The sequence below is a fragment of the Frankia sp. AiPa1 genome (assembly GCF_023243075.1).
In the GTDB taxonomy this organism is placed as follows: domain Bacteria; phylum Actinomycetota; class Actinomycetes; order Frankiales; family Frankiaceae; genus Frankia.
Genome location: NZ_JALKFZ020000182.1, coordinates 1 through 55,382, shown reverse-complemented (window position 1 = coordinate 55,382; position 55,382 = coordinate 1). Strand labels below are relative to the sequence as shown.

The window sequence follows — 55,382 nt, the reverse complement described above, 5'->3', positions numbered from 1 at the left end:
CTGCTGACCGACCAGCCCGACGACGACGGCGGCAACCTGTGGGTGTGGCCGGGTACCCATCTCACCCACGCCGAGTATTTCCGCACCCACGGCCCGGATGCCCTGATCGCCGCCGGCGGCTACCCGCCGATCCCGCTGCCCGAGCCCGAGCAGATCCGCGGCCGGGCGGGGGACCTGCTGCTCGCCCACTACCTGCTCGGCCACAACATCGGCGGCAACACCTCCGCCCGCACCCGGCGCGCCGCCTACTACCGGATCAAACGCCACGGCCATGACGCCCGTTGGCCCGACGTCCTGCGCGATCCCTGGCTCGAATACGACGGCATCCGCGCCGCCGTCCGAAACCCGCCAGGCCGCCATCCGAGACGCCAGTGATCGGCGTCAGGAGGTCCGCCAGCCGCCGCCATGGCCACGGACAGCAAGATAATCAACGGTGTTGACAGCGACCGGCGCCGCATCTGATCTTGACGGGTAAGGCGATTCCGATCGTGACGGAGGAACGGGCGGCAGACGCCGAGTGGTGTCTGATGGGACGCGGGGACGGCGCACAGGTGACGGTGTGGATACGGGCGGATCAGGTGGTCAGCGGCGGGTGACGGGCTGTTGGATCTCGGTGATCCAACCGGCGGGGTCGGCGGGGCAGGCGAGGCTGATCTCGCGGCCGGGGCCGGCGTCGCGGTAGCCGGCCTGCTCGATCCAGCGGGCGAGAGCCTGGTAGGTGGGCATGCAGTCGTCCATGGAGCCCTCGTGGACGATGGCCGCGGCCGCCGGGACCGCCGGAAGATCGACGATGCGCACGCCGGCGAGGGCAGCGGCGGTGGTGACCGCAGGGACGGTCGCGTCGGCGGAGGACGCGCCGTCGGCGGGAAGGGGGACGTTCACGGGGAAGGCAGCGTGGACGGCGACGGTCTCGTGGCCGCCGGCCTCGCGGTAGTAGGCGATCGCGGGGCCGGCGGGGGTCACCGCGGCGGCGGTGAGTGCGGTGGCGAGCTGGTCGAACAGGGCGCGCACGACCGGGCCGATCGACAGCGGGTCCATCGCCCGGGCGGTGCCGGCGAGCTCGGCGACGCGCACAGCGGGCAGGTCCTTGATGGTGACGTCCGTGGTGGGCATGGTCCCCTCGCTTTCGATCGTCTGGAGACGGGCGCGCACCTGAGCCAGCCGGGCGGTGTCGGCGGCGATCCGAACGCGCAGCTCGGCCTGGCGTAGGCGCAGCATGCCGCGCAGCTGCTCGGCACTGACCTGCTCGTCAAGAATGTCCTGCACCTGGGCGAGGCCGAAGCCGAGTTCCTTGAGCGCGACGATGCGGTGCAGCCGGGCCAGCTGCGCGGCGGTGTAGAGGCGATAGCCGGTGGCCGCGTCGATCCGGGCGGGCCGCAACAGCCCGATCCGGTCGTAGTGGCGCAGCATCCGCACCGACACCCGGCCGTGGCGAGCGAAGTCTCCGATTGTCATCATGTCCCCACCGGTCTACGGCCTGACACCGTGTCACGGTCAAGCACGGCCCCACGGGGCAGGCTCAGCCTCGCAGGCAGACCAGCCCCCCGGCCAGACACAGCCCCCCGGGCCAGACACGGTGCAGCGCGGGGACGAGCGGGGGAGGAGCCGGTCCGACCGTCGAGACAAATCGGACAGAAAATCCGGTAGAAGCGACATCCCCGCGCACCAGGAGCGACACCACCCCCGAAAATCATCACGGACAGCGAGACGTACCGGGTGAACCCGGCCGCGAGCCGGAGATCCTCGAGGAGCAACCTAGGGGAGCGCGCTCGGGTCCGGCCCGGGCATCGTCTCCTCGATGTGCTGCTCGATCATGGATGCCCGCGCGCGGGCATCAGCGGCGGGGATATCGACCAGGTCGTAACCGTGCTCCCGGTAGACCTCCTCGTGGATGCGCGCGAAGACCAGCGAGTCCTCGAAGGAGATCCGGCGCGCGGCCGTCGCCGTGACGAAGCCGATCGGCCGGATCAGGAACACACTCCGCTGGTAGACGGCATAGCCCTGCACCCGGTCGATCTCCTCGGCGAGCGATCGGGTGACCGGCCGTTCCAGGTAGCGGGCCAGCGCCAGGGTGCACAGCGGAGAGCGGTCAAAGACCTGCACCTCGTGGCGTCTCGCTGCAGCCTGCTGGCGCTCGCGCTGCGCCGCGATGACCAGGTCGAGGAAATCCGGGTCCTGCCACGGCTGCGGCCTGCCCGCGGCCTGACGCTGCGCGATCACGTCGGTGGCCGCCTCGTGAATCACAGCGACTCCGCGCATCTCCAACACTCGCGCGACCGTTGTCTTGCCGGCGCCGGGGGCACCGGTGAGGACGTATCGACGGGTGCGCGCAACCGCATCCGCCCTGGGTGTCGATCCATCAGAAGGCGTGACAGCCGGCCGCTGCCGGCGCGCGTGCACCATAACTCCCCTCCGGGAACCCGCTGGGTTGGTTGACCGCGGCGACAACGCGCTGCCCGAGCGGCCGATCGATCGGATCCCGCATCATCGTGCGGAGGCCACATCTAGGACAACGAACCCCGCGGCCAGAACGGAAGAGTTCGGCCTGCGGTCGTCACCTTCGGTATGGATCATATGTCGCGAGCTTGAGAACGCAGGTCAGTCGCTGAGTACCAGGCGGCTGGCCGGGCCGCCTGTGTGGAACGCAGGGGACGGCCGCGGCTGCCGGCCCAGGACGCGAGCCAAGGAGGAATCGCGGCGGTCGGGCAGGACCCTGTGCGGGGTGCGGGCGGGGGAGGGGGGCGCGGCCACGCCGCCTGGGAGCGGCCGGGGATAGGGGTGAGCGATCGCCTGCACGGCGGGTCTCGCGCGGTGTCCGGCGACAAGATCGGAAACGATGGATGACCGTCACCACCAAGATAATCAACGGTGTTGACGAAATTTCCGCCCCATTCCAACAAGATCAACAACAAAACCCGGCTCCCGCGCCGACCGCTCTCTCCTGACAGGTCCGACTTCGCGATCAGTCAGAGCTGTGACGGACCATCATGGTCCGCGAGAAAAACTCTGGCCCCGTCTTCCGCGGGTCAGGGTGTACGGCAGGCGGGGCGCGGGGAAGCATGGGCGATCAGCTGGTCGTGCCGCGGTGTCCGGCAGGGCGGTACCGTGCGGAGCGTTGATCCCGGGTGAAGGCCAGCGCAGGTCGGTGCGCGTCGCGTCCAGGTCGGTGCGCATCCTGGTCGGTGCGTCGGTCGCGCGTCTGAGTGTCATGGAGAGGCGGTGGGATGGGCGACGGGCGGCTGGAAATCGACCGGGTGTCCAAGCGGTACGGCGATGTCGTGGCGCTGGACGCGATGTCGTTCGAGGTGCGGGCCGGTGAGCTGTTCGGGTTCGTGGGCAGCAACGGTGCGGGCAAGACGACGACGATGCGGATCATCCTCGGGGTGCTCGCCGCCGACGCCGGTGAGGTGCGTTACGACGGGGTCCCGCTGGACCTGGCGGCCCGCCGGCGCATCGGGTACATGCCCGAGGAGCGTGGCCTCTACCCGAGAATGAAGGTCGCCGAGCAGCTTGGCTATCTCGCGCAGCTGCACGGGCTCGGCCCGGCGGCGGCCCGCCAGGCGGTGGAGCGCTGGACGGGGCGGCTCGGTGTCGCCGGGCGGCGTGACGACGAGGTGCAGAAGCTCAGCCTCGGCAACCAGCAGCGGGTGCAGCTCGCGGCGGCGCTGGTGCACGACCCGGTGGCGCTGGTGTTGGACGAGCCGTTTTCCGGGCTGGACCCGGTGGCGGTCGATGTGATGAGCGAGGTGCTCACCGAGCGGCGCGCGGCCGGGGTGCCGGTGTTGTTCTCCAGCCATCAGCTGGAGCTGGTCGAGCGGCTGTGCGACCGGGTCGGGATCGTGCGGGCCGGGCGGATGGTCGCCTGCGACACGGTGGACGCGTTGCGTGGTGCGGGGCCGAGTCGCCTGGTCGTGGATGTTCCCGCGGCGCCCAGGGGCTGGGCGGATGGCCTGCCCGGCGTGCGTGCGTCGGCGATCGAGGGCACGTCGACGGTGCTGGAGCTCACCCTCGATGGCGACGACCAGGTGGTGCTGCGCGCGGCGCTGGCCCTCGGCCCGGTTCGCGAGTTCCGCCGCCGCCGGCCGTCGCTCGCGGAGTTGTTCCGTGAGGTCGTCAGCGACGCCGCGGAGAGCGATGCCGCGGAAAAGGCCGACCCTCATCCCCCAGTGCCGGCCCCAGCCTCTCCCGCGATGCCGGCGCCCGCGATGCCGGCGCCCGCGATGCCGGCTCCCACGTCCCGCCGGGAACCAGCGGTGCGGGGACCAGCGGTGTCGGAGCCGCCGGCCGCGCCCGGGCAGTCCACGCCACCTCGGCAGCCCGTCTCCGCCGAGCGGTCGACCGTGCCCGGGACGTCGGCGCCGGCCCAGCAACCGTGGCTTCCTGACGGAACGGGCCCGGCGGGGGACGTGGGATCCGCCGCGGAAACCGGGTCTGCCGGTGAGCCGGCGCCGGTGACGCCCGAGCCGGCGGCCTCGGCGGAGCCGACGTCATGACCAGCGAGCTGGATCCCACGGCCGGCACCCTCGGGTCGGGTCGGGTGCTACGGCTGGTGGCGACGCGGGAGATCGTGCTGCGGCTGCGGTCCCGGGCGTACCGGGTGACCACGGCCCTGTTCGTCGCGGGGATCGCCGCGACGGTGCTGGTTCTGCACGCGGTCGGCGGGTCGTCGTCGGCGAAGACGGTGGCGCTCACGGCGGCGGACGGCCGCCAGGCCGGGGCGATCGTGGCCGCCGGCCGCTCGCTGGACGTCGAGGTGCGGATCCGTACCGTCACCGACGCGACCGCAGGTGACCAGGCTGTCCTTGACGGCGACGCGGACGCGTTCGCGCAGCTCACCGCGTCGGGGAGTTTCCGGGTGGCGGTGAAGAACGATCTGGGTGACGGGCTCACCTCGGTGCTGACGGTGGCCGCGCGGCAGGCGGCGCTGGAGGGGCGGATCGCTGCCCTCGGCGGCGATCCGGCGACGGTGGGCCGGGCGATCCAGAGCGCTGGTGTCGATGTCGCCACGCTGCGCCCGCAGAAGGAGCACCATGGTTCGCGGCTGCTGCTCGGGTTGCTCGCCGGCGGGCTGATCTACATTTCGTTGATCTCCTTCGGTCCGCTGGTGGCGCAGGGCGTGATCGAGGAGAAGTCGTCGCGGGTGGTGGAGTTGCTGCTCGCGGTGGTGCGCCCCTGGCAGCTGATGGCGGGCAAGGTGGCGGGCATCGGTGTGGTGGCCCTCGCCCAGCTGGCGCTCACCGGTGTGGTCGGGGTGGGCCTGGGGCTGGCCACCGGGCAGCTCGGCATGCCCGCGGGCCTCGCGGTGGGCTCGGTGGCACTGGCGTTGCTGTGGTTCCTGCTCGGGTTCACGATGTACGCGTTGCTGTTCGCCAGCGCGGGGGCGTTGGTCAGCCGGCAGGAGGAAGCCACCGGCGTCACCATGCCGATCATGGTGATGCTGGTCATCCCGTACGTGGTGGGGATCTCGGTGCTGCCGGCGTCGCCGGACAGCGGCCTGGTGCTGATCCTCGCGATGATCCCGCTGTTCGCGCCGATCCTCATGCCCATGCTGATCGGGATCGGCGGCGTGGCGGTGTGGCAGGTGCTGGTCGCTCTGGCGCTGACGGTGGCTCTGATCGTCGCGCTGGTGTGGCTGGCGGGCCGGGTCTACGGCAACGCGGTGAAACGCTCCGGTACCCGGGTGGCCCTGCGTGACGCCCTGCGCGCCGCGTGAGCTGACGTGAGTCGCCTACGCGCGGGGCCCGAACCGCGGATGTGAGACGCGACGGCAAAGGGGGCGTGAACGGGCGTTGGCTCGGTAGCATCCGGGGCGATCGGGGACGTTCGGTCAGGCCGCGCGTCACGGCACCATGTTCCGAACGGCACCATGGTCCGATGCATGCGCGCCAGGCACGGCCGGTGTCGTGGCGGCCGCGTCGCATCGGCGGCGGGTCGAGGCATGCCGCGTCGCGGTGCCGTGGACGCGGTGGCGCGACGGGAACTCGCGTGGCCGGGACTGGCGGAGCGTGCCGCGGGCCCGCAACGGGGCGGGACGCCGGAGAGCAGAACACAGGAGCGGACCGTGCGCGACATCGCCGTCTTCAGCGGCAGTGCCCATCCCACCCTCGCCGAGGAGATCTGCACGCATCTGGGGGTGCCGTTGCACCGGGTGCGGGTGCAGCGTTTCGCCAATGACTGCCTGGAGGTGCAGCTGCCGGCGAACTGCCGGGAACGCGACGTGTTCCTCATCCAGCCGCTCGTCACCCCGGTGCAGGAGAATCTCGTCGAGCTGCTGCTCATGCTGGACGCGGCGCGCGGGGCCTCGGCGGCGCGGACCACCGTCGTACTCCCTCACTACGCCTACGCCCGTTCGGACAAGAAGGACGCGCCGCGCATCTCCATCGGCGGGCGGCTCGTCGCCGACCTGCTGGTGGCGGCGGGGGCGAGCCGGGTGCTGGCGATGACGCTGCACTCGCCGCAGGTGCACGGGTTCTTCAGTGTTCCGGTCGACCATCTGCACGCGTTGCGGGAGCTGGCCGCGCACTTTCGCCGCCTCGACCTGTCGAACACCACCGTCGTCTCCCCGGATCTCGGCAACGCGAAGGAGGCGGCGGCGTTCGCCCGGATGCTCGGGGTGGGGGTCGCGGCCGGTGCCAAGCAGCGTTTCGCCGACGACCGGGTGACCATCTCCACCGTGATCGGCGAGGTCGCCGGCCGTGACGTCATCGTCCTCGACGACGAGATCGCCAAGGGTTCGACGGTGCTGGAGCTGCTGGATCGACTGCGGGAGCTGGACGTTCGTTCGGTGCGGGTGGCCTGTACGCACGGGCTGTTCTCGTCCGGGGCGCTCAAGCGGATCGCCGACCAGCCGGAGGTCACCGAGATCGTGTGCACCAACACGGTGCCGGTGCCCTTCGCCGAACGAGCGCCGAAACTGACCGTGCTCACCGTCGCGCCACCACTGGCCGAGGCGATCCGGCGCATCCACAACGGCGAATCCGTCAGCGCCCTGTTCGACGCCTGAACACCCCCGCCCCGCGGACGTCCGCGCTCGTCGGAGATCATCCGCGGTGCCGCGGGCCGATGGTTCAGGGTTGGCTGACGTCAGCATCCGCTGTACCGTCGAGGCATGGTTACCGCGGCGTCGTCGGCGGAGGTTCTGGCCCGGTTCGGGCATGCGTTGTCCGATCCGACCCGCGCCCGGCTGTTGCTGGTGTTGCGTTCGGGCGGGGCCTACCCGTCGCAGCTGGCCGAGGTGCTCGGGGTGAGCCGGACGAATCTGTCCAACCATCTGGCCTGCCTGCGTGGCTGCGGCCTGGTCGTCGCGACGCCGGAGGGTCGCCGTCAGCGGTACGAGCTGGCTGACGGCAAGCTGCGCCACGCGCTCGGTGACCTGCTCGAGGTGGTGCTCGCGGTGGATCCCGACCATCTACACGCCTTCGTCGCCGACCTCGACCCCGACCTCGACCCCGACGTCGACCCCGGTCCGGCCGCCGGGGTGACCCGCGTTCTCGGCCCAGCCGCGGCGGATCCGGTGACGGCGGGAACCGCCCACGCGGATGGAAGGGTGTCATGACCGGGCCTCTTCGCGACCGTGGCCCGGGCCATCCGGCCGAGGGACCCCACACCCAGAAACATGATCATCATGCTGATGGTCGTGAGGCGCGTGGTCGGGCGTCGCGGGGTCGTGGCGATCAGGGTCATGCCGGTCACAGCCATCAGCACGGGGTGGCGCTCGGGCGGACGACGGCGGCGCAGCGGCGGCGGTTGTGGACGGCGGCCGGGCTGAACCTGGTGATCGTCGGGTTGCAGGCGGTCGCGGGGTTCGCCGCCGGGTCGGTGGGTCTGCTCGCGGACGCCGGGCACAACCTGACCGACACCGCCGGGGTCGCCCTCGCACTGGTCGCGCTGATCCTCTCGCGGCGCCCGCCCTCGGCGCACCGCACGTTCGGCGGGGTGCGCTGGCCGGTCCTCGCCGCCCAGGCGAACGCCGCGGCGATTCTGGTGGTCACGGCGCTGCTCGCCGTCGAGGCGCTGCGCCGGCTCGGGTCGTCGGCGAGCGTCGACGGCCCGCTCGTGGCGGTGGTCGCCCTGGTCGCCGCGGTGATGAACGGGGGATGTGCGCTGGCGGTGCGCGAGCGTGACGCCGACCTGAACACCCGGGCCGCCGTGCTGCACCTGGCCGGGGACGCCGCGGTGTCGATCGCGGTGGCCGCCAGCGGCCTGGTGATCTGGCTGGTCGGTGGCTGGTACTGGCTCGACCCGGCGGTGTCGCTGGCGATCTCCCTGCTCATCGCCACGCAGGGGGTGCGGGTGCTGGTCAGCGCCTCGCGGGTGCTGCTGGAGGCCACCCCGGAGAACCTCGACGTCGACGCGGTACGGGCCGACATCCTGGGCCACGATCACGTTCTCGACGTCCACGACCTGCACGTCTGGAGCCTGTCCGACCGGGTGTTCGCCGCCTCGGTGCACGTCGCGCTCGGCCACCTGGACGTGAGCGACGGTGGTGACGGCGGGCATCCGAGCCTGGCCCAGGCCCGCGAGGTGGCCGGCGAGATCCGGGGGATGCTCGCCGCCCGGCACGGCATCACCCATGTCACCGTCGAGGCCGAGTGCGAGCCGTGCGTCCCCCCGCCCGGGGATCCCTGCGGCATCGCGTTCGAGCGCCCCCCGTCCGCCGCCGTGCCCCTGCCCGTGCCCGCCACCCGCTCGCATTCGGCGCGCGGCTCGGATCCCGCCGCGCCACGCTGAGATACTGGGGTCCATGACCCATGGCGCGGTGATCCGACCGGTGGACGCGCGGACCTTCCCGTACGCGGGGCAGCCGATGGCGGTGCTCGCCGAGCCGACGCCCGGGGTGGACTCGCTGGCCGCCGCGGAGATGCTCGTCCCGGCGCGCTTCGCGGGCCCCGTGCCACACGCGCACCACGGTTTCGACGAGGCCCTGTACATCCTCGACGGGGTGCTGCTGCTCACCTACGGCCATGACGATCCGGTCGAGGCCGCGGCCGGCACGTTCTGCATGGCGCCGCGCGGAGTGCGCCACACCTTCGCCAATCCGGACAGCTCACCGGTGCGGGTGCTCGGCCTGTGGACGCCGGGAGACGCCGGGCTGCGGTTCATGACGGACATCGGCGCGGCGATGCCCCCCGGCGGCGCACCGGATCCCGAGCTGGTCGCGGACCTCTACCGCCGCCACGGCAGCGACCTGCTCCCCTGAACCCCGCCGTCCGGCCTCCACCGCCAGACAGTGCCCACCCGCCGTCCAGCCTCCACCGGAGAACCCCGGCGGCCCAAAGCCACTCTTCGTGACGGCGCTGGCGAGGCCAAGATCCAAGGAGGTCGCCGCGGGGGTCTTCGTGTCCGATTTGCCCCCCACGACGACCTGGTTAGGCGGATCTTGCCCGCCGGCCGACCGCACGGCGTGGCGATCATGGGATGTGGGCGGGAGTTGCCGGGCTGGGAGCGCGGGCATGGGGGGCGGGGCGAGGGCGAGGGGCGGGCGCAGGAGGTAAGTGGGCGGGTGGGCTGGAGGGCGGCGAGCCAGGCGGCGGTGGCCTGGGCGGCGGTGGGCCGGGGAGCGGTGGGTCGGAGGGCGGGGGCCAGGCGGCGGGGGGTCAGGCGGCGGTGAAGACCAGGGCGGCGTTGTGGCCGCCGAAGCCGAAGGCGTTGGCGACCGCGGCGTGCAGCACGCCCGCGCGGGCGGTGCCGGTGACGACGTCGAGTTTGACCGCCGGGTCGAGGGTGTCGAGGTTGCGGGTCGGCGGGATGAGGCCGTCGCGCAGGGCACAGATGGTGGCGACCGCGCCGATGGCGCCGGCGGCGCCCAGGGTGTGCCCGGTCATCGACTTGGTGGCGGTGACGGCGGGATGGCTGCCGATCGCCGTCTCGATCGCCTCCGCCTCCCGCGGGTCGCCGGCGGGGGTCGAGGTGGCATGGGCGTGCACGAGGTCGACGTCGGTGGGGGCGACCCCGGCGCGGGCGAGCGCGGTGGTGATCGCGCGGGCCTGGTTCTCGGGATCGGCGGTGACGATGTCGACGGCGTCACAGTTCACCGCCTGGCCCGCGGCCACCGCGATCGGGCGGGCACCGCGGGCGGCGGCGAACGACTCGCGTTCCAGGACGACGATCGCGACCCCCTCGCCGAGGACGAAGCCGTCGCGGTCGGTGTCGAAGGGCCGTGAGGCGGCCGCCGGGTCATCGTGGCGGGTGGACAGGGCCCGCATCTGCGCGAACGCGGCGAGCGGCAGATTGTCCACGGGTGCCTCGACGCCACCGGCGACGACGACGTCGGCCTGCCCATGCTCGATCATCTCCATGCCGAGCGCGATCGCCTCCGCACCGGACGCGCAGGCGCTGACCGGGGTGCGGGCACCCGCGCGGGCGCCGAGATCGATGGCGACCCAGGCCGCCGGGCCGTTGGCCATCAGCATGATGATCGCGTGCGGGGACATCCGGCGGGCCCTGCCGGCCTCGACGATACGGTGCTGGGTGAGGGTGGACTGCACACCGCCGTAGCCGGTGCCGATGACGACCGCGAGGCGGTGCGGGTCGACCTCGGGCCGACCGGCATGCGCCCAGGCCTCGCGGGCGGCGACGAGCGCCATCTGCTCGCCGCGGTCGAGCTTGCGGGCCTCCGTGCGGGGAAGACGGGCCGCTGGGTCGACGGGCAGGCGGCCGGCGAGCCGGACCGGGAGGTCACGGGCCCAGTCGTCCTCGATCAGGCTCACGCCGGAGGCGCCGGCGAGCAGGCCGTCCCAGCTGGTGGGCAGGTCGCCGCCGAGCGGGGTCATCGCGCCGATCCCGGTGACCATGATTCTTTCGTGTGCCATCCGCTCGTCCCTTCATCCATGCCGGGACGGCAGGACCGTCGCCGCCCCGGCGTTGCTCGTCGGCGGCTCCCGCCGACGTGTTCCCTCGACGACCACCGTCAGCGCCCCGCGGGTACAGCCGTGGCCGCCGCGCCGCTGCCCTCGACCGGTTACGTCGAGCTGTGGGGTCCACCCTGGCAGCCGCGGTGGTGTCCGGCCCAGGGCTGGTGGCGCCGAGAGGGACGGCCGATGCTTGTAGCCGACCGACAAAAGCGGGGTCGGGGTCGTCCTCCACCCGCACGACCTCGGGCGGGCCCGTACGCAGGCACGCCGCTGCCCGCGTTACCGGCCTGTCCAGACCGGTTCGCGTTTGGCCAGATATGCCGCCGCGCCCTCCTTCGCGTCCTCGCTGGCGAACACGGAGCCCCGCAGCTCGGCCAGGCGGGTGAAGGCGGCCGGCGGATCGGCGGCGGCGAGGCGGACGATCTGCTTGCTGACCGCGACGGCCAGCGGAGCGTTGGCGGTGATCCGGGCGGCGAGCGCGAGCGCGACGTCGAGCACCTGATCCGGGGGGACGACCCGGTTGACCAGGCCGAGGGCCTTCGCGCGGGCGCCGTCGACGAGGTCGCCGGTGAGCACGAGTTCGAGGGCGAGCGCGACGGGCAGCCGGCTGCCGAGGAGTACGCCCCCACCGCCGCCGGAGATCAGCCCGCGTCTGACCTCCGGCAGGCCGTAGCGGCCCTGGTCGGAGACGACGACCAGATCGCAGGCCAGCAGCAGCTCGAAGCCGCCGCCGACCGCGGTGCCGCCTGCGGCCCCGATCACCGGCACCGTGATCTCGCCCCGCATGAACCGGTCGAACGCGGCATATCCCGCCTGGTGTTGTTCGGTGGGTTCGAACGTCATCCCGTCGGAGAACGCCGTGAGGTCCATGCCGACGCAGAACGCCCGGTCACCGGCCGCGGTGAGCACGACGGCCCGGATCCACGGGTCGTTCTCGGCCTCGAGCAGCGCCGCGCCCAGCTCACCGACGAGCGTCATGGTCAGCGCGTTGCGCGCCGCCGGCCGGTTGAGCGCCGCGAGCAGGACCGGACCGCGGCGTTCCGCCAGCAGCTCGTCCTCGGTGGTGGCCGTCGTCATCGCCGCTCCCCCTGCTGTTGGTGGCGCTGCTGTTGGCGGTGGCACCGTCGGTGGTGGCACCGGTCGGTGGCGCCGCGGTCATCGGATGTCGCCAGTTCGGATGTCGCCAGTGTGGGCGCGGTCGGTGGACTCGGCGAGTTCGGCTGAGTTCGGCGGTCGGGGGGGCGAGGGGGCGGGAAATCGTCCGATCTGAATGTCTGCGGCTGTATTTGGTGGGGATCGGTCGTCGTCCTGTCCTGGAATGCGACGGCGACGGCCCCGGTGTGGAGCACACAATCCGCGGCCGGCTGCCGCTAACCTGTGCGCGGTTCACGTTTCACTCGTGGGAATACCGAGCCGGCGGGTTGCGCGAATGTTCCGTTGGCGCCCGACCCGTCTCGGCGACGGTCATTCCCGGCCGGGCGCTGAGGAGACATTCCATGACGTATTTCGCATCCCCTCGCAGGTGCAGATTCCCCTGTGGCGGTGACCGGTACCGGGGGGCGACGCGGGGGGTTTCCCGGTTCGTCGCCGGCGGGGCGACGATCGCGATGACGGGGCTGTTCGCCCTGGGCGGCGCGCACAGCGCGCAGGCCGGCGCGTCGATCTGGGCCAGCTGCCCCGGTGGCCGGACCACCGAGGTGCGCGAGCCCGGCACGACACCCGCCGCGCGGGGTGGCACCGGTGGACCGGACCATGTGAACGCCGGCTACTACGCCTCCATCGGCACGCGCTGGCCACCGACCACCTACCAGCTCTGCCGAACGAAGCCGGCCCACGGGCCGAAGGCGGGCCGGCCCGCCGTCAAGATCCTGCACCAGGGCTGCCCGAACGGCCTGGTGACCTTCGGTGTCCCCCGTCCCGCCGGCGGCACCGGCACGGGCGGTCCGCCGGTCACCTGGGGGACGTTCCTGCCCTCGGGCTGGTACGACCTGTCGGTCCCGCCCAGCGGTGTGCCGGGATGGACCGCCCTGTGCTGGTCGCCGAACAAGCCCACGAAGGGCCACGCGCACCATCGTGGCCACGCGCCGACCGGTCGCCTGTCCATCCCGGGTGTGGTGACGCTTCCGGGCTCCGGGTCGGTGGCCGTGACGGCGCCCGGCTCGGGGTCGTTGTCGGTGACCTCGAAGGACGGTTCCGCCATCGACGTCGGACCGTCCGGCATCTCGATCGACGGAGGCGGGATCACCCTCGGATCACCCGGCTCGATCTCGGTCACCGGCACACCCGGCTCGGTCGTCATCGGCCCCAACTGACGGGCAGGCGGGGCGCAGCGCGGCGGGAGAAGGGCGGCGGGAGAGCGGCGGGCGCAGGTTCAGGGGCCGTAGACGCGGGTGGGAGTGAGGAACACCGCGGTCCGGCGCTGCTCGAGCATGACCCGGTCGTAGGTGGGCCAGTCGTCGTGGGTGCCGCCGGCCGCGGTGAAGATCTCCCGCAGCAGCAGCCGCAGCCGCTCGCCGTCAACCCCTTCCCACGGATCGTCCGGGCCGACGAGCCGCGCCGTGCCCTCGACCGTCGCCCACCGCCAGCCCGAGCGCACGGTCGCGCTCGCCGCCGGCCGGGCCCGCAGGTGCCCGAGCTTCACCGCACCGTAGGTGACGAACGCGACCACCGGGCTCGCGGCCTCGTCCAACGGATGGCCCATGAACGCGACGTTCACGACGGACGCCTGGATACCGCCGTCCGCCCGCAACGTGGAGATCACGGCCAGGCCGCTCTCCGCCCGGCCAAGCGCGGCGGCGTCCTCGAAGCTGGTCACGTCGTCGTTCACCCTTCGTCGCGACAGTCGCCCGACCCACCCGGGCAGGGCCCGCGTGGCCGACGTCCGTGTGATGACGTCTCGTCCGCGACGCTCCGCGGTCGGCAAGGCCCCCGTAGGCGGGGAATCTCCGTGCGTGAGCGTTCCCGTCCGCCGGGATCCCCGCCCGGTCACCTCACGCCCGTGATGGTCGGGCCTGTGTGGTCGATGGTAGGCGGGCGCCGGGGATTCCTCGCGCCGAGAGGACTCATGGCCCCCCACCGCCAGGCCAGGCCCACCTGCGCCACGCTCACCTGCGCCACGCCCGGCGCGGCGAAGGGCAGGTCACTCTCGCCGCCGCCCGTGCTCGCCCTGGTGGCCCACCGATCCGCCCGGCTGGCGGCATCCGCACCGAATGAGACCAAGGATGCGCGAACCGTGGTGTGCCGACCTGCCCTCGCCTATACGATTCGCGCAGAACTGACCGGATGAGACAGAACTGACCGGACGAGACTGACCGGACGAGGATGTGACGGGCGGGTTCACCGATGCGTTCCGAAGGGGAAATCGCTCCTTCCGATTCAGGCCGCGGACCGGTCCAACCCTGGTCGAGCACACCAGCGGACAGCTTCCCGCCCGGCGGTGGCGTGGCGAAGTACGCCCCGGGCCACCGCGCCCCGGCGGTGCCAGACCGGAAACGGGCGTCGCACACGTTCCGCGCGCAGGCTCTGGACTTCGGCGCCAACGGGAAACTGCGCGACGAGTGCTGGAAGGACCTGGACCGCGCGGTCAAGGCCCGCATCGAGGCCCGGACCGGCCCGATCCAGGCCTGGTGGGCGATCCCGCAGTCCGACGACGAGCGGATCAAGGCCGTCGCCTTCGGCCCGGGGGGACTCTGCCTCGCCGAGCCGACGATCCGCACCGACCACTCCCCGGCCTACCGGCTCAACTCGTACGTGGCACGCGAGGGTTCGTTGCGGCGCACGCCGATCGAGCATCGGCCCCCACCCGCCCCCCGACCCGCTCGCGGCCGGGGTCGGGGGCGGGGCGCCGACCAGGCCCTCACGTCCTACCTGCCGCCACCGCAGGCCGCCGCGGCGCCCCCGATCGCCCTGGGCCAGGACGCGGCCCGGGCCTTCGGCTACCTGCCCGCCCACGCCCAGCACCTGCTGCAGGAGCCGTTCCTGCACGGGCAGGAGATGCTGCGGACCGAATGGCACTACGAGGGCCGCGCCACCGACGGCTGGCCATCCGAACTGTCCAACTACACCTTCGTCCTGGCCGGCCCGGCCCAGGTGACCGTCGCGGCCGGAACCATGATCGTGCCCGCGGGCCACACGGCCGAGACCGCGCACTGGTCGCTGGTCTGCTACCGCGCCGACGTCGCCCGCCGAATCGGCCGGTAACGCCCACGGCGGAACACGGCGGCGGCGGCCGGGGCGGCAGGGGCCCGCAAGCGCCCTCTTTGCCGTTTCTCTTTGCCGCTCCTCTTTCCTGGGGCCTTCCGTGCGCCGGCTCAGTCCTGCGTCGAGGGCACGGCAGGCGTTGCGGAGGGGGCGGCGCGCAGGGCGCGTAGTTCGGCGGCGAGGTCGTCGGCCTGGCGTTCGGCGCGTTCGGCGCGCAGGCGGGCCTCGGCGCGGGCGTCGGCGAGGACGGCGAGGCGTTCGGTGGCGGCCTGGCGTTCGGCGTCGAGGCGGTGCTCGAGTTCGGCGCGTAGCCGCTGGGTTTCCGCGGCGGCGGTGGCGGTGGCGCGTTCGAGGGCGGCACTGGCCTGTTCACGCAGCTGACGGGCCTGGGCGTCGGCGTCGGCACGGGCACGGGCGAGGTCGGCGTCGGCGCTCTGGCGCAGGCGCAGCGCCTCGGCCCGTTCGGCGCGGATGTCCTCGCGTAGCGCGTCGCGTTCGGCGCGCAGTTCGGCGGTGATCCGCGCGTCGCGTTCGGCGTCGCGGCGCAGCTGGGCGAGGTCGGACTGGGCCTGGTCGCGGGCGGCACCGGCCTCGGCGACGCGAGCGTCGGCGTCGGCGCGGGCACGTTCGACGCGGGTCTCGGCGTCGGCGCGCGCGGCCTGTGTCTCGACGCGGGCCGTCTCCACCGCGGCGGTGATGGCCGCCTCGGCCTGTGCGCGTGCGGCCTGGGCGGCGGCGTTGGCCTTCGCCACCTCGTCGTCGGCGGCGGCCAGGCGGCGTTCGGTGTTCTCCAGCGCGGTCACGGCGTCGGCGGCGACGGCCTCGGCGTCGGCGCGCGACGTGGTGGCGGCGCGGGCGTTCTGCTCGGCGCGCACGGCCCGCGCGACCGCCTCGGCGACGCGTTCGGCGGCTTCGGCCTCGGCGGCCTCGACCTGCGCCTCGGCGGCGGCGACGTCCCCGAGAACGGACATCTGCGCCGCGAACGCCTCCAGGGTGGCGGCGAGGTCGGCGGCGAGGGCCTGGACCTGGCCGGCGAGGTCCTCGGCGCGGGCACGTCGGGTGGCCAGGGCCCGCCCGACCGCGCTGGTCGCGTCCACGCCTTCGCCGGAGGCGAGCCGGGCGCCGTGCGTGCCGGTGGCGGCGCCGGGCCGGGTGGCGAGGTCGCGGCGCCGGCGGTAGGCCGAGAGCCGGTTGTGCGCCGGGTCGTCGCAGTAGGCCGGGGGCCGGCCCGGCCCGTCGGCCGGCGCGGGCGGGCGGGCGCAGCCGGGAAATCCGCACCGGACCCCCGTCACCGCCGGCGCCGCGGAGATGGATCCCGGAGTCGATCCCTGGGGGGCGGACCCGGGCGGTGTGGATGCCGCGCCGGCCGGGGTCGGGACGGGGGCGGCCGAGGGCCGGCCGGCCGGGGCCGGTTCGGGGCCGCGTCGGCGGCGGGCCCGGGACTGGCGGGCCTGCTCGGACCCGCTCGCGGTCATCCCCCCGCCCTGGCCTGGCCCTCGGCCCGACTCGCGGTCCTCTGCCATGAACTCACTCACGGAAGGGCCCTCCATCTCAAGGCCGTCGATCTCAACGCCGTCGGACTCCAGGCCGTCGGACTCACCGCCGTCGGCGTCGGGGGAGGGCAGGGCGCGCGCCACGGCTTCGCCCTCGAGACCGTCGCCCTCAGGACCGTCGACGACGTCGTTCGGCGGGGCCGCCTCCGCGCCGGCGCGCGGTGCCGACCCGCCCGCGGGGGGCTCGACGGCCGGGCGAGGCGAGGGCGGGCGGAACGGCTCGTGCGGCTCCGGGGGCTCCTCGCGTTGGCGCGGCGGCCCTGGCACTCGACTCATCCCACGTCCCCTTCCCTCACCCGACATCCCACAGCCTACCAATCGTCATTACGTATCGGCGCATGAGCCGATACATCCTAGAGTATCGTAGATGACGATACGAAAAATGAAACGTAAGTTCGCCCGGAGTGTCGTCGTCTGACGCGCGAGAAGGAAGGGTTATCGCGCGTGAGGATGCGATCATGGAAGAGGGCTGTCGCGCCGCGCCGTCCGCTCGGGCATCCCTGGGCGGTGTGAACCAAGGACTGCGTGAACCAAGGACTGTGGGCCCTGGGTGCGCGGAGCGACTCGGATCGTCGCCTCTCCCCTTGTCGGGGAATGGTCACTCTTCGCTGACGCCGTATGGGCGGACCGTGGTAGCTTCGATCGGAATAAGCAGTTTCGGCAGTGGATGCGCACGTAGTGGAGCCCCATGGGAGACGCGGCTGACGCAGACAGACGATGGGTGGCGGGAACTGTCACCGCCGCCCTCGCACTGGGCGCCTTTTTCGGCATCCAGAACTTCACGCAGTTGAAGGCCCTGCTCACACCCGGCTCCAGCACCGGCGGCGCGCCCACGTCCGCCACGGCCAGCTGCTCGCATTTCTCGCCCTACTGCAACAGAGTGCATTTCGTTGTCTCCGGTACACAGTTCGCGGGGAGATGCAGTGATCTCAGCGGCTGTCCCGTGTCCGGCACGTTCACCAACATGGGCACCAGGGCCGGCCAGGCATCCGTGATCTTCACCCTCAACCGGGACGAGAACTCCGGAGGCGAGCGGGTGGGGAGCTGTTCCGCGCCCATTCCCGTAGCCATCGAGAACGGGGTGGTGACCGCCGGGTGCACCATCTACCCCCTGGCCTCCAGCGGACGGATCACCCTGACAGCATTGATCGACAATCCGATTTACTGACCTGGTCTCATGCCCGCACGCCGGAGATCGGCAGCTGGGCGTCGTCGGCGGACAGAAGGTGTGGTGCCGGTGGAGGAGAGGACGGCGTCGGTCGCGGACAACGAGGCGTGGCGGGGGAACCACCGGGCTGCCGCGAGGGGCAGCGCCGTGGGGGTCTGAGGGATATCCCGCCTGGCCATCACGTGCTCGACACGTGCCTGACTGAGGCGGCTACCCAGTCGATAAGGTGCTTTCCTCACAGAACATCGCAGGGGGGACACTATGCGTAAACTGCTGATCGCCGTGATGGCTCTTTCGGTCACGATAGGCATCGCAGGCTGCAACACCAGCTCAGGCGGTGGTTCGACGTCCAGCTCGGGCAGCACCAGCAGCAAGCCGGCCAGCGGCCCGGCGCACGCCGAAGACGTGGCGATCACGGCGTGTGCCGCGGACCCGACGACCAGTTTCGCGGAGGCGAAAGTCACGGTCACCAACCACAGCTCGAAGACGTCGAACTATGCGATCACCATCGCGTTCGAATCCCAGGACGGGAAGACCCAGATCGGAACGGGGCTGGTCGCCGTGACCAACCTGGCCCCCGGCCAGCAGTCCCCGCAGGACGCGAACAGCCTGGTCGCCGCTACCGGGCCGTTCACCTGCAAGGTCGCCGAGATCACCCGGTACGCGGCCGCCTAGCGGACGAGCCGGGGACCCGGCCGGGACCCCGGCAACGGGCCTTGGCCACGCTCGTCCGGAACTGGCCGTTCCGCTCGCCGCACTGCCGAACGGCAGGCAATGCTGTGTCCTCGACGCCCTCTGCTGATGCCCTCGGGAGCGCGGGTGTCGGACCTGGAGCGGCGGCAGGGCCACTGTGGTCCGAGTTACCGGTTTCGTGTCCGATTTGCCCTACCAGAACGACCCAACAGCGACCCGCGATCCGATCAACGGGGTCGAGGTTGAGCACCGGCGGTGACGCCGGTCGTTCCACCACCACCGGAAGCTCTGACCACCCGCCACCCCCGAGCCGGGGTGACTACGGCGCGCGGAAGGATCATGCGCTGTGTCCGATACGGGGGATTTGAGCACGGTGGCGCAGTGGGACTTCTTTGTCTCCTACACCGGCGCGGATAGCGCATGGGCGGAGTGGATCGCCTGGCATCTGGAAGCCGCCGGCTACTCGGTGCTGATCCAGGCGTGGGACTTCGTCCCCGGATCCAACTGGGCCGTGGGGATGCAGCAGGGCGTCGCCGGGGCACAGCGGACCATCGCCCTTCTCTCGCACGCCTACCTGGGGTCCGTCTACGGGCAGTCCGAATGGCGCGCAGCCCTGACGGCCGACCCCCATGGATTCCAGCGGAAGCTTCTCCCGGTACGCGTCGAGGACTGCCCGCGGCCGGGGCTCCTCGAAACGGTCGTCTCCATAGACCTCTTCGGCCAGAAAGCAGATGACGCTCGGGCGCGTCTGCTCGAAGGCGTGGGCCACGCACTGGCCGGCCGGGCAAAACCTACGGCCACACCTGATTTTCCCAGTGGTCACGCGGCCCTGCGGGCCTTGCCGGAATTCCCCGGCTCCGCCTCGACGAGACCTCACGCACACGGGAACGCTTCAGCGCGAAACCAGGGGGCCGCGGGGCCAGCAGGTGAAGCGTCCGGCCGCGAGGTCAGCACCTGGACGGGGAGCACGCCCAGGACGACGCCGACGCCGCCAACCACCTGGCGCCCACCGGAGATCACCTGATCCAGCTCCTCGACGTACTGCAGGCGGCGGTCGCGTTCGTCAATACCCTGCTCGTGCAGGACGTCCTGGCCGAACCGACATGGGCGGGCACCCTCACCGCACCCGACCGGCGCGGACTGACGCCGCTGTTCTGGACGCATGTCGCCCCGTACGGCGAGGTCAGGCTCAACATGGCCAAGCGGTTGGAGTTGCGCGGTGATGCCCACGCGGCTGTCCGGTGACGGTGTCAGCCGAGGTGGGCGGACATGACGCGGACATAACGTGGTGTGGCAGTGGTTTACCGGCCCGGGATGGTTGTCATTCGGTCGGGCGCGGGCCGCGCAGGTGGGCTTGCAGGGCGGCGGCGATGTCGCCGGCGGCGGCGAGCTGATCGGCGGTGAGGGCGTCGATGAACAGTTCACGCACGGCGCGCAGGTGCGGGACGGTGGCGGCGTGGAACGCCTCGCTACCGGTGGGTTCGAGGACGACGTCGGCGCCACGGTTGTCGGTGGCGCACTCCTCGCGCCGGATCAGCTGCCGACGTTGCATCCGGCCGAGGTGGTGCGACAGGCGGCTGCGTTCCCAGCCGATGTGGGCTGCCAGTTCGGACGAGCGCAGGCGGTTGTCGGTGGCCTCGCTCAGGGCGAGCAGCACGGCGTAGTCACCCGGTGAGAGCCCGGTGTCGCTGTACAGGCGTGCCGCGAGCAGGGTGCTGAGTGCCTGAGTGGTTTCGACGAACTCCCGCCAGGTGCGCAGTTCCTCGCGTGTGGGCAGTTTTCGTGGCCCCGGCATGACGCCCACCTCCAGCAGTTGACACGTCAATCATATGGCGCCATAGTTGACACGTCAATCACTGGAGGTGGCCGTCATGAGCGATCTTGTTTTCGGTCTCGACACGTTTGGTGACGTGCCGGTCGACGACTCCGGCGCGCCCGTCTCGCACGCGGCGTCGATCCGGCAGGTCGTCGACGAGGCGGTACTCGCCGACGACCTCGGCGTCGATGTGATCGCGCTCGGCGAGCACCACCGCCCGGAGTACTCGATCTCCACCCCGGAGACGGTTCTGGCCGGGATCGCCGCCCGTACCTCGCGCATCACGCTGGCCTCGGGTGTCACGGTGCTGAGCTCCGACGACCCGGTGCGGGTCTTCCAGCGGTTCGCGACGGTGGACGCCATCTCCCATGGCCGCGCCCAGGTGATCCTCGGCCGGGGCTCGTTCACCGAGTCGTTCCCGCTGTTCGGCTACGACCTGGCCGACTACGAGGTGCTGTTCGAGGAGAAGCTCGAGCTGTTCGTGAAGCTGCTCGACGAGAAGCCGGTCACCTGGAGCGGCACCACTCGCGCCGCGCTGCACGACGCCGACGTGTTTCCCAAGACCGAATCCGGGCGCCTGGACACCTGGGTCGGGGTTGGCGGCTCCCCACAGTCGGTGGTGCGCACGGCCCGCCACGGGCTGCCACTGATGCTGGCCGTCATCGGCGGTGACCCGAAGCGTTTCGCGCCCCACGTCGACCTGTACAGACGGGCCGCCGAGCAGCTGGGAACGCTCGCGCACCCGGTCGGCATGCACTCGCCCGGCTTCGTCGCCGACACCGACGAACACGCCAAAGAGCTGTTCTACCCGGCCTACAAGGTGATGCGGGACCGGATCGGCGCGTTGCGCGGCTGGCCACCGCTGCGCCGAGCGGAGTTCGACGCCGAGGTGGCACACGGTTCGCTGTACATCGGTTCACCGGAAACCGTCGCCCACAAGATCGCCCGAGCCGTCACGGCGCTGGACGTGGGCCGCTTCGACCTCATCTACTCCGTCGGGGCCCAGTCGGCCAGCGCGCGGATGCGCTCGGTCGAGCTGTTCGGCGCGAAGGTACTGCCCATGGTCCGCGACATCCTGGCGAGCCAGCGATGACCACCCTCGCCATCCTGGGGGCCGGCAAGGTCGGCACGGTCCTGGCCCGCCTCGCGGCTGACGCCGGCTACCAGGTCCTGGTCGCCGGCTCCGGTGAGCCGTCGAAGATCGAACTGATCGTGCGAGTCCTCGCCCCGGGCGCGATCACCGCGACCGCCGCCGAGGCCGCCGAGGCCGCCGACATCGTGGTGCTGGCCCTTCCATTGGGCAAACACCGCACCGTCCCGGCTGAGGCGCTGCGCGGCAAACTCGTCATCGACGCCATGAACTACTGGTGGGAGGTCGACGGGATCCGTGACGACCTGACCGATCCGCGCACCTCCTCCAGCGAGACGGTCCAGGCGTTCCTGCCCCAGTCGCGGATCGTCAAGGCGTTCAACCACATGGGCTACCACGACCTGGAGGATGGCGCCCGGCCCGCAGGGGCCCCCGGCCGCAGGGCGATCGCGGTCGCCGGCGACGACCCGGATGACGTCACGGCGGTCACCGCCGTGGTCGACGCCCTCGGGTTCGACCCGGTCGTCGCCGGTCCACTGGCCGAGGGCGTACGCATGGAACCCGGCACCGACGTGTTCGGCGCGAACACCGACGCCACCGAGATCCGCGCGATGCTCGACCGCTTCGACGAGTCCGACCGCGGCCGCCTCGTCGCCCAGGCCCGCGCCACGCCCATCACCGCCGCCGCGCGGCGGTGAACCACCACACCTTGCCATCCCCTCCAGATCCGCAGCCACCGCCTTGCCCGTTCATGTCCTGGGGCCGCTTCGGCCCGTACGCGTTCTGACCCTCGCTTTCCTGAAACGGCCCAAACCAGGGCTGACCCGACTATTCAACCGCAATCTGCTGGCTCAGCAGCCCTACCTCGCACCATCAACGAGAAACGAGGAATCCTGTGACCCGCATCGGCATCATCCTCGGCAGCACCCGCCCCAACCGCAACGGCGAGGCTGTCGCCCGCTGGGTGTACGACGTCGCCGCCCAGCGCAGCGACGCGCAGTTCGAGCTGGTCGACCTGCGTGACTTCCCGCTGCCGCACCTCGACGAGCCGATCCCGCCGTCGATGGGCCAGTACCAGAACGAGCACACCAAGCAGTGGGCGAACAAGATCGCCTCGTTCGAGGGGTTCGTCCTCGTCACGCCGGAGTACAACCACGGCACCTCCGGGGTACTGAAGAACGCCATCGACTACCTGTACGCCGAGTGGAACAACAAGGCCGTCGGCTTCGTCTCCTACGGCTCCGTCGGCGGTGCCCGCGCTGTCGAGCACCTGCGCCTGGTCGCCGGCGAACTGCAGATGGCCGACGTCCGCCAGCAGGTCACCCTCGTGCTGGCCACCGAGTTCGAGAACTACAGCGTCTTCAAGCCCGGCGACTACCAGCTACCCCAGCTCACCACCCTGCTCGACCAGGTCGTCGCCTGGAGCACGGCGCTCGCGCCGCTGCGCCAGCGCGCCACCGCCTCCGCCTGACGCGGCGGGCGCCGACCTCATCACCGCAGGTACAAGCCCGCATCTTCCGGTACCGCCCCGCCCGCGGACAGGGCGATCAGAGGCACCCACACCTTGACTATGTGAGGGCCGTGGCCCGCTCGACCGCCCGGTACACCGTCGAGCGGGCCACCCCGAACAGCTCCGCCAGCTCCGCGCTCGTGTGCCCACCGGCGGCGTGCAACGCCGCCAGGTGGGCTTCCCGCCACGGGTTCAGCATCCCATGTGCGAAAGACGGGCCTAGCGGCCGGCGGCGAGGACCTCGATGGCGGCCGCCGCGACGGCGGGAGCGAGGCGTGGGTGGTCGAGCGCAGGCAGCAGCGCGCCGGGGGGTGTCGCGGCGACGAGGGCGTGCACGGCGGCGACCCGAGCCTTGCTGGTGATCGGCCGGCGGGTGGTGACGGCCGCGCGCAGCAACCCGGGCAACGCGTGCAGCGGACGGGGCCCGCGGGTGGCAGCGGCCAGCGGAGGAGGGGTTTCCGGGCGGGCTCGCAGGACGAACACGCCCGGCGGCGGCGCCGCCAGCCCGATCAGATCGACGATCAGGTCGAGGTCGGCGGCGAGCCGGTGCAACGCTTGGATGCCGTACTCGACCGGGTCGTAGAGCGTGAGATCACCGACGCCGACCGCGACCAGCATGCCGGCCAGGTCCCCCCCTCGGGCCGGATCCACCACGGCCACGCGGGCGCGGCCCGGGGTGACGCCGCGCGCCCGCAGGTAGCCCAGCACCGCGGCGGTGGCGGCGACGGCGAGGCCGTCGTTGACCGTGTCGAGCAGCAGGTGGGACTCGGACCCGAGCGCGGCGCGGGCGGCGTCGACACGGTGCAGATGGGTGTGGACCAGCACGGTGGCGGCGAACCCCGGGGCGAGCAGGGCGATCGCGGTCGCCAGGTCGCCCGGGTCGCGGGCGGCGACCGGCAGCGGGACGACGTCCAGGCCGGTGGCCAGGTGCAGGTGCAGCGCCTGGGACTCGACCGCCGGCAGGGCCGCCTCGGGGGCGAGCGGCTCGAAGTCCAGCACCGCGCTGGCATCGGTGAGCAGCGCCACCCGGCGGGAACGGCCGGTGAACCGGTCGACGTGACGGGGATGGTCTGCCAGGTAGTCGATGACGCGCCGGTCGGCGTCCGCATCGGACAACGCCAGGTCGTGGCTGGTCGTGGTCGCCGCGCAGGCCCGCTGGACGAGTTTGCCGGTGGACGCGGCGGCGAAGACCAGGTCCTCGGCCAGCAGCAGGTCCGCGCCCAGCCGCTGGCGCAGCGCACCGACGAGCCAGCGCAACGTGGGACCGCCGTCGGCGTCCAGGGTGATGCGACGATCACCGGCGGGATCCGACTCGTCGGAGTGCACCGTGATCGTGCCGGGAGCATCGGCCACGACCGCCGCGACGGTCGCCGCCGCCGGCCCCCGGACGCGGATCCGCATGCTGTAGGCGGGCTTCGTCCCGGGCGGATTCGTGGTCATCGCCCGGACGCCCGGACGCCCGGCCCGAACGGCACCGTCCACGCTCGGGGCGCTCGGGGCGGTGCGGCTCCCGCGGTCACCGCACACTCGTCTCGGCCTCGCGGAGCTCCTCGAGCAGCCCGGCCTGACCGGCGAGCATCCCGGTGAGGATCCGCCGCGCGGCCTGCATCAACTCGGCCACGTCGACCCCGGCCAGCGCGTAGACCACGGTCGAACCGTCGCGGGTGGCGGTCACGATCCCCGACCGGCGCAACACCGCAAGCTGCTGCGACAGGCTCGAGGGTTCGATCTCGATCGCTGCCAACAGGTCCCGTACCGGCGTGGGACCGGCCTGCAGCAGCTCCAGCACCCGGATCCGCACCGGATGCCCCAACATCCGAAAGAACTCCGCCTTCGCCTGGTACAGCGGCACCTGCACTGCCACCCACCCCCTCCGGACACCCCACGCGCGACGGCCGAGGCCACAAGGTTCCACGCTCGAAATCTACTATGTAGTCAATTGAAGAATTATGTAATTTCTTGTCCGCCGCCTGCCGCAGGCCTCGTCCGATCGAGAAAAATCTGCGACGCAGCGGAGCCGGCCGTTGCGTAGAACAGCAAGATCTTCTACTTTCCGTCACCGGAGCAGGACGGTCCGAAGGCCGACACGTGCTGATCGCGGGCTACGGACCGGTCGGCGCGGTGCTGGCAGCACTGCCCGGCGCACGCGGGCTGTCGGTCGCCGTCATCGAGCCGCGCCACGAGCCCATGGCGCTGCCCCGTGCGGTGGGCGTCGACGAGAAGACGCAGCAGCGGGAACGGCGCCGCCACGTCGAAACGGTGATCGCCGGAGCGCTGCGGATCGGCCGCCTCGTGCAGACGACCAACCCGCCCCTCTCCCGGCTCACCCGCACCCCCTGCTGGTCACCCTCGACCGCACCCCGGGCCTGCGCCAGGCGTTGCGTCGCGGCCTCACCCACCAGCGCCCCCGCCTGCCCGGGCGGATCGCCGGCCCGCTGCCCGGCGCCGGCGTCGTCCTGCCCAACCCCCGCCTGCGCACCCTCGACGGCCACCTCGTCCAGCTCGACGATCTTCTGTTCGAGGAGGACCCGGGCACCTCCAGCCGCCTCCACCCGCTCCAGCGACCGAAGTTCCGCGAGCTGCTCACGTACGCGCGGCCGGGCGACACCGTCCACATCTCCGAGATGTTCCGCCTCGTACGCGGGACCGGGCACATCCTCGACGTGCTCGACGTCCTGCACCGCGAGCAGGGAGCACTGCGCATCCACGACGGCGCGTTCTCCGCGATGGACCTCACCGCCCGCCACCCGCGCACCGGCGAACTGCTCTCCGCCGTGAAGTTCATGGTGCGGACCCTCGCCGCCGCCGGCGACCTCCAGCGAGACCTCCAGCGCGAGCTGACCTACGACGGACTGCGCGCCGCCGAGGCCAAGGGCAGCAAGGGCGGACGCCGCCCGGCCGTGGCGACCACGAAGACCGGCGACGTGCGCACCGCGTACCTGGAAGGCCGCTCCATCGCCGCCCTCGCCCGCGACCACGGAGTCAGCCGCGGCGCGATCCGCACGGCCGTCGCCGACCTCCGGCCATGATGTGCGACTCCGGAGATCATGATTGTGATCCGGGTCGCGGCGCGCGGAGAACCGACTCAGACGGCAACCCGGAAAAGGGCATCGAGAAGCCGGCCTGTGGCAGCCATGGCCTTCGCCTCCTCGTTCGCCTCCGACAACGCCCACCGTAGCACCTTGATCCGCTCGACTCCGTCGCCGTGGACTCGACCAGCGTCCACGGGTTCATCCGGCGCGCTGCCCGATACGCAGGACGCTCAGGTAGCGGCGTGGCGCCCGGTCACCCATCCGGGTGCGGACGCGCTCGGCGATCGCGTCGAGCAGGGGCTCACGGACGTCGTGGTCGAGTGTGCGGTAGATCGAGTGCGTGCGGAGCAGATCGGCGAAACCGCCGCCGTCGAACCTCGGATACCAGCGCACGATCGTGGGGCCGAACAGGCTGCCGGGATCCTCGACCAGCCCCCACCCCTCGTCCGTGCTGCGCACGTCGACCTCCAGCGGCGGATGGCCCCAGGCCGGATCGCCAGGGGCGAACCGCTGGTGCAGATCGGCGGTCTCGGCGTACACCTCCGGCTCACCCGGCCTGCGGACGACGACATTGCCCAGCAGCGCCATCAAGCCCCCGGGACGAAGAACCTCGTGCGCCCGCCCCCAGCCGATCGACGGATCGACCCAGTGCCACGACGACGCGGCCACTAGTGCAGGGTCCGGCGGGCAGCGGTAGCTGACTGTCGAGCTCGGCCACCACCACGTGGCGGTACCTAAGGCGCGTCCTGCGCGTCACCGTCGTGGTCCATGAGTGGGACGTCGACGCTGAGTGCGGCCGCTTCCAGCTCGTAGCTGTCGCCCTGTTCGGCGAGCCGGGTGGCTGCCTCGTAGAGGCTGGGCAGGACGAGAAAGTCCTTGCTGCGTCCCGCGGTCTCCTTCGAGCGGATGATGTGCTCCAGGCTGGCGACGTGGATGGTCAGGCCGTAGTCGGGCAGCTCGTAGCTGCGGGCCTGCCGGCGCAGCGCGTCGTAGGGGCCGACCCCGGGCAGTTCGATCAGGACGTCGAGCGCGCCGGCGGACGTTATGTACATGGCCATGTAGTCCGTGTAGAACTCGGCTGGTTCCACGACCGGGTGCGCCACGTACTCGGTGGAGTTGACGGCCTTCTTCGTCGTGGCTGGGCCGGAGAGAACGGCCGCGAGCCGGGCGAGGTTCTCCGGTGTGGGCTCGGGGACGATGTCGAGATCGTCGGTGATGTTCGGGGCGCCCTGGAGCCGGGCCCCGACCCCACCGACGATCACATAGGTCACCTGATGGTCGGCCAGGCGCCGTAGCAGGCCGCGCAGCTCGAATCTGCTCACCGTCGGCTACCGCTGCCCGGTGGGGCGCAGGGCCGACAGTGTCTCGACCTGGTCCTCCAGCTGCCGCAGCCGGTCCTCGGGCGACATCGCGAGGATCGCCTCGACCTGGACCCGCAGACCCGGATCCGACGTCCACGGCCGCCCCACCAGGGCACGCGCGCGCACCATCGCCTGGGCTGCGCGTTCGCGGTAGTAGGCCGCGCGGTCGCTGGCCACCTGCTGATCGCCAGCCCTGACCGATGCCGCCGGTTCACGGGGAGCGAGGTCGTCTGCCCGAGTCTCCACGCAGCCAAGGATGCCAGCCATCCGCGTCAGGGAGGCCGAGCGTGCCAGACCAGCATCACCCGACACCGGCCAGCGCCCGGGTAGCTATGAGGCCTCGATGAATAGCCGTGCGCGGGGCCACCCAGGCATCGGAGGTCGAAAGGCGGGGTTGCCTGGCCGCTGCAACACGCCTCACCCAGCCCGCCCGGAGAGCGGTGCCGCACCTGATGCCCGCGGCCGGTGCGGCTGCCGTCAGCGTGAGCCGGCTGCTACCCGCCCGGGTTCGGCCACCACCGCCGCGATCCTGCTCGCGAGCGCCTCGACCAGCCGGATCGCCTGGAGGACAGACAGGTTCAAAACGATTTCTGTGTCTGCCCCGGCCTGCAGTCGTACCGATACGTCCGCCATCGTTGGCGCCCTTCATCGCGAGTAGATCGTCCCTCGTTCGGAGGCCCTGTCGACGCTACGGGGAAGCTGACGATGGCGCGGCGAAAGGTGGGCAGCAGCACCGTTACGGTCCCTGCGGCGGATCGACAGCAGCGCTGGGCAAGCGAGCGATCCCGTTCAGGCAGGTCTGATACCGGCCAGCGGCCGCCTCGATATGACCGGCCGAGTTCCGCCGCGCTGCCGCTGCGGCATCAGGGTGCGGGGGCGACGCCGGCGCGGTGCGGGATCCGCCAGACGGTGGCGACCCCGACCGAGTAACCCAGCCCGACGAGCTCTCCCTGATCCTGCGGTGGCCCCAGATCGGGTTTCTGGAGCCCCACAGGAGGCGGGCACGCGACGGACTACGAGCCACCGCCGCGCCCATGCCCCGTGCGGTGACGAACACGTACGCGTCGAACGCCGCCACCGCCTCGGCCCACGCCTTCGTGTGCGGATGCTGGTACTGGCCCATCGCCGGCGGCATCTTCTCGTCCAGATGCGGCAGGTTGAGATCCTTCAGTCGAGCAGCCCGAAACGGGCGTCCGCGCCCTGCTCGACGGCGGTCACCGAGCCTCCCAGTGCCGCGAGCGCGGCGTCGCCTGACCGGTTCCGCAGCCCACCTCAAGCACCGACGACTGCGTGTCCATGCCGGTGATGGCGACGAGGTCCGCGAACAACTCCTCGGGGTATCCCGGCCGAAACCGGTCGTAGAGTTCCGGCACCTCGTTGAACACCCGGCCGACGTCACGGGAATACGAACCGGCCACCACGCCATCCTGCCAGCACCTGGCACCGACACTTGTTCCGGGCCAGGACGTGGAAGCCGCCCGATCACCCTGATCTGCCTGGTCGCTGCGTCGCGGCGGTCGTGGTGTGGGGCTATTCGGGCTGGACCTCGTCGGCCTGCAGGCCCTTCTGGCCCTGCACCGCCACGAAGGTCACGGCCTGGCCTTCCTTGAGGGACTTGAAACCGTTGCCCTGGATCGCCCTGAAGTGGACGAAAAGGTCGGCGCCGTTCTCCGGAGTGATGAAACCGTACCCCTTCTCGTCGTTGAACCATTTCACGACACCGCGCTGCCGTTCACTCATGCAGTCGTCACCTTCACTCGGAGTGCCGATCGCGTCGGGGCCATTGTGCCCCGTGACCCGGACATCCTCACCTGGACACGCTCTGCCTGCCGGCCTGGATCGTGCGTTGCAGGACGTCGGCGATGGCCGTGGTGACGACCTTGTCGAGAGCTCCGGCGTCGGGTGGGATGTCGCGGCGGCCCGCGAACAGCAGGTGCCCTCCCCGATCAGCGTGAACGCGAGCGAGTCGACGTCGACGTCGACGTCGACCGCGACGCGGCCCAGGTCGCGCTCGTACCGGCGACGGTGCCAGTCCCGGCGGACCGGCGCAGAGCGCCTGCGGTCGTGTCGTTAAAGGAAAAGGAACGCCCCCCGCCGCCGCGGCCCGGGGCTAGGCAAGGCGCTGAGCCGATGGTGCGGCGGGCCGCGGCGAGCCCGCGGGGAGCGCCGGGCCGGCGGGGGCGCCGAACCAGGTGGGCAGCGCGCCGAGCAGATCCTGCTGGTCATCGCCGATCCAGGCCACGTGACCGTCCGGGCGTAGCAGCGCCGCGGGGACGTCGAGTTCCTCGCTGACGTCGACGACGTGGTCGACGCGGTCCGCCCAGCCGGCGACCGAGAGCCGGCCGGTCTGGTCGAGCAGCAGGCCACGGCCGGCGTGCATCAACGCGTAGAGGCGGCCCCGGGTGAGCCCGATGTCCCGCATCCGCCGCCCGAGCAGACGATGGCCCGCGCCTGCCCGGTCCTCCCCGTCGCCGGCCTTGTCGCCTTCGTCACCGAGGTTGTCGGGCCTCCGGCCGACGTCACCGGCCTGCTGGCCGAGGTCGTAGCGGATCCCGATCGCGGTGATCTTCTCGATCAGGTGGTGGTTCACCTCGTCGAAGCTCACCAGTTCGGCCAGCAGCCGGCGGACCGCCTGGGGGCCGGGCTCGGGGGACAGCAGCTGCATCTGCGCGCGGGTGTTGTCCAGCACGTCGGCGGCGACCGGATGCCGCTCGGTGTGATAGCTGTCCAGCAGCCCGCACGGGGCCCAGCCGTGGACATCGGCGGCGAGTTTCCAGCCGAGGTTGAACGCGTCCTGGAGACCGAGGTTGAGCCCCTGCCCGCCGGTCGGCGGGTGGATGTGCGCCGCGTCGCCGGCCAATAGCACCCGGCCGGTGCGGTAACGCTCGGCGAGCCGGGTGGCGTCGCCGAAGCGGGACAGCCAGCGCGGGGAGTGCACGCCGAAGTCGGTGCCGGCGAACACCCGCAGCCGCTGGGCGAACTCCTCGAGGCTCGGCGCGACCGTGCGGTCCTCGGCCACCCCGCCGGCGGGCACGATGATCCGATACAGCCCGTCTCCGAGCGGGGCGGCGCCGAACCGCTTGTGGGTCCGGCGAACGTCGGCGACCACGTCGGTCAGCGTCTGCGCCGCCACGGCGACCTCCATCTCCCCGAGCAGCGTCTCGACCCTGGTGGGCTCGCCGGGGAAGGCGACGCCGAGCAGCCGGCGCACCGTGCTGCGCCCGCCGTCGCAGCCGACGAGGTAACGCGCCCGCAGCCGGGTGCCGTCGGCCAGGTCGGCGGTGACGCCCTGGTCATCCTGGGTCAGCCCGACCAGGGCGCAGCCGCGGCGGATCCGCGCGCCGAGCCCGGTGGCATGCTCGGCCAGCAGACGTTCGGTGACAGGCTGGGGGATGGCGAGGACATAGGAATGGGCGGTGTCGAGCCGGGCGGGCCACGAGGTGGCCAGGCCGGCGAAGAAACCGCCGACGGCGACCTGCCGGCCGAGCGAAAGGAACTGCTCCAGCAGGCCACGCTGATCCATCACCTCAATGCTGCGTACGTGCAGGCCGAGCGCGCGGACGTGCCCGGTCGGTTCCGCCAGCCGCTCCAGCACGACCGTACGCACGCCGTGCAGGCGCAGCTCGCCGGCGAGCATCAGGCCCGTCGGTCCGCCACCGACGACGATGACGTCGGCGTCGGTGGCGGCGTCGGTGTGCGTCACTGACCGCCCTCCGCGCGGTCTTTCGTGGCGTCCCCGCGCGACTCGGTCGTCTTTCGCGACACTGGCATTCCCTGGCTCCCCTTTTTCCGTGGTTTCTGGCCTCGGCCGGGAATTCTGCAGCACAACCTGGGTCTTGCCGCAAGCCCCCAGGTGTGCTATAGATTAGAAGTGGAAGGAAGTTCTTATTCTCCTTTCCGCGCGATTGTGTGCAATGGGCGGATGACCTCCTCGTGCAGCGCGCCGGCCGGATGAACAAGCAGGCCGCGATATGCGGATCTCCACCCCAGCCTGGCCTGCTTCGGCCACGGCGAACCGGTCACCGCCGACGCCGGCACGGCCCCGCGGGGCGGCACTGCGCCGCCCCGCGCTGACCACCACGGACCTGACGGGTTGTGAGGCCGGCGCTGAACCTCGGTCCGGGCAGGTCAGATGCGGCGGAGATCCGCGGTGAGAAAGCGCGTGTCGAACCAGGGCCGGGTGGGCGCCCCCGTGAACGGGTCGGTCAGATCGCGGCCGTACCGGCGGGCGACGTCGGTGTCGTCGTCCTCGTGGACGGTCCAGCCGTTCGGGGGTAGCCACTGGGCTGGGTCCGCGCGAGGCTCGGTGTTGAACAGCGACCGTGCCTCGATGCCGGACCGGCGGCTGAGCTGTTCCAACGTCGCGGCATCGCGTGCCAGACGGTCCAGATCGGCGAAACGGTCCAGAGCCAGGCGGCTGCCCACGCAGGACAGCCGGTGGATCTGCCGCAGCAGATGGTCCTCGACGGCGGCGGGAAGGTAGCCGAGCAGGCCCTCCACGATCCATACGGTCGGCACAGCCGGATGAAACCCTGCCGCGGTGAGCGCGCCCACCCAGTCCACGCGCAGGTCGGCGCCGACCGTGACACGCCGACAGCCAGGCTGCGCCTGTCCGCCGCGCAGCACGTCGTTCTTGAACGCAAGCACCTGCGGCTGGTCCAGTTCGTAAAGGGTGAGGCCAGGCGGCCAGGGCAGCCGGAACGCCCGGGTGTCCAGTCCCGCGGCGAGCAGCACGACCTGGCCGACGCCGTCGCGAACCGCGTCCTGGATGACGTCGTCATAGAACCGTGTACGCACGCCGATGAATCGAGAGGTGTGCAGGGACAGCTTGTGCCGGTCGCTCACCGCCTCGCCCTCGGCCGGCCAGCGCAGCAGGAACGGGACCGGCGAGTCCACCGCGTTCAGGAACTCGGCACCGAACGGGTCGTTGATGAGCGCGTCGGGCATCGACGACTCCACGCTTCGAGACGCGGCTATGCCGAGGGCCGTGATGCCGGGACCGGTAACGATGTCCCAGCCCTGTTGCGCCGCCATGCCGTCATCCTTTCCGTCCTCGCTCGCGGCCGGCTCACCGGCACCTTCCAACACCGACCCCGGGCCGCGGACGGAGGGGTTCGGCGTCGCCATCTGGAATGGTCCCGGTGCGCCCGGCGGGAGCCAGTCGGCCGCGCCCCGGTGCGACGGCGCGCTGAGAGGTGCTGCACGCGACGGCCAGCTGACCGCCGCCCCTCGGTGGGTCAGAAGGCGGTGCGGTCCAGCCAGGTGTCGAGTGCCTTCGGATCGCCGGAGATCGCCAGCCGGGCATTGTCGGCGGAGATCCGGCGCAGCGCCAGCAGATACAGATCGACCGCGGCGCCGGAGACGGTCACCGTGGCCGCCGCGGGCACCCCGGTCCACGCGACGGTGTCGGCGCTGCGAGCGACGGACCAGCTCGTCGCGCTGTCGGTCGCGGTCAACGTCAGGGTGGTCCCGTCCTCCAGCGGTACCGCGAACCATGGTGGTCCGACGGCGATCAGGTCCAGCAGTTCGGACAGGCCGTCGGCGGCGATCGCGGGGGCCATGACCACCTCGCGGCCGAGCGCCAGCAGGGCGTCGGCGCGGTGCCCGGTGTCCTCGTGCAGCCGTCGCCGGATCCACCACCGCGCCGGTCGCAGCCCTCCGAACGGGGTCCACACCGGCACATCGGGACCGGTCGCGTCGACCGCGGTGATGATCTGCCGGGCGCTGTCGCGCAGCCACGCGACCGCGGCCTGCTGATCGCGTGGCCGCCGCACGTCCGGGACCTCGGCGAAGGCGACGTTCTCGGTGCTGCGGCGCGTCACAATCGTCGCGGTCCAGCGATGCCCGCCGCCGACGTGGGCGACCAGAGTGGCCAGGGTCCAGCCCGGGCAGGTCGGGACGGGCGTGGTGGGATCGCAGTCGCGATAGAGATCGGCCAGCAGATCGGTCTCGGTCAGCAACGCCGCCCGCGCCGCCTGCGGATCCAGAGAATGCACGATCCCGACCGTAGCCCATCCGCACGGGCCGCACCGGTGATGCCCGACCAGGCCGACCTCATGGGACACAGCCGCTCGAGACCACCCGGATCTACGCCCAGTCCACCGACGCCGACCGCGCCGCGGCCCTCGGCCTGCTACCCGCCGACCGCCGAGGGCCGAGGGCCGACAGCCGGCCGCTTGCCGCAGCCCCAACCGTTTCCCCGAACACCTGTGGGCCACCATCGCCGCCGACGTCTGGGACCACACCCAGGCCGCGACAACCGGACCAGCCCCAGGGGCCTGAGCGGCAGCCGAACAGTCAGCGGCGCCCACGGCCTGTTCCATCTGCCGGCCGGGTCGGCGCCGTGCCGAACACCGCGGGGCCACGCGTTACGGGTGCCCGCGGTCTGTCGGAGGGCGCTGGCATGCTTGGGAGCGTGCAGACTCAGGTCGATGGCCTCGCCTTCAGCCCGCCTCCCCTGCCGGTCGGGGAGGTGCCGCAGGCGGCTGAGGAGCGCGCGGCGTACTACCGGGCCCGGGCGGCGGAGGCGATGGTGCGTGCGCGTGCCCTTGTGGGGCGACCGTGGACATCGGATCCGGGTCTGCGGGTCCAGGTCGAGGCGATCCTCGCGATGTCGCCCGAGGACCGGCTGCGGCAGCTGGAGGACCAGGTCGAGACACTGTCGGCCCTGCGCCCCACCGAGCGGGGATAGCCCGGCAGCGGTCGGCCCTGCGCTGCGGCCCCGGCGCCCGGTCAGCCCAGGGCGTCGACAGCGAGCCCGGCGGCGTCCGCCGCCGCCAGGACGTTGACGTAGTCGCGCAGGTGGATGATCTGGCCGTCGCGGACGGTGAACACGACGATGTTGGGCAGGGTGAACTCGCGTCCGGTGGAGGTGTTCCTCCCGATCGCCTCCTGCTCGACAATGATTGTCCGCGGGTCGCCGGTGTCGTGGGTGGCGAGGGTGCGGTACCGCTCGTAGCGCAGCGGGAGGGCCCGCCAGCCCGCGGTTATCCAGCCCACGATCTCGTCGCGGCCGGTGAGCCGGGACGCCATGCCGGGCGGGGTGAACGGGAACTCGTGGACCGCGTCGGGGGCGTAGAGACGCCACACGGCGTCGGCGGCCTGGCTGACCGCCGCCCGGCGGTACTGCTCCAGGACGTCGCGCGGGTCCGCCGTCGGGTCGATCGGATCCATGTCGCAAGCGCACCTCTCTGGCTGCCGCTGCCGGGAAGGAGGGCTGGCCGCCCAGATTACGACCATCGGCGCGGTGCGTCCAAGGCCGGCTGGGTCCTGATCGATAACCTGGCGGCATGGATCGTCCGCTGGAGCCCCGGGAGCTGGCGCAGTTCCTGGCGATGGCCGACGAGCTGCACTTCGGCCGGGCCGCGGCATCGCCCAGCCGGCGTTGTCGCGGACCGTCCAGAAGCTTGAACGCCGCCTGGGCGTCGTCCTGCTCAGGCGGCGCACCCGGCGGGCGAGCGCGCAGGACCCGCACCTGGTCCTGGCGATGAAGGCGGGTGCCTCAACACCGAGCCGCTGCTGACCGCACCGCTGATGGCGGTGCTGCCCGCCGCGCACCCGCTGGCCGCGCGGGCCAGCCTTCGCACCGGCGACCTTCGCGACGAGAACGTGCACCTGCGGCGCGGGCCGTCCACCGGTCCCGAGCCGGCCAGCCTCACGGAACTGCTACAACTCGTCGCGCTGGGTCAGAAGCTCGCCCTGGTCCGCGCGATGCTCCCGACCCTCGGGGCCACGACGAGCATCGTCTTTCCCCTCACGACACCGGCGACCTGAGGCTGTCGCAACCTCCCCAGCCGGCACCGCTCTTAGCGCCGCCCGACGCCAGAGCGGTGGACCGGCCCGGACCGATGGACGGCCCCGGAGCGGTAGACCGTCCCAGAGCGGTAGATCACCGTGGGCCCGGGGCTCGGCGCGGTCCCAGAGTCCGGGGCCGTCCCAGAGTCCGGGGTCGTCCCAGAGTCCGGGGTCGTCCCAGAGGCCGGGGTCGTCCCAGAGGCCGCGCCCGACTGGTACACCGTGCCGGACCGATAGACCGTGGCGGACCGGTACGTCCGGTGGGACACGCCGACGGCACCGTGCCGGTGGGCCCCGCCGCCCCTGGGCGGCCGTGCCTGGGCCGCGGCCGCGGGCAGGAACGCGAAGGCCGCGGCGAGGGCCAGGGCGAGGATCGGCAGGAACGTCCGCTTGAGAATCATGTTCTGCTTCCCGTCGTTGGGTCGCGACTCGTGGGGACGCCGCTGGACACGGGACGGTGGCCACTTCGTCACGACGATGTCACCCATGGGATGGGTTCGATCGCCGTCGGTTACATCATGGGGGATGGATGTCGGGCGCGCCACCGCGCCCATCCTGCGCGGGGAACGGCGCGATGATCGCAATCGGTCGGGTTGTACGGGCGGGAAAGCGGTCCGGTGATCGACGTCCTGGATCTCCTCGTTCCGCGTTGATGCCCGCGGGATCACCGCGGTGGTGCGGCACACCCGCGTGTGCCGCACCGGTGGTCCCGCGATTTCTTCGGTCAGCGCCTCCACCGAGGGCTGGTCACCGCCATTTCTGGTAGCTGCCGTCGTTGCAGCCCAGCGTGTAGACCTTCCGGCCGCCGTTGGAATCCAGGCAGAACCCCGTGGCGAGGTTGCGGAACGTGCGGGTTCCGAAGCCGCCGTTGTTCACCGTCCATTTCTGGTAGCTGCCGTCGTTGCAGCCCAGCGTGTAGACCTTCCGGTCGGCGTTGCTGTCGAGACAGCGACCGGTGGCCTGGTCCCGCAGGGTGACCACCCCGTTGAACGCGGTGGAACCGAGCGACCAGCCCTGGTAGGGCCCGCCGTTGCACCCGAGGGTGTAGACCTCACCCTTGCTGTTGCTGTCCAGACAGAAACCCGTCGCGAGATTGACAAATGTTCGCCCAGATGCGGCCTGCGCGCTGCCGGCCAGGCCCAGAGTCAGCAGGAGTGCCACGGTCGCGCCGAGCGACGTGACCAGCCGGCACCTTTTCGGCAAAACCTTGCCACAGGTCCGCAGGAAAGACATGGTAACCATGATCCCGGAATGCCTCCGATCGGGTTTGACGATTTCCGGGAAAGGTAGACCGCGCGGAAGCGAAGGTCAACACCCATGGCCGCGAAACCGATATCGACGATGTCGATTTCCTGACACCGCGAGATTCCGGTAAAGCGGAAATCATTGGACGAAAGGCGGCATCGCGGCGCTCGGAGTCTCAACGACGGGTATCTCCGGCATATCAGGCGGATCAGTAATGTCGGCTGTGGTGCTCGCGCGTCGACGCGCCGGCTCTCGACGACGGCACGTCGACCGGTGACCTCACCTCCTACGACGCGCCCGTGCGCTCGTCGACCAGGCGCTGCCCGCGCTCCCGGCGCCGGGCCACCTCAGGCGCGCCGCAGGCGCGCGAGCCCGCCGGTCTCGAGGGCGACGCAGACCGTGCCGTCCGGGGCGATGGTCAGGCCGTGCGGTTCGCTGGACGCGATGGGCAGGTCGTATTCGTCAATCGCCCCGTCCGCAGTGATGTGCCCGATGCGGCCCGCGGCCCAGGCGGTGTACCAGCAGCCGGTGCCCGCCGGGTCGGCGATGATCGCGTGCGGCCGGGCGTCCCGGTGGGGCAGGGGGAACTCCTCGATGTGTCCGTCCGGGCTGATCCGGCCGATCTGGCCCGCGGCGATCTCGACGAACCAGACGGTGTCCTCGGCGTCGCGGCAGATTCCCACCGGGGCGGCGCCGGGGGTGGGCAGCGGATAGACGGTGATCTGCCCGGCCGGGGTGATGCGGCCGATCGCGTGCGCCTGGTTGAGGGTGAACCAGACAGTGTCACCGGCCCCGGCGGTGATCGCCGCCGGGACGCCACCCGCCGCGGGCAGAGGGAACTCGGCGATCGCGCCGTCGGTGGTGATCCGGCCGATCCGGTTGCCGGTCATCTCGGTGAACCACAGGGCGCCGTGCGGGCCCGCGGTGATGCCGAAGGGCCCGCTGTGCGCGGTGGGAGTGGGATAGGAGCTGGTCTCGCCGTCGGTGGTGATCCGGCCGATCCGGTGGTCGCGGTTGCGGGTGAACCACAGTGCGCCGTCCGGCCCCTCGGTGATGATCGACGGCCCGCAGGAGGCCGGGATGAGCGGGTAGGTGTCGAGGTGGCCGTCGTGGGTCAGCCGGGCGATCCGCCCGGCGTGGACGAACGTGATCCACAAAGCTCCGTCGGGGCCGGGCGTCACATCGTAGGGGCCGGCCTCGGGGCCCGCTACCCGCGTCTCGTGGATGGTGACCGCTTCGTCGTGGGGGGTCACGGATCTCCTCGCGGCGATGGGTTCGGGCTGGGGCAGGTCGGTGCGAACGGTGTCGTCCTCCGGTTCACCGCACGCGCGGGCGCGGCAGGAGCGCCCTGTCGTGGTGCTGGCGCCGCGTCTGGTGTCACGGCCGTGAGGGGCTCGTGCCTCTCGCGGTCTCCCCATGCTCGCATCCGAGCGCGGCGTCGCCGTTCGTGGTGGGTCCGCGCACACCACCGACCTGCCACCCCAGGGTCACAAAGAGACCACACTCGGTATCTAAGAGTGATGAGTAGGTTACTGTCAGCTCTACCACATGGTGGGCTGATCATCGTGGCGTAGCAGAAGGAGCGCGCGGGTGAGCGCTACAGCCCCGGACGCGGCGTTGCGCGCGGACGTGCTGATCGCCGGGTACGGGCCGGTGGGCGCGGTCCTGGCCGCGCTGCTCGGCGCGCGGGGGGTGTCGGTGCTGGTGGTGGACCCGGCCACCGAGCCCCACCCCCGTCCCCGCGCCGCGGGCCTGGAGGCACAGGTCCTGCGCCTGCTCGTGGGCCTGCCGGGCATGGCCGGCCTGCTCGAGCAGGTGCTGCCCTCGGCGGGCGCGACCTACCTGGGGCCGGACCGGCGCGTGCTGCTCACCACCGGGCACGGGCCGGCGGAACTCGGCGTGCCGGTCGGCGCGTTCGTCTACCAGCCGACGGTCGAGCGGGCGTTGCGGGCCGGTATCGCGACACTGCCCGGCGTGCGGGTCCGCCTGGGTGCCGCCGTCACCGGGCTGCACCAGAATCCCGCCTCGGTGCTGGTGGACCTCGACGACGCCACCGTGGTCCAGGCCCGCTTCGTCGTCGGCTGCGACGGCGCCGCCAGCACCGTGCGCACCCTGATGGGAGTCGGCTACGAGGGCACCACCTTCGCCGAGCCGTGGCTCGTCGTCGACGTGCGCGGGCGACAGCCGCTGCCCGTGCCGGGCGACCTGGTGTTCGTCCTGGACCCGGCCCGCCCGATGGTGGCCATGCCGGTGCCGGGCGGGCACCGCTTCGAGTGGATGCTGCGCGCGGGCGAGGACCCGGCCCGGATGAGCCGGCCGGACGCGGTCGCCGGGCTGCTCGGATCGTGGATCGATCCGGAGGCGGTGGAGATCGAACGGGCGGCCGTGTACACCTTCCACGCCCGGATGGCGCGTCGCTGGCGGGTCGGGCGGGTACTGCTCGCCGGCGATGCCGCGCACACCATGCCGCCGTTCACCGGGCAGGGGCTCAACGCCGGGATCGGGGACGCGGCGGCGCTGGCCTGGCGGTTGCGCGAGGTCCTCGCCGGCCTGTCCGACGAGCGCGGCCTCGGCGACTACGAGCGGGAACGCCGCGCGCGGGCGGCGGTGATCACCAGCGGGGCGGTCCGCGCCGGCCGGGTCATCCAGACCACCAGTCCCGGACGGGCGGCGCTGTGCCGGGTGGGGCTGCGTGCCGTCGCCCGCGCACCCGGTCTGACCAGTGCCGTGCTGCGCGGCGCCGCCCTGCGGCCCCGTCCCCGTCTGCCGCGGGTGGCGGGGCGCGGCGCCGACCGCTTCGCCTTCGCCGCGGTGGTGCTGCCGAACCCCGCCGTGCGCGTCACCCACGACGTGCGCCCGGGGGGCGGCGCGGACGGTCACCTGGATGATCTGCTGGGCCCGTCCTGGGCGCTGCTCGGCCTTGGCGTCGACCCCGAGCACGCGCTGTCGCCCGCGGCCCGCGCGTGGCTGCGCGCCCGCGACGCGACCCTGCTCACGGTCACCCGCCCCGGCGCGGCGGGTCCGGCGGTGGCCGGTGGCGTCCGCTCCACCAGCACCGTCGTCGAGGATCTCGAGGGCACGCTGCTGCGGTTCCTGCGCCGCGGTGACGCGCCGCGCCTCGTCGTCGTCCGACCCGACCGCCACCTGCTCGGCGTGTTCCCGGCGCCCCTGCCCGCCGGTGTCCTGCCCGGCCCGGGCGTGGGCGTGGGCGTGGCCGGCGCGCCGGACCGGCCGGCCCCCCGCAGGTCGTGGGAGACCACGACGGCGCCGCACCCACCTCGGCGAGAAGGGCCGCGGGGTGTGCCGTCATGGTCGGAGGGCGCCGAGGGCCGGGGCGTAGCGAACATCCCGCGGGTCCGCCCGGGTGAGGGCTGAGGTTGCTTCTCGTGGATGTCCGGCTCGCGGCCGGGTTCACCCCGTGGATCTCACTGTCCGTGATGGGCTTCGGTGGTGGTGGCGCTGCAGACGGGCGGAGATGTCGCCTCTACCGGGTATTCCGTCCCATTTGTCCCTTCGTAACCCTGTAGAAGCGACGCGGAGGTTTTTCGGGGCCGATCCGTCGTCACGCGCGGTGGTGGGGAGGGGTGGTGGCGGGTCGCCCGGTGGGGGGAGGGTTCGCCGGTCGTGACGACCGGAGCTGATGGTGACGGCGGAGGCGCCGTGCGTCACCGGCGACCGGCGACCGGCGACGCGGTACGCCGGACGGTGCGTGTGCCGCCGAAGATGTCGGACGTGATCCGAGATCGGGCGGGAACTGGCCGGTCCGCTGCGATGAACCATCATGATCATTGCCGGTGCCGGCTGGTACGAAGAAGGCCCCATCGATGCGGAGACGCCGATGCGGATGCTGTTCGACGCCGTGGTACGGACAAGCTACGGCCAGCTTTCCCTGTGCGGCGGCGACGAGTCGGCCCAGGGCGGAACCGGCGTGGAGCGGGGGCGGGTCAGGAGGTTGGGCGGCGGCCGCGGAAGGTGCGGCGCAGGTCGTCGACCCACTCGGTGGGAATCTCCCAGGGGATGAAGTGGCCGCCGTGGTCGTGGGCGGTGACGTTGACGTGGTTGCACCAGTCGGCCTGCGGGCTTTGCGTGTACGCCCGCACACGTTCGTCCGCGGTGTGGATGCCGGGCGGGTTCTCGTAGGTGACGAAGGTGAGGCCGACCGGGGCCTGCACGACCGGGGTGCGGTCGTGGGCGGGGACCCACGGGTAGCGGTTGGCGTTGGCGTAGTACCGCATCGACGTGGCGATGGCGTTGTTCACCCAGTAGATCGTGGCATGGGTGAGCATGTCGTCCCTGGTGAAGACGGACTCGACGTCGCCGCCGTTGTCGCTCCAGGCGTTCCAGCGTTCCAGCAGCCAGGCGAGCAGTCCGGCGGGCGAGTCGGACAGGCCGTGGGCCAGGGTGGCGCCGTCGAGCATGTGCACGGCGAGATGGGACGCCGAGCGGCGCTCCAGCTCGACGATCCGGGCGCGGATCTCGGCGGGCTGGTCGTCGGTGAGGGGCCGTTTCTGGGCGAGGTCCCAGGCGCGCGGGCCGGTGAAGAAGTCCAGCGGCAGCCCGGAGGCGATGTGGATGCCGTACAGCTCGTCGGCGTACTTGTGGCCGAGCTGGCTTGCGACGAGCCCGCCGATGTCACAGCCGCCGGCGGCGTACTTCTCGTATCCCAGGGTCTCGGTCATCAGGGTGTGCCACAGGTCGGCGACCTTCCAGAAGTTGACGTCGGGGAAGCCGGACAGCGGGCCGGGGAAACCGAACCCGGGCAGGGACGGGACGAGCACGTCGAACGCGTCGGCGGGATCACCGCCGAAGGCGGCCGGGTCGGCGAGCGGGTCGATCACCTTCGAGAAGTGCCAGAACGTCCACGGCCAGCCGTGGGTGAGGATCAGCGGGATCGGACGGGGGCCGCGCCCGGGTCTGCGCAGGAAGTGCACCGGAACACCGTCGACGGCCACCTGGTAGTGCTCGTAGGCGTTGATGGCGGCCTCGGCCGCGCGCCAGTCGTAGCCGTCGCGCCAGTAGGCGACCAGCTCCCGCAGATAGCGCCGCGGGACGCCGTAGGACCAGTCCTCGTTCCCCTCGTCCAGCGGCGGGCGGGTCCGGGCGAGCCGGACGCGCAGGTCGTCGAGGACCTCGTCGGACACGTGGATCGGGCTGGGTGCCAGGGGGAAGGCGGATGTCGGTTCAGGGGGAGACGGGCGGGTCACCATCGGTATCCACTCCTGCGGGTTGAGGGCTGGCTGCGGCGATCTCGACCAGGCGTGCGAGCACGGGCGCGAGGGCGGCGAGGACCTCGCGGTCGGCGTCGTCCCCGTGTCGCCGTCTGTCCCAGATGGGAGTGTGGCGCCTCGGGCGTCGTGCCGGCTGGAAGTCCAGGTCGGTGTCGGCGACCCCCCAAGCGGCCGTCGCCCCCTTCTTGGTTACCCGACGCAATCACCATCGACGTCGCTTTGACCGTTGTGGCGGTCTCCGCGGCCGGCGCAGTGATCAACATGGTTCTTCTACAGGGTTTTCGCGGGCATTTTGTCCACTTTGACCCTGTAGAAGGGCCACGGTCGCACGCTGGCCGCCGCGGTCCTCGCGGCGCGCCCGCCCATCCATGATCTACATGGATGGGCGGGACCAGCCGGGATGGTCAGGGGTTGTCGGGGCTGGTGAGCGCCCCCACCAGGCGTGCCGGCGGAAAGACCCCGAGCAGGTAGCGATCCGGGCGGATGACAGCGACGAGCGGGCGATCGCGCCTGCCCGTCATGCGCAGCACCGTGGCGTCCAGGTCCTCCACGACGGGGCAGGACGAGCAGAGGCGGACCTCGCGGCCAGGACCGCTGATCGTCAGGAGGGTGGCGCCCCGGCGCTCGACCCACGCCCGCGCGGACGGGGGGAGACCGCCGCAGGGGTCGACGCCGAGTCCGAGCAGCGCCCAGGACGGGCCGAGCAGGTCGTCGAGGTGGCAGGTCCCACCGTCCGGCGTGCGCACCCGCGGGTTCGCCACGATCCGGCCGGCCCAGCGGCCCCCCTCCCGTGCGGGCCGGCGGGCCCGAGGCAGACGGGTCCGGGGCCGTGCGGCGCCGGAGCGCAGCGCGTGGCTCAGACCGGGAGTGTGCGCGACGGTGCGCAGCGTCGTGCGCAGCAGCGCCGCGCGGGCCGGGCTGGTGGTCCGCACGACCCCGCCGGCACGGATGGCGCGGGTGGTGATCGCGGCCACCTGGGGTCGGCGTTCGCGCTCGTAGTCGTCGAGCGTGTCGTGGCCGCGCAGCCCGGTGAGGACCTCGGTCAGTCGCCAGGCCAGCGCCGCGGCGTCGCGGATACCGCTGGCGAGGCCCTGCCCGGCGAAGGGGGGCATGGTGTGTGCCGCGTCGCCGGCGAGCAGCACGCGCCCGGCTCGCCACCGGCTCGCCATCCGGGCGTGGAAGGTGTAGACCGTCGCCCGTTCGATCGTGACCGTGGCGGGGTCGACCCAGGCCGAGAGCAGCCGCGCGACGGTCTCCGGCCGGGTCATCCGTTCGGGATCCTCGCCGGGCAGCAGCATCCACTCGAAGCGGTGCCCGCCGGGCATCGGCATGCTCACCCCCGGCCGGCGCGGATCGAGAACGAAGGCGATGTCCGGCGGCACGGGCAGAGCCTCGGCCGAGCGCACGTCGACGACGAGCCAGGGCTGCGCGAAGGTCGTGCCCTCGTAGCCGGCGCCGATCAGCGAGCGCACCGTGCTGGCCGCGCCGTCGCAGCCGACCACATAACGGGCCTGCGCCACGGTGGCGTCGTCCAGCTCGACCTCCACCGCCCCGCAGGCGCCCGCACGCAGCCCGCTCACCCCTGTTCCGAGGCGGACGTCGACCGAGGGCAGGGTGGCGATGCCGGCCCGCAGGGCACGTTCCAGCGAGGGCTGGTGCAGGAACGCCCCGACGGGCACACCCAGCTCCGCCGGGCCCTGGCCGGCGGCGAGCAGGAGGCGCCGGTCCGGTCCGAGGAAGGTCGCCCGGGCCGAGGGCCGCACCTGCTCGAGCAGCCCGGCCAGCCCGGGAAGGCGAACCCCGCCCTCCGTCGGCATCGGGCGAAAAGTCGCGCGCACCGCGGTACTGCCCGTCAGGCGGCGTCGGTGCGTGTCGCGGTGGCCGCCAGGGTGGTGGTGAGGATGGTGAAGCCGCCTCCGATCGTGTCGATGGCGGCCCCGACGCAGTCCAGCACGTCGGCCAGCTTGTCCGGCGGGAGCTGGGTGAGGGCGCCGGTGGTGGGCAGATGGTCCAGCCACTCGTCGCGGGTGTAGGACCGCTCCCAGTCGCATCGCCACTGCTCCGGCTCGCCGAACCCGCCTGCCGTCCGGATACCGTCGGCGGCCTTGGCGAACATCGCCTGGTAGATGTCCGCGGCGGTCCTTGTCGGCTGGTCACGGCCCGCCTGCCGCAGGGGCAACGGCGAGTCGGGTGCCACCTGCCGGTAGACGGCGGTGAACGCTTCCCGTACCTCGGGCGGGGCGTCGAACGCGTGCCCGAACACCGCCAGTCGGCCGCCAGGGCGCAGGATCCGCGCCGCTTTGGCCGCGCCGGCGACCGGGTCCACCCAGTGCCAGGCCTGCCCGCTGACGACCGCGTCGAACAGGCGGCCAGCCGGGTCCCACGCTTCGAAGGTGGCGACCTCGACCTCGACGCCGCTTCGCCGGGCGAACGCGGCCATCCGCGGGTCGGGGTCGACGCCGAGCACCGTCGCGCCGGCGACCTGGAACTGGCGGGCCGCGATGCCGGTGCCGCAGCCGACGTCGAGGGTGTCGGGGCCGGGGCTGGTGGCGACGATCCGTTCCACCAGCGCGTCGGGATAGCGGGGCCGGGCCCGGTCGTACCGCGCGGGGTCCACGCCGAACGATTCGGCCATCTGTCGGTGTTGGTGGGGCTCCTGCTCGGGAGGGCGTGAGGGCTCCCGCGATAGTGTGGGCACGCGCCCACTCTAATGGGCGGGTGCCCATTAGAGTGCCGGGTGAGGATTGCCGAGATGCGGAGGGACGCGTGGTGCCGACAGGGGTGCACCTCCACGACGCGCGCCGGCGGCTGTTCGACGCCGCCGAGCGTGTCCTGCGCCGGGATGGGCCGGGTGCGTTGACCAGCCGGGCGGTCACCGTCGAGGCAGGTGTCGCCAAGGGAGTTCTGCACCGACACTTCGCCGACTTCGACGCTTTCCTCGTCGAACTCGTGGCGGGCCGCGTCGCCCGGATCGAGGTCCAGGCCGCCGCTCTGCGCCAGTCCGCCGGGATTGGCACCGTCGCCGGTAACCTCACCGGCGCGTTGATGGACCTGTTCGACCCGGTCGCCGTGGCGATCGTCGGCCTCGTCATCGGCCGCGACGAGCTGCGCGTCCGGCTGCGCGCGGCCGGGTCCGGTCCGGGTGTCCCGGTCCTGGCCGAGGCCGGTGTCATGCTCGCCTGCTATCTCGCCGACGAGCGCGACCTGGGCCGCGTCGCGGCCGACGTCGACGTCGACTCGCTCGCGCTCACGCTGATCGGGGCCGGGCACCTGCTGTTCGCGGGCCGCCACGACACCCCACCCGACGCCGGAGCCCTCGACAAGGTCGTCACCACGGCCATCGCCGACGTCACGCGAAGACGGCCGCGGTGAGCCTGTTCGTCCCGTACGCTGATGATCGCCCCAGCCTCATACCGTGATGGTCCGTGCGGGTCATCGGAGGTTCGCGCGTGCCCCTCGAACAGCAGCAGCAGCCGCCGCCGTCGCCACGCGACGCCGAGTCCACGGCGCGGCCGCGGTCTGTGCAGGATCTGCTGGCGGAGCTGGTGGTGGACGGGCCGGCGCGCCAGGTGGCCGACCTCGGGGCCGGTTCGGGTCCCACCCTGGTCGAGATCGCCCGCCGCTCGCCGGGCAGCCGGCTGACCGCGGTGGACGTGGACGAGGCGGCGCTGGGCCGGCTCGCGCTGCGGCTGCCCACGGCGCGCATCGTCCGCCATGACCTGGCCGAGCCGCTCACCCTGGCCGAGGGCAGCCTCGACGTGGTCGTCTCGCACAACACCCTGGAATGCCTGGCCGATCCGGCGGCGCTGCTCGGCGAGGTCGCCCGGGTACTGCGCCCCGGTGGACGTGCCGTGCTCGGCCACACCGACTTCGACACGATCGTCGTGACCACGAGCGACCGCGACCTCGCCCGCCGGGTCCTGCGCACCTACGCCGAGCTGCCCGTGCCCTACCCGCACATGGCGGCCACCGACCCGCAGACCGGACGACGCCTGGCCGGGCTCGTCCGTCGCGGTCCCCTGCGCCTGGACACGGTGCACGCCCACACCACCGTCATTCCCACCCTGCCCGAGGCGCTGGCCCACCGGCTGCGCGAGGTCCACACCGCCGTGCGCCGCTGCGCCGCGCGTGGCCGGGGAGAGGTCACCCCCGCCGAGGCCGACGCCTGGTGCGACGAGCTGTACGCCGCCGAGGCCACCGGCGACTTCCTGTTCAGCGAGACCGCCTTCCTCGTCACCGCCCACCGGCCCGCCTGACCGTCCCCGACCTGCCCGACCGCCCGCCGACCTGCCTGACCGTCCCCGGCCTGCCGTCCGTGTTCGGGCCAACCGTTCACCGGCCGCCCGGCCGGCCGGGCGGGGCTTCGCGGGTCCCGGCGCGTCCTGCGGTGCGCCGTGCCGGGACCCGCGGGCGCTCCCCTTCTACGGGGCGGGGATCTCCCGGACCAGGCGCGAGGTCCAGTCGCACCAGAGCCCGCCGGGCAGGAAGGCGCCTCCGGCCTCGTCGAGGTGCTCCTCGACGTACGGGATGGTCGCGTCGCAGACCTCGATGGCCTGGTCGAAGAAGTCGGTCACCTCGGGGTTGTTGTTGAAGCTCCACCACGGGTTGTAGGCGGCCGGCCTCTTGACGATCCGGGTGAGCACGTGAGGCCGATCGTGGGTCTCGCCGCGCAGGAGGTTCCGGGCGTGCGCGATGTCGTCGCTCTGCGTCAGTTTGATGACGAACTCCTGCCGGGTGATGTCGGTGATCACGAAATACGCGGGGCCGGCCGCGGCGGCGCTGGCCTGCGGGCCGGCGGTGGCGGCCTGCGAGGGCGGGGCCGCGACGAAGGCCAGCCCGCCGACAGCGGCCACGGTGGCCGCCTTGATGAACATGCGTCGCATGGGGGGATCTCTCCTCGCTCGGATCGCCGTGCCCGTCACGGCTGACCACGGAAAGAATTGAATCATTGACCCAAAGTCATGAAGTGCAGGTCGGAGTGGGATCTCGGTGAGCGTCGGGGGCCGGGTTCCCGTCAGACCGGGCCACGGCGACGCGGCTGCGGGCGGGGCTGGTCCGGACGCGGCGGTGCGTCCCGGCGCGGTGCGGCATCCGGGCGGTGTAGGTCGGGACGGTGTACTTCGGGGTGTGCGTCGGGGCGGTGTAGGTCGGGACGTAGGTCGGGGCGGTGGGCCTCGGGGTGAGGCGCGGTGTCGGCGGACGGCTCGGCGTCCGGGCCCTCGCCGGGGGCCCACAGGGTGCGGTGGTGCGGGCAGAGCGGGACGTGGCCGCCGCGGGCGGGGATGCCGGCCATGCCGCGGGCGACGCGGGCCAGGTAAGCACCACGGGCCCGCCGGCAGGTTGCGCAGCGTAGTCGGATGAACGGGACGATCGGCTGCTCGCCGCCCTCGACGGGTGGCCCCTCGGTGCCCTCAGCGTCCACGGAGCCTCCCTGATCCGGCGCAGTCCGGGCAGCGCTTGAGATCCTCACCGGAGAACGCCTCCCCGGCGTCCCGTTCGATGGCGGGATTGCCGATCTGCCCCTCACCCTGGCAGCGCGGGCACGCACTCGGTGGCATTCCCGGCGCCCGGCCGTCGATCGGCGTGCGGGCACTGCCGCCGCGCTTGGTACCGGAGCGTCCGGAGCTGACACCACCACCAGTGTTCCCCCGCTTGTTCCAGACCACAGCGTTGCCCCTCGTGACTGTCGGTGAGCGCACAGGCTAGACCACACCGTGGGCGTCCCCGGGCACATCCGAGGGATGTCGCCCTCTGCCGCGCCGTGTTGACCTGGCACGACGGGCCTGGGCGGGCAGCGTCGGAGACGACGGTCGCCGTCCCGGGCGGGGCATGCGCGCGGCTGGGGCGGGCGACCGGCGGCCGGCGGCGAACGCCGGGTGTGGCGGCCCCGTGACCGGCGGGCGGCGCGAGGCGCCAAGATGGGGCCATGACCTCGATCGGGCGGATCTTTCTGGACACCGCCGTGTCCGCGGCAGGCCTGTTGCGCGCGCCGGAACTCACCGAACGGTGGGACTCACCCAGCGCGCTGGCGCAGTTCCAGGTCAGCGGGCTGGCGGGGCATCTGGCCTGGCAGATCCTGGCCGTGCCCGGCCGCCTGGGCACCGCGACCTCGCACGGCGAGCCGATCACGCTGCTCGAGCACTACACGACGGCGCCCTGGGTCGGCGCCCCACCGCAGGACGAGCTCAACGTCCGCCTGCGCGCGTTCGGCGAGACGACCGCGGCCGGCGGCCCCGGCGCGCTGGCCGACGAGGTCGACGCGGCGCTGGCCGAGCTGCGGGCGATCCTGCCGGGCGTGCGGGCCGGCGACGTCCTGACGTTGGGCGCGGTGGCGCCGACCCTGACCATCGACGACTACCTGAGCACCCGCGTCCTGGAACTGGCTGTGCATGCCGACGACCTCGCCGTCAGCCTCGGCGTGCCGACCCCGGCGTTGCCGCAGCCCGCGACCGACCTGGTCCTCGCCCTGCTGGCCCGCGTCGCCGCCCGCCGGCACGGCCCGGTGGCCGTCCTGCGCGCCCTGTCCCGTGCCGAACGCGCCCCCGCGACTATCTCCGCGTTCTGAACCGCCGCGGCACCCGCCGGACGCGCCCCGCGCCGCACGCGGGCGGCCACCGGAGCGTGGCCGCCGCCGTCATGGACATGCCAGGTCGTCGAGGGGCGGCGTGGGATGGTTGATGAGCAGATCGAACGCCGTTTCGATGGTGCGGGCCTCCTCGGCGCTCAGCCGGCCGAGCACCTCGGCGAGCCAGTCGCGGCTGTGGCACAGCGCCGCTGACGCGGCGGTCCCCTCGGCGGTCGCGGCGATGACCTTGACGCGCCCGTCTCGCGGATCGGGTCGCCGTTCCACCAGGCCAAGGGCGATCAACCGGTCGACCTTGGCGGTGAGGTTGGACGGGTCGCAGCCGAACTGCGCGGCGAGCTCCTTCATCGACGACGGCCGCAGCGCCGCGAACCCGAGCACGCGCGCCTGGGCGAGCGTGAGCCCGGCGCGATGCGCCGAAACCTCGAAGTCGAGCAGGTAGGCGCCGACGAAATCGAGCATCGACCTGCGGATGTGGGGGAAGCGTCCGCGTGCCAGCTCCCCGGTCAGCGTCTCCGCGGTGAAGGTCGGTCGCACGCTCACCCCCCCAGGCTACGTGAGACTCTCCGGAAACTGCCTGATAGTCTCAGGTATATACCTGAAAGTCTCAGATAGTTGGAGGGAGTGGCGATGGCTGGCACCAAGAGCCCCGAACGCGAGATCAGTGAGGTCACGGCTCGCTACGTCCGCGCGGCCGACCACCGCGACGGCGACGCGATGGCGGCCCTGTTCACCGACGACGCCGTCGTGGACGTCTACTACGCCCACGACGGCGTACGCGCGCCGCTGGGCAGCGTGCGCGGCGCGGCGGCGATCGGCCAGGCCGTCGCCGGGCTGATGGCCCCGCATCCGCCGCGTGGTTGGAGCCACCACACCACGTTCAACCATCTCGTGGACGTGGACGACGACACGGCCACCAACGACGCGCAGTTCCTCGTCTACAACGTCGTCGGCACGGCCGAGCCCGACGGCGGCTGGCCCGCGGGCGTCTTCGGCGCCCAGGGCACGATCACCCCCATCGAGTCCGGATACACCCGCTCCCGGCTACGCCGCGTCGACGGGCGCTGGCTGATCACCTCGATGGAGATCAGCCACGACCTTCCCTACGTTCTGCCGAGGAACTGATGCTCGCCGTGCGCCGCACCGCCGCCGGGCTGCAGATCGCCGACCGGGACCAGGCTCCCCCCGCGCCCGGCTGGACGACGGTGACGCTGCGGTGCGCCTCGGTGAACCACAGCGACCTGATGGCCGCGCGGGCCGCCGGGGGCGACCAGCCCCGCGTGCTCGGCTCGGACGGGGCGGGCGTCGACCAGGACGGCAACGACGTCATCATCTACCCCATCCTGGCCGCGCCCAGCTACGCCGACCCCATGCACGACCCCGGCCTGCGCATGCTCTCGCAGGGCGTCGACGGGACCTGGGCGCAGCGTGTCCACGTGCCGCGCGCCAACGTCATCCCCAAGCCCGCGGAGCTGTCCTTCGAGGAAGCGGCGTGCCTGGGTACCGCCTGGCTGACCGCCTATCGGATGCTGTTCGGCCGCGCCGATCTGAAACCCGGCGAGACGATCCTCGTCCAGGGCACCGGCGGCGGCGTCACGACCGCGCTGATCAGCCTGGGCGTCGCGGCCGGGATGCGGGTCTGGGTGAGCGGCCGAGACCCCGAACGCCGCCGACGCGCGGTCGAGGATCTCGGCGCGCACGGCGCGTACGCCCCGGGCGAGACCCTGCCGGAACCCGTCGACGCGGCCCTGGACTGCGTCGGAACGGCCACGATCGCCCACTCGCTGCGCTCGGTCCGCAACGGTGGCCGCGTGGTCACCGCGGGCGCGGTGACCGGGGCGGCGGCGGACCTCGACCTCGCGGACCTGTTCGTCCGGTCGATCACCCTGCACGGCAGCGCGATGGGCAGCCCCGAGGAGCTGCGACGGCTGGCCCGACACTGCGCGAGCACCGGCGTACGACCCCTGATCGACAGCACCTGGGCGCTGCCCGACGCCCGTGACGGCATCAACCGCGCCCTCGCGGGCAAGCAGTTCGGCAAAGTGGTGATCCGCTGCGACCAACGCTGAGACGCCATCGCCGTGCCGCGGCTACCTGCCGCGCCGCGGCGATGGCCAGGCCGTCGCACGCGATGATCCAGGTGACATCGGGCACCGGGCACGCGGTACGTCGGACGGTGCGCGTGCCGCCGAGGACGTCGCAGGTGGTCCGGGCCCGACCGGGGGATCGGGCGGGCACTGGCCGTTCTGCTGTGATGGACCCTCATGCTCCGCGAGAAGAACCCTACGAGGGTCGCTGCCACAGCAGGGTGTAGCGGAACAGCAGCCGGCGGCGGAACTGGCAGCCGGGCAGCAGCTCACCGGCGAGGACGCGCATCTGCCGGTAGGTCAGCGGCGGTGGCCACACCGTGGGCGAGGGCTGGTGCCACTGGCCCCGGCGCACCCGCAGCACCCGGTTCGCCAGCACCCCCACGGCCGCGTACGGCAGGTCGCGAGGCCCGCTGACACGGGCGAGGCCGACGACGGCGAGCACCCCGCCGGGCCGCAGCAGCTCCCGCATCCGGGTGAGGGCGGCGGCGGCGTCCATGTGATGCAGCGCAGCCACCGAGGTGATCATGTCGAAGGAGCCCGGCGCCAGCGGATGGATCAGCACGTCCCCCACGACATAGTCGATGCCGGACCCGCCCCCGCCGCTCGCGTCGGCCCCGCCACCTGATCCGAGGGCATCCGCCCCCGCGCCCGCGCCGCCCGCCCCCGCGCCGCCGTCCGCGCCGTGCGCGCCCGCGCCGACGCCGTGCGTACTGGTGGCCTGCGCGGGTGCGGCGGACGGGCCGGTGGTGCAGAAGTGGGCGCGGGCCGCGGCGATGCTGGGCTCGTCCCGGTCGAGGCCGGTGACGTGCGCCACCGCCGGGCGCAGGGCGCGGGCCAGCATCCCCTCGCCACAGCCGACGTCCAGGACGGTGTCGGCACCGGGCGGCACCACCGCCAGGATCCACCGGTGATAGTGGATGTTGTGATTCCACCGTCCGTTGTCATGCGGGCACGCCACGGGCGCATTCTGACAGGTACGGAGAACGCCGGTGCGGACGTCCTGGCCGGGCGGGTGCGTGGGGTCGAGGTGATCGGCTCCTCGCCGGTTCCCGACCTGCCCGCGAAACCGATCATCGATCTGGCCGTCGGCCTCCCGGCGGACGCGGTCCCGGCGCCCTGCGCTGGCGCGGCGAACCCGGCTGGTCCGATCATGCCCACCGATGCGGTCATCCCGCCCGATCCGGCCCTCCACCCGGGTCCGGCGATCCCGGCCGATCCCACCGTCCCGACCACCCCGACCACCCCGGCCGTCGCGGCCCGGTTGGCGCCCGACGGGTGGATCTCCCGTGGCGACGGCGGCGTGGGCGGCGGCGGCCACGTGTTCATCACCGCCCTGCTGGGTTCCGCCGCGCATCCAGCCCCCTGGATGTTGCGGGTCATGAGGTTGTTGGCGGCGGATCTCGCTGCTGGCATGCCCGGGGAGATCGTACGGTCGAAGCCATGGTGGAGTACATCGGTGCGGCTGCCGCACAGTCGGGCCTGAGTGTGGACACGATCCGCTACTACGACACGCTCGGGCTCCTGTACTTCGCTGATCGCGACCCGGCTGGGAGGCGGCGGTTCAGCGACGACGCGGTGCGTTGGCTCGTCTTCCTACGCCAGATGCGTGCGACCGGCATGCCGCTGAGACAGCTGCGTGAGTACATCGAGCAGCGAGAACAGGGACGCGACGGTGTCGGCGGGGTTCTTCACGTCCTGCGCGAGCACCAGCGGGCAATGCTTGCCGCTCGTGCCGAGTTGGACGACTGCCTGGCGATGGTCGAAGGCAAGATCACGAAGTACGAGCAGCTCGCGCGCACCGGTCAACCTCCGGGTGCCCCGCAGGTTTGACCTTGAGTCCACTCCAGCACCTAGCGTCGGCCGCGCCGGCGGCCACCCGACTGTCCGGTTCACCCGCGCCATCAGTTGGAGGCCGACACCATGATCGTCATTCGCACCCATCCAGACAGCACGCCGGCACCGGCCGAACGATTCACCGGAAGCGTCTTCGTCGACGAGTTGGCCATCGCCGAAACGCCGTCACGCCTGCGAGCGTTCTCCGTCCACTTCACACCCGGAGCGCGTTCGGCCTGGCACTGCCACCCGTTCGGTCAGATCCTGCACGTCACCGAGGGGGTGGGTCGCGTCCAGGCTGAGGGCGGACTGCTTCACGAGATCCGTGCTGGCGACACCATCGTCACCAATCCGGGCGAGTACCACTGGCATGGCGCGGCGCCTGGGACCTTCATGACCCATATCGCAATCCAGGAAGCCGACGACGACCGCGTCGACGCCTCCTGGCGCGAGCATGTCGATGTGAGCACCTACACCGCGACACCCGACGCGCAGCCACCGACGTGATTCTCGGATGGGCCGACGTCCGGGCAAGCCGGACGTCGGCCAGGAGACCTACACAGTGACGCACGGCAATGCGCCGTTGCCGGTCGAGGGCCGACACAGGAGACGTCACGCCGTGTCGATGATGCATGGTGCCCCTGCCGTCACCGTCAGTGTCGGTCGTCACGACGAGCGAGCCCTCTCCCCACCCGCCGACCCGCCACTGCCCTCCCCGCCGCCGCGCGTGACGACGGATCGGCCCCGGAAGACCTCCGTGTCGCTTCTACAGATCCTGCTGGTCAATTCGGCTTGTGGCCGCGGTGGCGGGTTGTTGATCTCTGTGGTGGAGGGTGCGGGGCCGGCCTGCTTTTCCGCTGATCCTGGCCGTGGTGGGGGTGTGGGATGTCGATGCGGCCGGAGCCGTGGCCCGTGGTGCCGGAAGCGACCGCGCGGGCGGCGCGGGCGGCGGCGCGGCGGGGTGCCTATCCGTTGGCGATGCGGGTGCGTGACGAGTTGGGGGAGCTGTTCGCGGACGGTGAGTTCGCGGCGGCGTTCGGGCGGCGGGGCCGTCCGGGTTGGTCGCCGGGGCGGTTGGCGTTGGTGACGGCGTTGCAGATGGTGGAGAACCTCTCGGATCGGGCGGCGGCGGCGCGGGTGCGGTTCGGGATGGACTGGAAGTACGCGCTGGGTCTGGAGCTTGACGACGAGGGGTTCGACCCGTCGGTGCTGGTGGAGTTCCGGGATCGGCTGGTGCGCCACGGGTTGGAGGAGAAGGCGCTGGATCTGCTGCTGGCCGCGCTGGTCGGCCGTGGGCTGCTGGGGGCGGGGGGTGGTGCGCGCAGCGACTCGACGTCGGTGGTGGCGGCGGTGCGCGACCTCAACCGGATGGATCTGGCCGGGGAGTCGGTGCGGGCCGCTGTGGAGGTGCTGGCGGTGGCGGCGCCGGACTGGCTGGCCGGGGCGGTGCAGGTGGCTGCCTGGTCGCGGCGGTACGGCCGCCGGGTCGACGCGTGGGGGGTGGCGGCGGCGTCGACGGCGGACCGGGAACGGCTCGCGCACGACTACGGCGTCGACGGGTTTGCCCTGCTGACGGCCGTGTACGACCCGGCCACGCCGGGTTGGCTGGCCGAGCTGCCCGCCGTCGACGTGCTGCGCCGGGTCCTGGTCCAGAACTATGTCCGCACCCTCGACGCGGACGGCCGGGAGGTGGTCAGACGGCGGGAGACCCAGGACGGTCTCCCGCCGGGCAGAACCCGACTGACCTCCCCCTACGACCTCGACGCCCGGCGGACCGCCCGCCACACCACCACCTGGACTGGCTACAAAGTCCACCTGTCCGAGACCTGCCAGCCCCTCGGCCCGGACGGCCGGCCCGCCCCGGGCAGCCCACCGAACCTGGTCACGAACGTGGCGACCACCGAGGCGACCGTGACCGACAACGCCATGACCGCGATCCTCCAGACCCAGCTCGCCACCCGCGGACTGACCCCCGCCCGCCACTACCTCGACGCCGGCTACGCCTCGGCCGCACTCGTCCTCGACACCGCCCGCACCCACGGAACCGTCCTGGTCACCCCGCTGCTCACTAACAACTCCCCCCAGGCCAGAGCCGGCAACGGCTACGACCAGACCGCCTTCACCATCGACTTCGACCAGCGGCAGGCCACCTGCCCCCAGGGCAGGACCTCGAACACCTGGAACCCCGTGCGCCCCCACGGCAAAGACGCCATCCACATCACCTTCGGCGCCATGACCTGCCGGCCCTGCCCCGCCCGCCCCCAGTGCACGACCTCCCGCAACGCCCGCCGCACCCTGCTCGTGCGCCCCCGAGAGATCCACGAATCCCAGCAGGCAGCCCGCGCCCTACAGACCACCCCCGACTGGAAAAACGACTACAAACAGCGCGCCGGCGTCGAGTCCACCATCCACCAGGCCATCACCACCACCGGAATCCGCCGCACCCGCTACCGAGGACTCCCCAAAACCCACCTCCACCACGTCTACGCCGCCGTCGCCCTCAACCTCCTACGACTCGACGACCACTGGAACAACCAACCCTTCGACCGCACACGCACCAGCCACCTCGCCCGCCTCGCAGCCACCCAACCCCCACCACCGAATTGACCAGCAGGATCTCTACAGGGTTACGAAGGTACAAATCGGACGGAAAACCGGTAGAGGCGCCACGCCCGCTCGTCGGCGGCGCCACCACCCCCGAAAGCCGTCACGGACAGTGAGACTCATCGGGTAAACCCGGCCGCGAGCCGGAGCTCCACGAGAGGCACCCCAGGGCGCGCGTCCGGTTGTGATCACAGCCATGGGGAACCCTGACCCGGATCACCGCCGCCCCGACCCTCCCTCAGGTCACGATCGGTAGCCGAAATGGGGCGGGTTCGCCGCGCGAAGTCGATCTTTGTGTCCTTCTGGGGGGTTCCGTGTCCGATTCGTCCCCCCAGAAGGACCCATAAAGGATCACGGCCGCCCGATGCCCCCGTTTGGCCGTCGCGGATCGTGACGATCGGGGCCTGCGTGGTTCCCTGCCGCACCCTGATCGCGACCGCGCCTCTCGACAGGCCCACGTCGCCCCGCCGGGCGACCGAGAGCCGGCACTCGACCCGCCGGGCCACCGAGGCTCGGCCACGCCTTCGTCGGGAAGGTCGCCGCACACATACAGGTCGATGATATCGGCGAGTTCCCATCGTCCCTCGTGAAGATACGGGCCGGGGCCATGCAGCCGTGCCGCGTCCAGTGCACCACGCACCGTCGGATCACTCGAGGATGAGAATCCGCTCGCCGGCGTGACGCGTGACGATGTCCCGCAAACAACCGGTCGCCCGTGCGAGGAACGCG

Annotated in this window: 60 protein-coding genes and 3 pseudogenes (1 of these 63 running past the window's edge); 31 read left to right on the top strand and 32 right to left on the bottom strand. The window is 72.1% G+C overall.

Annotation, left to right across the window (positions count from 1 at the left end; all coding sequences use genetic code 11):
• Positions 1–375 carry the end of a phytanoyl-CoA dioxygenase family protein gene (locus MXD95_RS24300; protein ID WP_250643044.1) on the top strand. It extends 435 nt beyond the left edge of the window, so 375 of the gene's 810 nt are visible here — the last part of the coding sequence; its start codon lies beyond the left edge, outside the window; its stop codon occupies positions 373–375.
• 207 nt (positions 376–582) lie between these two features.
• Here the strand turns inward: MXD95_RS24300 and MXD95_RS24295 are convergent, their stop codons facing one another.
• Together MXD95_RS24295 and MXD95_RS24290 are read right to left on the bottom strand one after the other, a co-directional pair.
• A complete protein-coding gene (locus tag MXD95_RS24295; protein WP_285223757.1) occupies positions 583–1,455 on the bottom strand; it encodes a MerR family transcriptional regulator in 873 nt (290 codons plus the stop codon).
• 300 nt (positions 1,456–1,755) lie between these two features.
• The gene (locus MXD95_RS24290; protein WP_285223756.1) at positions 1,756–2,403 is read right to left on the bottom strand and encodes an AAA family ATPase; all 648 of its coding nucleotides are present in this window, start codon (positions 2,401–2,403) and stop codon (positions 1,756–1,758) included.
• An 821-nt stretch (positions 2,404–3,224) separates the two neighbouring features.
• Between MXD95_RS24290 and MXD95_RS24285 the strand changes: the two are divergent.
• The 6 genes and pseudogenes from MXD95_RS24285 to MXD95_RS24260 all read left to right on the top strand — a co-directional run.
• Positions 3,225–4,130, top strand: a pseudogene (locus MXD95_RS24285) (ABC transporter ATP-binding protein); the annotation flags it as partial.
• A 359-nt stretch (positions 4,131–4,489) separates the two neighbouring features.
• Positions 4,490–5,713: an ABC transporter permease gene (locus tag MXD95_RS24280; protein WP_250643042.1), complete on the top strand. Its 1,224-nt coding sequence runs from the start codon at positions 4,490–4,492 to the stop codon at positions 5,711–5,713.
• Between the two features lie 348 nt (positions 5,714–6,061).
• Positions 6,062–7,003 (top strand): ribose-phosphate diphosphokinase, encoded by a 942-nt coding sequence (locus tag MXD95_RS24275; protein WP_250643041.1) that lies wholly within the window; start codon positions 6,062–6,064, stop codon positions 7,001–7,003.
• A 105-nt stretch (positions 7,004–7,108) separates the two neighbouring features.
• Positions 7,109–7,555, top strand: coding sequence for an ArsR/SmtB family transcription factor (locus tag MXD95_RS24270; RefSeq protein WP_250643040.1), 447 nt, complete (start codon positions 7,109–7,111; stop codon positions 7,553–7,555).
• 152 nt (positions 7,556–7,707) lie between these two features.
• Positions 7,708–8,730: a cation diffusion facilitator family transporter gene (locus MXD95_RS24265; RefSeq protein ID WP_250643039.1), complete on the top strand. Its 1,023-nt coding sequence runs from the start codon at positions 7,708–7,710 to the stop codon at positions 8,728–8,730.
• A gap of 13 nt (positions 8,731–8,743) precedes the next feature.
• Positions 8,744–9,199, top strand: a complete 456-nt coding sequence (locus MXD95_RS24260; RefSeq protein ID WP_250643038.1) for a cupin domain-containing protein — start codon at positions 8,744–8,746, stop codon at positions 9,197–9,199.
• A 397-nt stretch (positions 9,200–9,596) separates the two neighbouring features.
• Here the strand turns inward: MXD95_RS24260 and MXD95_RS24255 are convergent, their stop codons facing one another.
• Entirely contained in the window at positions 9,597–10,811 is a 1,215-nt protein-coding gene (locus MXD95_RS24255) for a beta-ketoacyl-[acyl-carrier-protein] synthase family protein (RefSeq protein ID WP_250643037.1), read from the bottom strand.
• A gap of 321 nt (positions 10,812–11,132) precedes the next feature.
• The gene (locus MXD95_RS24250) at positions 11,133–11,930 is read right to left on the bottom strand and encodes an enoyl-CoA hydratase-related protein (protein ID WP_250643036.1); all 798 of its coding nucleotides are present in this window, start codon (positions 11,928–11,930) and stop codon (positions 11,133–11,135) included.
• Between the two features lie 419 nt (positions 11,931–12,349).
• On the opposite strand from MXD95_RS24250, the gene MXD95_RS24245 reads away from it, so the two are divergent.
• Positions 12,350–13,165 (top strand): DUF2345 domain-containing protein, encoded by an 816-nt coding sequence (locus MXD95_RS24245; RefSeq protein ID WP_250643035.1) that lies wholly within the window; start codon positions 12,350–12,352, stop codon positions 13,163–13,165.
• 59 nt (positions 13,166–13,224) lie between these two features.
• On the opposite strand, the gene MXD95_RS24240 is transcribed toward MXD95_RS24245, so the two are convergent.
• The gene (locus tag MXD95_RS24240) at positions 13,225–13,668 is read right to left on the bottom strand and encodes a TIGR03618 family F420-dependent PPOX class oxidoreductase (protein ID WP_250643034.1); all 444 of its coding nucleotides are present in this window, start codon (positions 13,666–13,668) and stop codon (positions 13,225–13,227) included.
• Positions 13,669–14,294: 626 nt separating this feature from the next.
• Between MXD95_RS24240 and MXD95_RS24235 the strand changes: the two genes are divergently transcribed.
• Positions 14,295–15,053, top strand: a complete 759-nt coding sequence (locus MXD95_RS24235) for a hypothetical protein (protein ID WP_250643033.1) — start codon at positions 14,295–14,297, stop codon at positions 15,051–15,053.
• Positions 15,054–15,163: 110 nt separating this feature from the next.
• Here MXD95_RS24235 and MXD95_RS24230 read toward each other — a convergent pair whose 3' ends face one another.
• Positions 15,164–16,882, bottom strand: a complete 1,719-nt coding sequence (locus MXD95_RS24230; protein ID WP_250643032.1) for a hypothetical protein — start codon at positions 16,880–16,882, stop codon at positions 15,164–15,166.
• A gap of 445 nt (positions 16,883–17,327) precedes the next feature.
• Between MXD95_RS24230 and MXD95_RS24225 the strand changes: the two genes are divergently transcribed.
• The 4 genes from MXD95_RS24225 (at position 17,328) to MXD95_RS24210 (ending at position 19,712) form a co-directional block, all read left to right on the top strand.
• A complete protein-coding gene (locus MXD95_RS24225) occupies positions 17,328–17,774 on the top strand; it encodes a hypothetical protein (protein WP_250643031.1) in 447 nt (148 codons plus the stop codon).
• Between the two features lie 261 nt (positions 17,775–18,035).
• Positions 18,036–18,449, top strand: coding sequence for a hypothetical protein (locus MXD95_RS24220; protein ID WP_250643030.1), 414 nt, complete (start codon positions 18,036–18,038; stop codon positions 18,447–18,449).
• A 364-nt stretch (positions 18,450–18,813) separates the two neighbouring features.
• The gene (locus MXD95_RS24215; RefSeq protein WP_308301571.1) at positions 18,814–19,491 is read left to right on the top strand and encodes a toll/interleukin-1 receptor domain-containing protein; all 678 of its coding nucleotides are present in this window, start codon (positions 18,814–18,816) and stop codon (positions 19,489–19,491) included.
• Complete coding sequence (locus MXD95_RS24210; protein WP_308301574.1) at positions 19,422–19,712, top strand: Tn3 family transposase; 291 nt, start codon at positions 19,422–19,424, stop codon at positions 19,710–19,712. Before MXD95_RS24215 ends, MXD95_RS24210 begins: the two co-directional genes overlap by 70 nt.
• A gap of 76 nt (positions 19,713–19,788) precedes the next feature.
• Here MXD95_RS24210 and MXD95_RS24205 read toward each other — a convergent pair whose 3' ends face one another.
• A complete protein-coding gene (locus MXD95_RS24205) occupies positions 19,789–20,262 on the bottom strand; it encodes a MarR family winged helix-turn-helix transcriptional regulator (RefSeq protein ID WP_250643028.1) in 474 nt (157 codons plus the stop codon).
• A gap of 76 nt (positions 20,263–20,338) precedes the next feature.
• Here MXD95_RS24205 and MXD95_RS24200 point away from each other — a divergent pair, with 76 nt between their 5' ends.
• The 3 genes from MXD95_RS24200 (at position 20,339) to MXD95_RS24190 (ending at position 22,844) form a co-directional block, all read left to right on the top strand.
• Positions 20,339–21,376, top strand: a complete 1,038-nt coding sequence (locus tag MXD95_RS24200) for an LLM class flavin-dependent oxidoreductase (RefSeq protein ID WP_250643027.1) — start codon at positions 20,339–20,341, stop codon at positions 21,374–21,376.
• Complete coding sequence (locus MXD95_RS24195; RefSeq protein WP_250643026.1) at positions 21,373–22,071, top strand: NADPH-dependent F420 reductase; 699 nt, start codon at positions 21,373–21,375, stop codon at positions 22,069–22,071. Before MXD95_RS24200 ends, MXD95_RS24195 begins: the two co-directional genes overlap by 4 nt.
• A 197-nt stretch (positions 22,072–22,268) precedes the next feature.
• A complete protein-coding gene (locus MXD95_RS24190) occupies positions 22,269–22,844 on the top strand; it encodes an NADPH-dependent FMN reductase (RefSeq protein ID WP_250643025.1) in 576 nt (191 codons plus the stop codon).
• A gap of 97 nt (positions 22,845–22,941) precedes the next feature.
• Here MXD95_RS24190 and MXD95_RS24185 read toward each other — a convergent pair whose 3' ends face one another.
• From MXD95_RS24185 to MXD95_RS24175, 3 genes are all read right to left on the bottom strand, one after another.
• Positions 22,942–23,082 (bottom strand): helix-turn-helix domain-containing protein, encoded by a 141-nt coding sequence (locus tag MXD95_RS24185; RefSeq protein WP_250643024.1) that lies wholly within the window; start codon positions 23,080–23,082, stop codon positions 22,942–22,944.
• Positions 23,083–23,102: 20 nt separating this feature from the next.
• The gene (locus MXD95_RS24180; RefSeq protein ID WP_250643023.1) at positions 23,103–24,323 is read right to left on the bottom strand and encodes a malic enzyme-like protein; all 1,221 of its coding nucleotides are present in this window, start codon (positions 24,321–24,323) and stop codon (positions 23,103–23,105) included.
• Between the two features lie 76 nt (positions 24,324–24,399).
• Positions 24,400–24,741, bottom strand: coding sequence for an ArsR/SmtB family transcription factor (locus MXD95_RS24175; protein WP_250643059.1), 342 nt, complete (start codon positions 24,739–24,741; stop codon positions 24,400–24,402).
• Positions 24,742–24,971: 230 nt separating this feature from the next.
• Between MXD95_RS24175 and MXD95_RS29405 the strand changes: the two are divergent.
• Together MXD95_RS29405 and MXD95_RS24170 are read left to right on the top strand one after the other, a co-directional pair.
• Positions 24,972–25,097 (top strand): annotated as a pseudogene (locus tag MXD95_RS29405) (hypothetical protein); the annotation flags it as partial.
• Between the two features lie 164 nt (positions 25,098–25,261).
• Positions 25,262–25,912, top strand: a complete 651-nt coding sequence (locus MXD95_RS24170) for a recombinase family protein (RefSeq protein WP_250643022.1) — start codon at positions 25,262–25,264, stop codon at positions 25,910–25,912.
• 56 nt (positions 25,913–25,968) lie between these two features.
• Here MXD95_RS24170 and MXD95_RS24165 read toward each other — a convergent pair whose 3' ends face one another.
• From MXD95_RS24165 to MXD95_RS24125, 10 genes and pseudogenes are all read right to left on the bottom strand, one after another.
• Positions 25,969–26,109 carry a hypothetical protein gene (locus MXD95_RS24165; RefSeq protein ID WP_250643021.1) on the bottom strand — a complete coding sequence of 47 codons (141 nt, stop codon included), beginning with the start codon at positions 26,107–26,109 and terminating at the stop codon, positions 25,969–25,971.
• Between the two features lie 4 nt (positions 26,110–26,113).
• Positions 26,114–26,503 carry a hypothetical protein gene (locus MXD95_RS24160; RefSeq protein ID WP_250643020.1) on the bottom strand — a complete coding sequence of 130 codons (390 nt, stop codon included), beginning with the start codon at positions 26,501–26,503 and terminating at the stop codon, positions 26,114–26,116.
• Positions 26,504–26,649: 146 nt separating this feature from the next.
• Complete coding sequence (locus MXD95_RS24155; RefSeq protein ID WP_250643019.1) at positions 26,650–27,237, bottom strand: hypothetical protein; 588 nt, start codon at positions 27,235–27,237, stop codon at positions 26,650–26,652.
• A gap of 6 nt (positions 27,238–27,243) precedes the next feature.
• On the bottom strand, positions 27,244–27,453 hold the full coding sequence (locus MXD95_RS24150; RefSeq protein ID WP_250643018.1) for a hypothetical protein: 210 nt from the start codon (positions 27,451–27,453) through the stop codon (positions 27,244–27,246).
• A gap of 689 nt (positions 27,454–28,142) precedes the next feature.
• Positions 28,143–28,255, bottom strand: a pseudogene (locus tag MXD95_RS29040) (integrase); the annotation flags it as partial.
• 235 nt (positions 28,256–28,490) lie between these two features.
• Positions 28,491–28,694 (bottom strand): class I SAM-dependent methyltransferase, encoded by a 204-nt coding sequence (locus tag MXD95_RS24145; protein ID WP_250643017.1) that lies wholly within the window; start codon positions 28,692–28,694, stop codon positions 28,491–28,493.
• Between the two features lie 112 nt (positions 28,695–28,806).
• The gene (locus MXD95_RS24140; RefSeq protein WP_250643016.1) at positions 28,807–29,016 is read right to left on the bottom strand and encodes a cold-shock protein; all 210 of its coding nucleotides are present in this window, start codon (positions 29,014–29,016) and stop codon (positions 28,807–28,809) included.
• A gap of 370 nt (positions 29,017–29,386) precedes the next feature.
• Entirely contained in the window at positions 29,387–30,979 is a 1,593-nt protein-coding gene (locus MXD95_RS24135) for an FAD-dependent monooxygenase (RefSeq protein ID WP_308301570.1), read from the bottom strand.
• 425 nt (positions 30,980–31,404) lie between these two features.
• Positions 31,405–32,310: an SAM-dependent methyltransferase gene (locus tag MXD95_RS24130; protein ID WP_250643015.1), complete on the bottom strand. Its 906-nt coding sequence runs from the start codon at positions 32,308–32,310 to the stop codon at positions 31,405–31,407.
• 203 nt (positions 32,311–32,513) lie between these two features.
• Positions 32,514–33,272 (bottom strand): maleylpyruvate isomerase family mycothiol-dependent enzyme, encoded by a 759-nt coding sequence (locus tag MXD95_RS24125; RefSeq protein ID WP_250643014.1) that lies wholly within the window; start codon positions 33,270–33,272, stop codon positions 32,514–32,516.
• 407 nt (positions 33,273–33,679) lie between these two features.
• On the opposite strand from MXD95_RS24125, the gene MXD95_RS24120 reads away from it, so the two are divergent.
• Entirely contained in the window at positions 33,680–33,967 is a 288-nt protein-coding gene (locus tag MXD95_RS24120) for a hypothetical protein (RefSeq protein ID WP_250643013.1), read from the top strand.
• Between the two features lie 41 nt (positions 33,968–34,008).
• On the opposite strand, the gene MXD95_RS24115 is transcribed toward MXD95_RS24120, so the two are convergent.
• Complete coding sequence (locus MXD95_RS24115) at positions 34,009–34,449, bottom strand: nuclear transport factor 2 family protein (protein WP_250643012.1); 441 nt, start codon at positions 34,447–34,449, stop codon at positions 34,009–34,011.
• 211 nt (positions 34,450–34,660) lie between these two features.
• On the opposite strand from MXD95_RS24115, the gene MXD95_RS29745 reads away from it, so the two are divergent.
• Both MXD95_RS29745 and MXD95_RS24105 read left to right on the top strand, forming a co-directional pair.
• On the top strand, positions 34,661–34,798 hold the full coding sequence (locus MXD95_RS29745; protein ID WP_250643011.1) for a hypothetical protein: 138 nt from the start codon (positions 34,661–34,663) through the stop codon (positions 34,796–34,798).
• Between the two features lie 11 nt (positions 34,799–34,809).
• Positions 34,810–35,049: a type 2 periplasmic-binding domain-containing protein gene (locus MXD95_RS24105; protein ID WP_250643010.1), complete on the top strand. Its 240-nt coding sequence runs from the start codon at positions 34,810–34,812 to the stop codon at positions 35,047–35,049.
• Between the two features lie 32 nt (positions 35,050–35,081).
• On the opposite strand, the gene MXD95_RS24100 is transcribed toward MXD95_RS24105, so the two are convergent.
• From MXD95_RS24100 to MXD95_RS24090, 3 genes are all read right to left on the bottom strand, one after another.
• A complete protein-coding gene (locus MXD95_RS24100) occupies positions 35,082–35,558 on the bottom strand; it encodes a hypothetical protein (RefSeq protein WP_250643009.1) in 477 nt (158 codons plus the stop codon).
• Positions 35,559–35,817: 259 nt separating this feature from the next.
• On the bottom strand, positions 35,818–36,312 hold the full coding sequence (locus MXD95_RS24095) for an RICIN domain-containing protein (protein WP_250643008.1): 495 nt from the start codon (positions 36,310–36,312) through the stop codon (positions 35,818–35,820).
• Positions 36,313–36,662: 350 nt separating this feature from the next.
• Positions 36,663–37,568 (bottom strand): Vgb family protein, encoded by a 906-nt coding sequence (locus MXD95_RS24090; protein WP_250643007.1) that lies wholly within the window; start codon positions 37,566–37,568, stop codon positions 36,663–36,665.
• 337 nt (positions 37,569–37,905) lie between these two features.
• Between MXD95_RS24090 and MXD95_RS24085 the strand changes: the two genes are divergently transcribed.
• A complete protein-coding gene (locus MXD95_RS24085; RefSeq protein ID WP_250643006.1) occupies positions 37,906–39,690 on the top strand; it encodes an FAD-dependent monooxygenase in 1,785 nt (594 codons plus the stop codon).
• A 569-nt stretch (positions 39,691–40,259) separates the two neighbouring features.
• Here the strand turns inward: MXD95_RS24085 and MXD95_RS24080 are convergent.
• The 3 genes from MXD95_RS24080 to MXD95_RS24070 form a co-directional block, all read right to left on the bottom strand.
• Complete coding sequence (locus MXD95_RS24080) at positions 40,260–41,519, bottom strand: epoxide hydrolase family protein (protein WP_250643005.1); 1,260 nt, start codon at positions 41,517–41,519, stop codon at positions 40,260–40,262.
• A gap of 428 nt (positions 41,520–41,947) precedes the next feature.
• The gene (locus MXD95_RS24075; protein ID WP_250643004.1) at positions 41,948–43,360 is read right to left on the bottom strand and encodes an FAD-dependent monooxygenase; all 1,413 of its coding nucleotides are present in this window, start codon (positions 43,358–43,360) and stop codon (positions 41,948–41,950) included.
• A 35-nt stretch (positions 43,361–43,395) separates the two neighbouring features.
• The gene (locus MXD95_RS24070; protein ID WP_250643002.1) at positions 43,396–44,178 is read right to left on the bottom strand and encodes a class I SAM-dependent methyltransferase; all 783 of its coding nucleotides are present in this window, start codon (positions 44,176–44,178) and stop codon (positions 43,396–43,398) included.
• Between the two features lie 131 nt (positions 44,179–44,309).
• Between MXD95_RS24070 and MXD95_RS24065 the strand changes: the two genes are divergently transcribed.
• Both MXD95_RS24065 and MXD95_RS24060 read left to right on the top strand, forming a co-directional pair.
• Positions 44,310–44,915: a TetR/AcrR family transcriptional regulator gene (locus MXD95_RS24065; RefSeq protein WP_250643000.1), complete on the top strand. Its 606-nt coding sequence runs from the start codon at positions 44,310–44,312 to the stop codon at positions 44,913–44,915.
• A gap of 77 nt (positions 44,916–44,992) precedes the next feature.
• On the top strand, positions 44,993–45,799 hold the full coding sequence (locus MXD95_RS24060) for a methyltransferase domain-containing protein (RefSeq protein ID WP_250642998.1): 807 nt from the start codon (positions 44,993–44,995) through the stop codon (positions 45,797–45,799).
• A 165-nt stretch (positions 45,800–45,964) separates the two neighbouring features.
• On the opposite strand, the gene MXD95_RS24055 is transcribed toward MXD95_RS24060, so the two are convergent.
• The 3 genes from MXD95_RS24055 to MXD95_RS24045 all read right to left on the bottom strand — a co-directional run bounded on the left by MXD95_RS24055 (position 45,965) and on the right by MXD95_RS24045 (position 47,209).
• Positions 45,965–46,426 carry a BP74-related protein gene (locus MXD95_RS24055; RefSeq protein WP_250642996.1) on the bottom strand — a complete coding sequence of 154 codons (462 nt, stop codon included), beginning with the start codon at positions 46,424–46,426 and terminating at the stop codon, positions 45,965–45,967.
• Between the two features lie 131 nt (positions 46,427–46,557).
• Positions 46,558–46,965, bottom strand: coding sequence for a hypothetical protein (locus tag MXD95_RS24050; RefSeq protein WP_250642994.1), 408 nt, complete (start codon positions 46,963–46,965; stop codon positions 46,558–46,560).
• Positions 46,955–47,209 carry a hypothetical protein gene (locus MXD95_RS24045; protein ID WP_250642993.1) on the bottom strand — a complete coding sequence of 85 codons (255 nt, stop codon included), beginning with the start codon at positions 47,207–47,209 and terminating at the stop codon, positions 46,955–46,957. The genes MXD95_RS24050 and MXD95_RS24045 overlap by 11 nt, the downstream gene beginning before the upstream one ends.
• Before the next feature lie 260 nt (positions 47,210–47,469).
• On the opposite strand from MXD95_RS24045, the gene MXD95_RS24040 reads away from it, so the two are divergent.
• Positions 47,470–48,108, top strand: coding sequence for a maleylpyruvate isomerase N-terminal domain-containing protein (locus tag MXD95_RS24040; RefSeq protein WP_250642990.1), 639 nt, complete (start codon positions 47,470–47,472; stop codon positions 48,106–48,108).
• 69 nt (positions 48,109–48,177) lie between these two features.
• On the opposite strand, the gene MXD95_RS28315 is transcribed toward MXD95_RS24040, so the two are convergent.
• Positions 48,178–48,669, bottom strand: coding sequence for a MarR family winged helix-turn-helix transcriptional regulator (locus tag MXD95_RS28315; protein WP_250642989.1), 492 nt, complete (start codon positions 48,667–48,669; stop codon positions 48,178–48,180).
• Positions 48,670–48,756: 87 nt separating this feature from the next.
• Between MXD95_RS28315 and MXD95_RS24030 the strand changes: the two genes are divergently transcribed.
• Positions 48,757–49,251, top strand: a complete 495-nt coding sequence (locus tag MXD95_RS24030) for a nuclear transport factor 2 family protein (RefSeq protein ID WP_250642988.1) — start codon at positions 48,757–48,759, stop codon at positions 49,249–49,251.
• The gene (locus MXD95_RS24025; protein WP_250642987.1) at positions 49,251–50,195 is read left to right on the top strand and encodes a quinone oxidoreductase family protein; all 945 of its coding nucleotides are present in this window, start codon (positions 49,251–49,253) and stop codon (positions 50,193–50,195) included. The genes MXD95_RS24030 and MXD95_RS24025 overlap by 1 nt, the downstream gene beginning before the upstream one ends.
• A gap of 214 nt (positions 50,196–50,409) precedes the next feature.
• Here the strand turns inward: MXD95_RS24025 and MXD95_RS29035 are convergent, their stop codons facing one another.
• Complete coding sequence (locus MXD95_RS29035; protein ID WP_250642986.1) at positions 50,410–51,108, bottom strand: class I SAM-dependent methyltransferase; 699 nt, start codon at positions 51,106–51,108, stop codon at positions 50,410–50,412.
• 15 nt (positions 51,109–51,123) lie between these two features.
• Here MXD95_RS29035 and MXD95_RS29030 point away from each other — a divergent pair, with 15 nt between their 5' ends.
• The 4 genes from MXD95_RS29030 (at position 51,124) to MXD95_RS28715 (ending at position 54,656) form a co-directional block, all read left to right on the top strand.
• A complete protein-coding gene (locus MXD95_RS29030; RefSeq protein ID WP_250642985.1) occupies positions 51,124–51,699 on the top strand; it encodes a GrpB family protein in 576 nt (191 codons plus the stop codon).
• Positions 51,657–52,046 carry a MerR family transcriptional regulator gene (locus tag MXD95_RS24010; protein ID WP_250642983.1) on the top strand — a complete coding sequence of 130 codons (390 nt, stop codon included), beginning with the start codon at positions 51,657–51,659 and terminating at the stop codon, positions 52,044–52,046. Before MXD95_RS29030 ends, MXD95_RS24010 begins: the two co-directional genes overlap by 43 nt.
• Before the next feature lie 90 nt (positions 52,047–52,136).
• Positions 52,137–52,556 carry a (R)-mandelonitrile lyase gene (locus MXD95_RS24005; protein ID WP_250642981.1) on the top strand — a complete coding sequence of 140 codons (420 nt, stop codon included), beginning with the start codon at positions 52,137–52,139 and terminating at the stop codon, positions 52,554–52,556.
• 405 nt (positions 52,557–52,961) lie between these two features.
• A complete protein-coding gene (locus MXD95_RS28715) occupies positions 52,962–54,656 on the top strand; it encodes a transposase (RefSeq protein WP_308301569.1) in 1,695 nt (564 codons plus the stop codon).
• Positions 54,657–55,382: the final 726 nt, after the last annotated feature.

Bases quoted from the DNA above. Each gene is read 5' to 3' on its own strand.
- MXD95_RS24295 (WP_285223757.1), bottom strand. From the start codon at position 1,455: ATGACAATCGGAGACTTCGCTCGCCACGGCCGGGTGTCGGTGCGGATG.
- MXD95_RS24290 (WP_285223756.1), bottom strand. From the start codon at position 2,403: ATGGTGCACGCGCGCCGGCAGCGGCCGGCTGTCACGCCTTCTGATGGA.
- MXD95_RS24280 (WP_250643042.1), top strand. From the start codon at position 4,490: ATGACCAGCGAGCTGGATCCCACGGCCGGCACCCTCGGGTCGGGTCGG.
- MXD95_RS24270 (WP_250643040.1), top strand. From the start codon at position 7,109: ATGGTTACCGCGGCGTCGTCGGCGGAGGTTCTGGCCCGGTTCGGGCAT.
- MXD95_RS24260 (WP_250643038.1), top strand. From the start codon at position 8,744: ATGACCCATGGCGCGGTGATCCGACCGGTGGACGCGCGGACCTTCCCG.
- MXD95_RS24255 (WP_250643037.1), bottom strand. From the start codon at position 10,811: ATGGCACACGAAAGAATCATGGTCACCGGGATCGGCGCGATGACCCCG.
- MXD95_RS24250 (WP_250643036.1), bottom strand. From the start codon at position 11,930: ATGACGACGGCCACCACCGAGGACGAGCTGCTGGCGGAACGCCGCGGT.
- MXD95_RS24245 (WP_250643035.1), top strand. From the start codon at position 12,350: ATGACGTATTTCGCATCCCCTCGCAGGTGCAGATTCCCCTGTGGCGGT.
- MXD95_RS24230 (WP_250643032.1), bottom strand. From the start codon at position 16,882: ATGAGTCGAGTGCCAGGGCCGCCGCGCCAACGCGAGGAGCCCCCGGAG.
- MXD95_RS24220 (WP_250643030.1), top strand. From the start codon at position 18,036: ATGCGTAAACTGCTGATCGCCGTGATGGCTCTTTCGGTCACGATAGGC.
- MXD95_RS24205 (WP_250643028.1), bottom strand. From the start codon at position 20,262: ATGCCGGGGCCACGAAAACTGCCCACACGCGAGGAACTGCGCACCTGG.
- MXD95_RS24200 (WP_250643027.1), top strand. From the start codon at position 20,339: ATGAGCGATCTTGTTTTCGGTCTCGACACGTTTGGTGACGTGCCGGTC.
- MXD95_RS24195 (WP_250643026.1), top strand. From the start codon at position 21,373: ATGACCACCCTCGCCATCCTGGGGGCCGGCAAGGTCGGCACGGTCCTG.
- MXD95_RS24185 (WP_250643024.1), bottom strand. From the start codon at position 23,082: ATGCTGAACCCGTGGCGGGAAGCCCACCTGGCGGCGTTGCACGCCGCC.
- MXD95_RS24180 (WP_250643023.1), bottom strand. From the start codon at position 24,323: ATGACCACGAATCCGCCCGGGACGAAGCCCGCCTACAGCATGCGGATC.
- MXD95_RS24160 (WP_250643020.1), bottom strand. From the start codon at position 26,503: ATGGCGCTGCTGGGCAATGTCGTCGTCCGCAGGCCGGGTGAGCCGGAG.
- MXD95_RS24140 (WP_250643016.1), bottom strand. From the start codon at position 29,016: ATGAGTGAACGGCAGCGCGGTGTCGTGAAATGGTTCAACGACGAGAAG.
- MXD95_RS24130 (WP_250643015.1), bottom strand. From the start codon at position 32,310: ATGGCGGCGCAACAGGGCTGGGACATCGTTACCGGTCCCGGCATCACG.
- MXD95_RS24120 (WP_250643013.1), top strand. From the start codon at position 33,680: ATGCTTGGGAGCGTGCAGACTCAGGTCGATGGCCTCGCCTTCAGCCCG.
- MXD95_RS24115 (WP_250643012.1), bottom strand. From the start codon at position 34,449: ATGGATCCGATCGACCCGACGGCGGACCCGCGCGACGTCCTGGAGCAG.
- MXD95_RS24105 (WP_250643010.1), top strand. From the start codon at position 34,810: ATGGCGGTGCTGCCCGCCGCGCACCCGCTGGCCGCGCGGGCCAGCCTT.
- MXD95_RS24100 (WP_250643009.1), bottom strand. From the start codon at position 35,558: ATGGGTGACATCGTCGTGACGAAGTGGCCACCGTCCCGTGTCCAGCGG.
- MXD95_RS24095 (WP_250643008.1), bottom strand. From the start codon at position 36,312: ATGGTTACCATGTCTTTCCTGCGGACCTGTGGCAAGGTTTTGCCGAAA.
- MXD95_RS24075 (WP_250643004.1), bottom strand. From the start codon at position 43,360: ATGCCGACGGAGGGCGGGGTTCGCCTTCCCGGGCTGGCCGGGCTGCTC.
- MXD95_RS24070 (WP_250643002.1), bottom strand. From the start codon at position 44,178: ATGGCCGAATCGTTCGGCGTGGACCCCGCGCGGTACGACCGGGCCCGG.
- MXD95_RS24055 (WP_250642996.1), bottom strand. From the start codon at position 46,426: ATGCGACGCATGTTCATCAAGGCGGCCACCGTGGCCGCTGTCGGCGGG.
- MXD95_RS24040 (WP_250642990.1), top strand. From the start codon at position 47,470: ATGACCTCGATCGGGCGGATCTTTCTGGACACCGCCGTGTCCGCGGCA.
- MXD95_RS24030 (WP_250642988.1), top strand. From the start codon at position 48,757: ATGGCTGGCACCAAGAGCCCCGAACGCGAGATCAGTGAGGTCACGGCT.
- MXD95_RS24025 (WP_250642987.1), top strand. From the start codon at position 49,251: ATGCTCGCCGTGCGCCGCACCGCCGCCGGGCTGCAGATCGCCGACCGG.
- MXD95_RS24010 (WP_250642983.1), top strand. From the start codon at position 51,657: ATGGTGGAGTACATCGGTGCGGCTGCCGCACAGTCGGGCCTGAGTGTG.
- MXD95_RS24005 (WP_250642981.1), top strand. From the start codon at position 52,137: ATGATCGTCATTCGCACCCATCCAGACAGCACGCCGGCACCGGCCGAA.